The organism is Bacteroides sp. AF39-16AC, assembly GCF_003602735.1.
GTDB lineage: Bacteria > Bacteroidota > Bacteroidia > Bacteroidales > Bacteroidaceae > Bacteroides > Bacteroides uniformis.
Genome location: NZ_QTLN01000011.1, coordinates 68,978 through 126,648 on the forward strand (window position 1 = coordinate 68,978; position 57,671 = coordinate 126,648).

The 57,671-nt window shown below is 48.0% G+C and carries 50 protein-coding genes, 6 tRNA genes and 1 pseudogene (1 of these 57 cut by a window edge); 42 read left to right on the forward strand and 15 right to left on the reverse strand.

What is annotated here, in order from left to right; all coding sequences use genetic code 11:
- The first annotated feature begins 3 nt into the window (after nt 1–3).
- The 5 genes from DW039_RS10995 to DW039_RS11015 all read left to right on the forward strand — a co-directional run bounded on the left by DW039_RS10995 (nt 4) and on the right by DW039_RS11015 (nt 513).
- A tRNA-Leu gene (locus DW039_RS10995) sits at nt 4–88 on the forward strand.
- 40 nt (nt 89–128) lie between these two features.
- Nucleotides 129–212: transfer RNA gene (locus DW039_RS11000), tRNA-Leu, on the forward strand.
- Between the two features lie 14 nt (nt 213–226).
- A tRNA-Gly gene (locus DW039_RS11005) sits at nt 227–299 on the forward strand.
- Between the two features lie 27 nt (nt 300–326).
- A tRNA-Leu gene (locus tag DW039_RS11010) sits at nt 327–408 on the forward strand.
- Between the two features lie 32 nt (nt 409–440).
- Nucleotides 441–513: transfer RNA gene (locus tag DW039_RS11015), tRNA-Gly, on the forward strand.
- A gap of 72 nt (nt 514–585) precedes the next feature.
- Here the strand turns inward: DW039_RS11015 and DW039_RS11020 are convergent.
- Nucleotides 586–1,182: a DUF4923 family protein gene (locus DW039_RS11020; RefSeq protein WP_044468698.1), complete on the reverse strand. Its 597-nt coding sequence runs from the start codon at nt 1,180–1,182 to the stop codon at nt 586–588.
- 11 nt (nt 1,183–1,193) lie between these two features.
- Nucleotides 1,194–1,802: a ribosome biogenesis GTP-binding protein YihA/YsxC gene (gene yihA / locus DW039_RS11025; protein ID WP_009036961.1), complete on the reverse strand. Its 609-nt coding sequence runs from the start codon at nt 1,800–1,802 to the stop codon at nt 1,194–1,196.
- A 175-nt stretch (nt 1,803–1,977) separates the two neighbouring features.
- Between yihA and recR the strand changes: the two genes are divergently transcribed.
- The 3 genes from recR to DW039_RS11040 are packed head-to-tail and all read left to right on the forward strand — an operon-like array spanning nt 1,978 to nt 3,652.
- Nucleotides 1,978–2,595, forward strand: a complete 618-nt coding sequence (recR, locus tag DW039_RS11030) for a recombination mediator RecR (protein ID WP_035448317.1) — start codon at nt 1,978–1,980, stop codon at nt 2,593–2,595.
- A 48-nt stretch (nt 2,596–2,643) separates the two neighbouring features.
- The gene (locus tag DW039_RS11035) at nt 2,644–3,102 is read left to right on the forward strand and encodes a hypothetical protein (protein ID WP_009036963.1); all 459 of its coding nucleotides are present in this window, start codon (nt 2,644–2,646) and stop codon (nt 3,100–3,102) included.
- A gap of 13 nt (nt 3,103–3,115) precedes the next feature.
- A complete protein-coding gene (locus DW039_RS11040) occupies nt 3,116–3,652 on the forward strand; it encodes a GNAT family N-acetyltransferase (RefSeq protein WP_057256007.1) in 537 nt (178 codons plus the stop codon).
- Here the strand turns inward: DW039_RS11040 and DW039_RS11045 are convergent.
- A complete protein-coding gene (locus tag DW039_RS11045; RefSeq protein ID WP_016272660.1) occupies nt 3,645–4,253 on the reverse strand; it encodes a YqgE/AlgH family protein in 609 nt (202 codons plus the stop codon). The two genes, DW039_RS11040 and DW039_RS11045, sit on opposite strands and share 8 nt — an antisense overlap.
- 125 nt (nt 4,254–4,378) lie before the next feature.
- On the opposite strand from DW039_RS11045, the gene DW039_RS11050 reads away from it, so the two are divergent.
- Together DW039_RS11050 and DW039_RS11055 are read left to right on the forward strand one after the other, a co-directional pair.
- Nucleotides 4,379–7,486 carry a SusC/RagA family TonB-linked outer membrane protein gene (locus DW039_RS11050; RefSeq protein ID WP_117588762.1) on the forward strand — a complete coding sequence of 1,036 codons (3,108 nt, stop codon included), beginning with the start codon at nt 4,379–4,381 and terminating at the stop codon, nt 7,484–7,486.
- Nucleotides 7,487–7,506: 20 nt separating this feature from the next.
- Nucleotides 7,507–9,087: a SusD/RagB family nutrient-binding outer membrane lipoprotein gene (locus DW039_RS11055; protein ID WP_120381946.1), complete on the forward strand. Its 1,581-nt coding sequence runs from the start codon at nt 7,507–7,509 to the stop codon at nt 9,085–9,087.
- Between the two features lie 28 nt (nt 9,088–9,115).
- Here DW039_RS11055 and DW039_RS11060 read toward each other — a convergent pair whose 3' ends face one another.
- Nucleotides 9,116–10,432, reverse strand: coding sequence for a pyridoxal phosphate-dependent aminotransferase (locus tag DW039_RS11060; protein WP_117703947.1), 1,317 nt, complete (start codon nt 10,430–10,432; stop codon nt 9,116–9,118).
- 165 nt (nt 10,433–10,597) lie between these two features.
- Between DW039_RS11060 and DW039_RS11065 the strand changes: the two genes are divergently transcribed.
- From DW039_RS11065 to DW039_RS11090, 6 genes and pseudogenes are all read left to right on the forward strand, one after another.
- Nucleotides 10,598–10,671, forward strand: a tRNA-Asp gene (locus DW039_RS11065).
- A gap of 283 nt (nt 10,672–10,954) precedes the next feature.
- Nucleotides 10,955–11,950 (forward strand): flavin reductase, encoded by a 996-nt coding sequence (locus DW039_RS11070; RefSeq protein WP_120381947.1) that lies wholly within the window; start codon nt 10,955–10,957, stop codon nt 11,948–11,950.
- Between the two features lie 11 nt (nt 11,951–11,961).
- Nucleotides 11,962–12,777 (forward strand): annotated as a pseudogene (locus tag DW039_RS11075) (carboxymuconolactone decarboxylase family protein).
- A 195-nt stretch (nt 12,778–12,972) separates the two neighbouring features.
- On the forward strand, nt 12,973–13,536 hold the full coding sequence (locus DW039_RS11080; protein ID WP_009038624.1) for a sugar O-acetyltransferase: 564 nt from the start codon (nt 12,973–12,975) through the stop codon (nt 13,534–13,536).
- 16 nt (nt 13,537–13,552) lie between these two features.
- Entirely contained in the window at nt 13,553–14,419 is an 867-nt protein-coding gene (locus tag DW039_RS11085) for a DUF3737 family protein (RefSeq protein ID WP_005836547.1), read from the forward strand.
- Nucleotides 14,416–15,585, forward strand: coding sequence for a MalY/PatB family protein (locus DW039_RS11090; protein WP_117703944.1), 1,170 nt, complete (start codon nt 14,416–14,418; stop codon nt 15,583–15,585). Before DW039_RS11085 ends, DW039_RS11090 begins: the two co-directional genes overlap by 4 nt.
- Here DW039_RS11090 and DW039_RS11095 read toward each other — a convergent pair.
- Nucleotides 15,562–15,981 (reverse strand): pyridoxamine 5'-phosphate oxidase family protein, encoded by a 420-nt coding sequence (locus DW039_RS11095; RefSeq protein WP_117599484.1) that lies wholly within the window; start codon nt 15,979–15,981, stop codon nt 15,562–15,564. The two genes, DW039_RS11090 and DW039_RS11095, sit on opposite strands and share 24 nt — an antisense overlap.
- A 93-nt stretch (nt 15,982–16,074) precedes the next feature.
- Nucleotides 16,075–16,959 carry an AraC family transcriptional regulator gene (locus DW039_RS11100; RefSeq protein ID WP_117703943.1) on the reverse strand — a complete coding sequence of 295 codons (885 nt, stop codon included), beginning with the start codon at nt 16,957–16,959 and terminating at the stop codon, nt 16,075–16,077.
- Nucleotides 16,960–17,112: 153 nt separating this feature from the next.
- On the opposite strand from DW039_RS11100, the gene DW039_RS11105 reads away from it, so the two are divergent.
- On the forward strand, nt 17,113–18,330 hold the full coding sequence (locus tag DW039_RS11105; RefSeq protein WP_117703942.1) for a sugar MFS transporter: 1,218 nt from the start codon (nt 17,113–17,115) through the stop codon (nt 18,328–18,330).
- Here the strand turns inward: DW039_RS11105 and DW039_RS11110 are convergent.
- Both DW039_RS11110 and DW039_RS11115 read right to left on the reverse strand, forming a co-directional pair.
- Nucleotides 18,322–18,846 (reverse strand): chromate transporter, encoded by a 525-nt coding sequence (locus tag DW039_RS11110; protein ID WP_120381948.1) that lies wholly within the window; start codon nt 18,844–18,846, stop codon nt 18,322–18,324. The two genes, DW039_RS11105 and DW039_RS11110, sit on opposite strands and share 9 nt — an antisense overlap.
- Nucleotides 18,843–19,394 (reverse strand): chromate transporter, encoded by a 552-nt coding sequence (locus DW039_RS11115; RefSeq protein WP_005825383.1) that lies wholly within the window; start codon nt 19,392–19,394, stop codon nt 18,843–18,845. Before DW039_RS11115 ends, DW039_RS11110 begins: the two co-directional genes overlap by 4 nt.
- Nucleotides 19,395–19,586: 192 nt before the next feature.
- On the opposite strand from DW039_RS11115, the gene DW039_RS11120 reads away from it, so the two are divergent.
- The 5 genes from DW039_RS11120 to DW039_RS11140 all read left to right on the forward strand — a co-directional run bounded on the left by DW039_RS11120 (nt 19,587) and on the right by DW039_RS11140 (nt 24,074).
- The gene (locus DW039_RS11120; protein WP_087332530.1) at nt 19,587–19,979 is read left to right on the forward strand and encodes a hypothetical protein; all 393 of its coding nucleotides are present in this window, start codon (nt 19,587–19,589) and stop codon (nt 19,977–19,979) included.
- Between the two features lie 5 nt (nt 19,980–19,984).
- Nucleotides 19,985–21,274, forward strand: a complete 1,290-nt coding sequence (locus tag DW039_RS11125) for a DUF3440 domain-containing protein (protein WP_087332529.1) — start codon at nt 19,985–19,987, stop codon at nt 21,272–21,274.
- Nucleotides 21,271–21,804, forward strand: coding sequence for a ParB/RepB/Spo0J family partition protein (locus tag DW039_RS11130; RefSeq protein WP_016273566.1), 534 nt, complete (start codon nt 21,271–21,273; stop codon nt 21,802–21,804). Before DW039_RS11125 ends, DW039_RS11130 begins: the two co-directional genes overlap by 4 nt.
- A gap of 165 nt (nt 21,805–21,969) precedes the next feature.
- A complete protein-coding gene (locus tag DW039_RS11135) occupies nt 21,970–22,905 on the forward strand; it encodes a UDP-glucuronic acid decarboxylase family protein (RefSeq protein ID WP_005825375.1) in 936 nt (311 codons plus the stop codon).
- A gap of 41 nt (nt 22,906–22,946) precedes the next feature.
- A complete protein-coding gene (locus DW039_RS11140; RefSeq protein WP_005836562.1) occupies nt 22,947–24,074 on the forward strand; it encodes a response regulator in 1,128 nt (375 codons plus the stop codon).
- 127 nt (nt 24,075–24,201) lie between these two features.
- Here DW039_RS11140 and DW039_RS11145 read toward each other — a convergent pair whose 3' ends face one another.
- The 4 genes from DW039_RS11145 to uvrB form a co-directional block, all read right to left on the reverse strand.
- The gene (locus DW039_RS11145) at nt 24,202–27,093 is read right to left on the reverse strand and encodes a PD-(D/E)XK nuclease family protein (protein WP_120381949.1); all 2,892 of its coding nucleotides are present in this window, start codon (nt 27,091–27,093) and stop codon (nt 24,202–24,204) included.
- Nucleotides 27,094–27,136: 43 nt separating this feature from the next.
- Nucleotides 27,137–30,436: an exodeoxyribonuclease V subunit beta gene (locus DW039_RS11150; RefSeq protein WP_120381950.1), complete on the reverse strand. Its 3,300-nt coding sequence runs from the start codon at nt 30,434–30,436 to the stop codon at nt 27,137–27,139.
- Between the two features lie 132 nt (nt 30,437–30,568).
- The gene (locus DW039_RS11155) at nt 30,569–31,624 is read right to left on the reverse strand and encodes a linear amide C-N hydrolase (protein ID WP_120381951.1); all 1,056 of its coding nucleotides are present in this window, start codon (nt 31,622–31,624) and stop codon (nt 30,569–30,571) included.
- A gap of 87 nt (nt 31,625–31,711) precedes the next feature.
- Nucleotides 31,712–33,772, reverse strand: a complete 2,061-nt coding sequence (gene uvrB, locus DW039_RS11160; protein WP_120381952.1) for an excinuclease ABC subunit UvrB — start codon at nt 33,770–33,772, stop codon at nt 31,712–31,714.
- Between the two features lie 116 nt (nt 33,773–33,888).
- Here uvrB and DW039_RS11170 point away from each other — a divergent pair, with 116 nt between their 5' ends.
- The 5 genes from DW039_RS11170 (at nt 33,889) to DW039_RS11190 (ending at nt 37,506) form a co-directional block, all read left to right on the forward strand.
- Nucleotides 33,889–35,187, forward strand: a complete 1,299-nt coding sequence (locus tag DW039_RS11170; RefSeq protein WP_005825361.1) for a phenylacetate--CoA ligase family protein — start codon at nt 33,889–33,891, stop codon at nt 35,185–35,187.
- 44 nt (nt 35,188–35,231) lie between these two features.
- The gene (locus DW039_RS11175) at nt 35,232–35,657 is read left to right on the forward strand and encodes an amino acid-binding protein (RefSeq protein ID WP_061411883.1); all 426 of its coding nucleotides are present in this window, start codon (nt 35,232–35,234) and stop codon (nt 35,655–35,657) included.
- 189 nt (nt 35,658–35,846) lie between these two features.
- Complete coding sequence (locus DW039_RS11180) at nt 35,847–36,668, forward strand: outer membrane protein assembly factor BamD (RefSeq protein ID WP_005836575.1); 822 nt, start codon at nt 35,847–35,849, stop codon at nt 36,666–36,668.
- 41 nt (nt 36,669–36,709) lie between these two features.
- Complete coding sequence (locus DW039_RS11185) at nt 36,710–37,045, forward strand: DNA-directed RNA polymerase subunit omega (protein ID WP_005825356.1); 336 nt, start codon at nt 36,710–36,712, stop codon at nt 37,043–37,045.
- A complete protein-coding gene (locus DW039_RS11190) occupies nt 37,045–37,506 on the forward strand; it encodes a DUF4293 domain-containing protein (RefSeq protein ID WP_005836580.1) in 462 nt (153 codons plus the stop codon). Before DW039_RS11185 ends, DW039_RS11190 begins: the two co-directional genes overlap by 1 nt.
- Before the next feature lie 169 nt (nt 37,507–37,675).
- Here DW039_RS11190 and DW039_RS11195 read toward each other — a convergent pair whose 3' ends face one another.
- Both DW039_RS11195 and DW039_RS11200 read right to left on the reverse strand, forming a co-directional pair.
- Nucleotides 37,676–38,377 (reverse strand): porin family protein, encoded by a 702-nt coding sequence (locus DW039_RS11195; RefSeq protein ID WP_016273570.1) that lies wholly within the window; start codon nt 38,375–38,377, stop codon nt 37,676–37,678.
- An 87-nt stretch (nt 38,378–38,464) separates the two neighbouring features.
- Nucleotides 38,465–40,255 (reverse strand): LysM peptidoglycan-binding domain-containing protein, encoded by a 1,791-nt coding sequence (locus DW039_RS11200; RefSeq protein WP_044467627.1) that lies wholly within the window; start codon nt 40,253–40,255, stop codon nt 38,465–38,467.
- A gap of 189 nt (nt 40,256–40,444) precedes the next feature.
- On the opposite strand from DW039_RS11200, the gene uvrA reads away from it, so the two are divergent.
- The 3 genes from uvrA to DW039_RS11220 all read left to right on the forward strand — a co-directional run bounded on the left by uvrA (nt 40,445) and on the right by DW039_RS11220 (nt 45,421).
- The gene (gene uvrA, locus DW039_RS11210; protein ID WP_044467626.1) at nt 40,445–43,279 is read left to right on the forward strand and encodes an excinuclease ABC subunit UvrA; all 2,835 of its coding nucleotides are present in this window, start codon (nt 40,445–40,447) and stop codon (nt 43,277–43,279) included.
- A gap of 24 nt (nt 43,280–43,303) precedes the next feature.
- Complete coding sequence (gene ybaK / locus DW039_RS11215; protein WP_034523398.1) at nt 43,304–43,783, forward strand: Cys-tRNA(Pro) deacylase; 480 nt, start codon at nt 43,304–43,306, stop codon at nt 43,781–43,783.
- 117 nt (nt 43,784–43,900) lie between these two features.
- Complete coding sequence (locus tag DW039_RS11220) at nt 43,901–45,421, forward strand: peptide MFS transporter (protein ID WP_005836587.1); 1,521 nt, start codon at nt 43,901–43,903, stop codon at nt 45,419–45,421.
- An 89-nt stretch (nt 45,422–45,510) separates the two neighbouring features.
- Here the strand turns inward: DW039_RS11220 and DW039_RS11225 are convergent, their stop codons facing one another.
- Complete coding sequence (locus DW039_RS11225) at nt 45,511–46,008, reverse strand: GNAT family N-acetyltransferase (protein WP_044468610.1); 498 nt, start codon at nt 46,006–46,008, stop codon at nt 45,511–45,513.
- A gap of 107 nt (nt 46,009–46,115) precedes the next feature.
- Between DW039_RS11225 and DW039_RS11230 the strand changes: the two genes are divergently transcribed.
- From DW039_RS11230 to pseF, 12 genes are all read left to right on the forward strand, one after another.
- Nucleotides 46,116–47,576 (forward strand): monomeric [FeFe] hydrogenase, encoded by a 1,461-nt coding sequence (locus DW039_RS11230; protein ID WP_005825346.1) that lies wholly within the window; start codon nt 46,116–46,118, stop codon nt 47,574–47,576.
- A gap of 16 nt (nt 47,577–47,592) precedes the next feature.
- Nucleotides 47,593–48,651: a [FeFe] hydrogenase H-cluster radical SAM maturase HydE gene (gene hydE, locus DW039_RS11235; protein WP_044468511.1), complete on the forward strand. Its 1,059-nt coding sequence runs from the start codon at nt 47,593–47,595 to the stop codon at nt 48,649–48,651.
- A gap of 52 nt (nt 48,652–48,703) precedes the next feature.
- Nucleotides 48,704–50,122: a [FeFe] hydrogenase H-cluster radical SAM maturase HydG gene (hydG, locus tag DW039_RS11240; protein WP_044468512.1), complete on the forward strand. Its 1,419-nt coding sequence runs from the start codon at nt 48,704–48,706 to the stop codon at nt 50,120–50,122.
- An 11-nt stretch (nt 50,123–50,133) separates the two neighbouring features.
- The gene (hydF, locus tag DW039_RS11245; protein ID WP_120381953.1) at nt 50,134–51,324 is read left to right on the forward strand and encodes a [FeFe] hydrogenase H-cluster maturation GTPase HydF; all 1,191 of its coding nucleotides are present in this window, start codon (nt 50,134–50,136) and stop codon (nt 51,322–51,324) included.
- 224 nt (nt 51,325–51,548) lie between these two features.
- On the forward strand, nt 51,549–51,875 hold the full coding sequence (locus tag DW039_RS11250) for a PadR family transcriptional regulator (protein ID WP_005825341.1): 327 nt from the start codon (nt 51,549–51,551) through the stop codon (nt 51,873–51,875).
- 82 nt (nt 51,876–51,957) lie between these two features.
- Nucleotides 51,958–53,067: a PspC domain-containing protein gene (locus DW039_RS11255; protein ID WP_044468510.1), complete on the forward strand. Its 1,110-nt coding sequence runs from the start codon at nt 51,958–51,960 to the stop codon at nt 53,065–53,067.
- 541 nt (nt 53,068–53,608) lie between these two features.
- Nucleotides 53,609–54,145, forward strand: coding sequence for a UpxY family transcription antiterminator (locus DW039_RS11260; protein ID WP_044468630.1), 537 nt, complete (start codon nt 53,609–53,611; stop codon nt 54,143–54,145).
- A 28-nt stretch (nt 54,146–54,173) separates the two neighbouring features.
- Entirely contained in the window at nt 54,174–54,662 is a 489-nt protein-coding gene (locus tag DW039_RS11265) for a UpxZ family transcription anti-terminator antagonist (RefSeq protein ID WP_044468631.1), read from the forward strand.
- Nucleotides 54,663–54,676: 14 nt separating this feature from the next.
- A complete protein-coding gene (pseB, locus tag DW039_RS11270) occupies nt 54,677–55,699 on the forward strand; it encodes a UDP-N-acetylglucosamine 4,6-dehydratase (inverting) (RefSeq protein ID WP_022400702.1) in 1,023 nt (340 codons plus the stop codon).
- The gene (gene pseC / locus DW039_RS11275) at nt 55,696–56,859 is read left to right on the forward strand and encodes a UDP-4-amino-4,6-dideoxy-N-acetyl-beta-L-altrosamine transaminase (RefSeq protein WP_120381954.1); all 1,164 of its coding nucleotides are present in this window, start codon (nt 55,696–55,698) and stop codon (nt 56,857–56,859) included. The genes pseB and pseC overlap by 4 nt, the downstream gene beginning before the upstream one ends.
- A gap of 286 nt (nt 56,860–57,145) precedes the next feature.
- The gene (locus tag DW039_RS21265) at nt 57,146–57,481 is read left to right on the forward strand and encodes a DapH/DapD/GlmU-related protein (RefSeq protein WP_227224503.1); all 336 of its coding nucleotides are present in this window, start codon (nt 57,146–57,148) and stop codon (nt 57,479–57,481) included.
- On the forward strand, nt 57,478–57,671 hold the 5' end (the start) of the coding sequence (gene pseF, locus DW039_RS11285) for a pseudaminic acid cytidylyltransferase (protein WP_009038597.1). 490 nt of this gene lie beyond the right edge of the window; the window shows 194 of its 684 coding nt (coding positions 1–194); its start codon is at nt 57,478–57,480; its stop codon lies off the right edge, out of view. The genes DW039_RS21265 and pseF overlap by 4 nt, the downstream gene beginning before the upstream one ends.

Genomic DNA, 57,671 nt, shown 5'->3' on the forward strand with positions numbered 1-57,671 from the left:
TATGCCCAGGTGGCGGAATTGGTAGACGCGCACGTTTCAGGTGCGTGTGTCGAGAGGCATGCAGGTTCGAGTCCTGTTCTGGGCACCAAGGTAAAGCAGTCGGTTCTTTGAATTGTTGAAAGTAAGTTGGAGAGGTGGCGGAATTGGTAGACGCGCTACTTTGAGGGGGTAGTGACAATTATGTCGTGGGAGTTCGAGTCTCCTTCTCTTCACGCTTTTATACATTGCGGAAATAGCTCAGTTGGTAGAGCATAACCTTGCCAAGGTTAGGGTCGCGAGTTCGAGTCTCGTTTTCCGCTCTTTCAGATGTATTGAAGATGACTTATGCCCAGGTGGCGGAATTGGTAGACGCGCACGTTTCAGGTGCGTGTGTCGAGAGGCATGCAGGTTCGAGTCCTGTTCTGGGCACTTTACTCCTCAAAAAAGGAGAGTCATCCCATGCGGAAATAGCTCAGTTGGTAGAGCATAACCTTGCCAAGGTTAGGGTCGCGAGTTCGAGTCTCGTTTTCCGCTCTTTTCAGATAAAAAAATCCCGCAAGCATTGTTCGGTGCTTGCGGGATTTTTTTGTTGTATGGAAGTTGTTGTTACAGTTTCTGTAATGAGAATCCGAGCATCATTCCGTCGTAGCTGTTGGCCAGCGAGCCGATACTCTTCAGAGTGGAGTTGCTGCTTTTGCTGGAGAGGAAGGTTATCAGTTTCAGTAGCTTGTCCGATTCGAACAGCAGGTCCATAGTTGTGGAGGTAGCGTTGACCTTGGCATTCATACCTATCAGCTTGGCGAATTTCAAGTTGACCTTTTGGGTGGATGCATTGTAGGAGTAGCTTCCCTTCATGCTCTTTTGCCCTACTTTGGCGCTGAATGTGCTGTCGGCGTTGAATGTGAATGACATTTGCCCGGCTTTGATGCCTACTTTGGCAAGCTGTTCGTCCAGTTTCTTTTCTGCGGCTGTGGCGGCAACGGCACCGCCGGCTTTCTGCAGCAGGTTGTCCGATTCGAATTCAATGGCGGAGCCGGTATACGACCAAGTGCCGGTCATATCCGCTGTTGACTTGCCGGTCACGGCATTTACCGCCTTCTCTATATTTTCTTTGTTGAACAAATCCTTGATGGATTGTGCGTGACTATTGCCGGTCAGCAGTAGTGCGGCAACAAACAGTTGCCAAAAAACTAATCTTTTCATTTTACTTATGTCTATTGTTTGCTATTCAGGCTTTTGTTGATACTTTCGATATAGTCCAGCAGCTCTTTCCGTCCCATGCGGTTTTCAGAAGAGGTGATGAAGTAGGGAGGCAGCTCTTCCCACTGTTCCTTCAACTGTTCCAGGTATTCGTTGATGTGGGTGTTCAGTCTGCCGCCTTTCAGTTTGTCGGCCTTTGTGAAGACGATGGCAAAGGGTACGCCGTTCTCGCCCAGCCATTCCGTAAACTCGAGGTCGATGGCTTGGGGAGCCAGCCGGCTATCTATAAGAACAAACAGACAAGTCATCTGTTCGCGTTGCAGTATATAACTTTCTATAATACGTTTGATTTGTTCCTGCCCTTTCTGTCCCCGTTTGGCGTAGCCGTATCCCGGAAGGTCTACAATGTACCAGCTCTTGTTGATGAGGAAATGGTTGATGAGCATGGTCTTTCCCGGTGTGGCAGAGGTCATGGCAAGCCCTTTTCTCCCGGTCAGCATATTGATGAGACTGGATTTTCCTACGTTGGAGCGTCCGATGAAAGCATATTCGGGAAATGTGCCTGCGGGGCATTTCCGCACGTCTGTGTTACTGATGACGAATTCAGCGTTTGTAATATCCATTTTGTTGCCTTTTTGGGGTTTTACGTGTGGCAAAGGTAGCACTAATTTCATAAGTTTGCACTATCTTTGCCCAGAAAGCGAAGATAGGCTGCACCTCAGTATAAAAAATGAACGAGTTCATTTTATTCTGCATTCGGTTTGCACTATCTTTGTGGCCAATAGGAGAATTTTAAGTATGAATGGACAGTTTCCCTCTACATTATTGGAGAAGGCGGTAAATGAGTTTGCCAAGTTGCCCGGAGTGGGACGCAAGACGGCTATGAGGCTGGTTCTTCACCTGCTCCGCCAGGATACGGCAGTGGTGGAAGCGTTCGGCAATGCCATCGTGACGCTGAAGCATGAAGTGAAATATTGCAAGGTATGCCATAATATATCAGATACGGAGACGTGCCGCATCTGTTCCAGTCCGCAACGGGACGCTTCTGTGGTTTGTGTGGTAGAGAACATCCGCGATGTGATGGCTGTGGAAGCCACACAACAGTTCCGTGGTTTGTATCACGTGCTGGGAGGTGTCATCTCGCCGATGGATGGCATTGGCCCCGGAGACTTGCAGATAGAAAGCCTTGTGCAGCGGGTAGCCGCCGGCGGCATCAATGAAGTGATTCTTGCGCTGAGCACGACGATGGAGGGAGATACCACCAACTTTTATATCTACCGCAAGCTGGAAAAACTGGGCGTGAAGCTCTCTGTCATAGCCCGTGGCATTTCCATCGGCGACGAATTGGAGTATACGGATGAAGTGACTCTGGGACGCAGTATTGTGAACCGCACTCCATTTTCCGGAACTGCCTGATTGTTTGGGCCATTATCAATTATTCATTATCCACTATCAATTTACTAAATGGAAGAACAAATAAAGAAGACCGCAGCGCGTGTCCGAACAACTTTTGCCTATTTCTGGATGCTTCCCATCCTGCTCGTTCTACTTGGAGAAACCGGAGGCGGATGGGTAGGTATGTATGCCGGAGATGTACGTGCCACCTATATGGCTGAGACAGTAACCATTCTGCTGGCTGCCTCTTGCGTACCCATAGCCTTGAAACTCTTTTCATGGGTATTAATCCGGAAAATAGATGTAGTGACGCTTCCCGAAGCCCTCCGTCTCTATGCGCTGTGGAGTGGCGTGCGGCTGGCATTGCTTGCCATACCGGTGCTTGCAGGCTTTTTCACCTATTATATCATGTTGAGCAGTACGGGTGCACTGTGTGCACTGATAGGACTGACGGCTTCTCTGTTCTGCCTGCCGGGTGAGGGACGCCTGCGTAAAGAACTGCATATCAATAAAGAAGAAGAAATGTAACCGACTGGAAGATATGAATAAATCTTATTTCTGCAGTGAAAGGGTGCGTCTCCGTGCTATGGAGCCGGAAGATCTGGAAGTGATGTATGCCATGGAGAATGATTCCCAGACTTGGGATGTGACGAACTTCACCGTGCCCTATTCCAGATTTGTCTTGAAACAATATATTGAGAATTCCGAGTGCGATATGTTTGCCGACCGCCAGCTGCGTATGATGATTGTACGTGCAGAGGATGATGTGGTGATAGGTACCATCGATATTACAGAGTTTTCTCCCATGCATGCCCGGGGAGAGGTGGGCATTGCCATACGGAAGGAGTATCAGGGCAATGGTTATGCCAAGGAAGCGCTGCGTTTGCTGTGCGACTATGTTTTCAGTTTCTTGTATCTGAAACAGTTGATAGTCCATATCTCGGTGGATAATGAGGCAAGTATCCGCCTTTTTGAATCCTGCGGTTTTGTGCGTTGCGGGCTTTTGAAGGAGTGGTGGCGCGTAGGAGGATGCTATAAGGATGTCGTGCTGTTGCAACTTCTCCGAAGCACTAATTGAGCGTTGGAATCTGAGGGAAACGCGACCATATTTCATATTTTGCTCCCAGCTTGCACAATGCCTTCTTCCAGAGTGTGCCGCTGGCCGCCTCGTTCATTAGCGAACTGATGTTTTCTTTGCCTACCAGCCAGGTGTTTTCTTCAATTTCCCGGCCCAGTTGTTCGTACTCCCAGCCGGAGTATCCCAAGAAGAATCTGATTCTGCCTTGAACGGGATTTCCCTGCATGATGTAGTTTTTAATGGCTTCAAAGTCACCGTTCAGGTAGAAGCCTTTGCCGATGGACAGCGCTCCGGTAATACCCTCGAGCGTGTGCAGATAGAACAATGTATCTGTGCTGAGTGGTCCTCCTTTATAGATAGGTATACTTTCCGGGCAGTCGAAGTCTTTCAGCACATCATTCAAGAATAGGGGGAGCGGTTTGTTCAGAACCAGTCCCATTGTGCCGTCATGTGTATGGTCCACCAGTAGAATGACGGATCGTCCAAACATATGGTCACACAAAAAGGGTTCGGAAATCAAGACCTTTCCCTGGGCAGGAACCACATGGTTTGTTTCTATCTTGAATAGATTTATATTGCTATACATGCCCCTAATATACATAATATTCCACAATAAACCAAAGTTCTTCGCTGTTTTTCATTTTAAAAGTTTCTTTTCTCAGATTTTATGGCTTTTTTTATTCGGAGAAAATACTTAAGTTTGCAAGTAATTGGCAATTTAATGCAATGAAATATACTACATTATATACGTTAATTTTAGGGCTGTTTTCTATAGGATGGACGGATTGCCCGGAGGATTTTATGGAGCGTATGCAGCGTCCGGGACATTCTGAAATACAGCTTTCTAAAGTGACGATAAGTGGCCGTGTGCTGGATGAAAGCGGGTTTCCGTTGGCCGGTGCCACTATTCAAGAGAAAGAAACTGCCAATGGTGCGATAGCGGATTCGGAAGGAAAATTCACTCTGGTGGTTGCCGATAATGCAGTGCTTCGTGTTTCGTTTATCGGCTACATGTCCCAGGATATTGAGGTGGAAGGACATTCGACCTTTCATATCACACTAAGAGAAGATATGATAGAGCTGGATAACGTTATTGTTACCGCTTTGGGTATCGAAAAGAAAGAAAATTCTCTTTCTTACGCCACAGATTTAATAAAAAACGAGGAGTTGACGCGAGTAAAAATGCCCAACTTAATTACTTCGTTGACCGGCAAGTCGGCAGGTGTGCGTGTCAATCAGGTTTCTTCCGGTCTGGGAGCCTCAGCCAAAGTCAGTATCCGTGGAATCCGTTCGGTGGCGAGTGACAACCAACCGCTGTATGTGATAGACGGTGTTCCCATTCTGAACTCCACTTCCGAGCAAGCATACTCTGCCATAGGCGGAACGGCCAATGCCGGCAACCGTGACGGAGGAGACGGCATTTCCAATCTGAATCCTGAAGATATAGAGAGTATCAGTATCCTGAAAGGAGCTCCAGCGGCAGCTTTGTATGGTAGTCAGGCCGCCAATGGGGTGATACTGATTACTACAAAGAAGGGGCAGTCGCACGGGCAGCGCAGTGTTTCTTTCTCGACGAGCCTGATGTTCGACAATGCTTTTGCACTACCCAAGATGCAGAACCGCTATGGAGTAAGTGACGGTGTGGACAGTTGGGGAGAACGGGCAAACCTTCCCGAATATGATAATCTGAGAGACTTCTTCTCTACTGGTGTCACCTCCATAACTTCCATCTCCTTGAGTCACGGCAATGAGAAGTTGCAGAACTATTTCTCCTATGCCAATACTACGGGGCATGGCATCATTGGGAAACATAACCTTTCGAAGCACAACCTCACTTTCAGAGAGACTTCCGTTCTGTTGAATTCCCGTCTGAAGTTAGATGGCAGTATGAACCTGATGCGCCAGGTGGTGAAGAACAAGCCTACCGTGGGTGGTTTCTACATGAATCCTTTGGTGGGGCTCTACCGTTTTCCACGGGGTGAGGATATTTCTTATTATAAGGAGAACTTCGAGGTTTATGATGAGGGTAGAAACCTGAACATACAGAATTGGCATACCTCCTACGAGGATTTTGAGCAGAATCCCTACTGGATTACCAATCGCATATTGAGCAAGGAGAACCGTATGCATGTCATAGTCTCCTTATCTGCCAATCTGAAGATAAACGATTGGTTAAGCCTGCAGGCCCGTGGCAATGTAGACTATATTAACGACAAGGTGCGCCAGCAGTTCTATGCCTCTACCGCTCCGGCGTTAGCGGGAGCCAATGGGCGTTATATCGAGATGGACTATCAGGAAACCCAATATTACGGAGACGCCATACTGATGATGAAAAAGCAGTGGGATGCATTCTCTCTCAACGCGGCGCTCGGTGCCAGTATCAATGACAAGACAGTGAACTCCACCCGCTATGACTCTAAAACAGCTTCGCTGAAATATGCCAATGTGTTCAATCTGGCCAATATCATCATGAATGGTTCCGCTGGGCTGGACCAGAAGATTGATGCACGGCGCCAATTGCAGTCCTTGTTTGCGACGGCACAACTGGGCTACAACGAGTTTGTCTATCTTGATTTGTCGGCCCGTAATGACTGGTCCTCCACACTGGCTTATACATCTCATGAGAAAAGCGGGTTCTTCTATCCCTCCGTGGGATTTTCGCTGATATTCAATAAGCTGATGACTTTACCCCGATGGGTGTCACTGGCAAAGATAAGGGGGGCATACAGCATGGTGGGCAATGATATTCCCATGTTCATCACAAATCCTTCCTCGCATATCACGGCGGGTGGAGAGTTCCTGGCAAGTGATGCCGCGCCGTTCAAGGATATGGAACCGGAGATGACGCATTCCTTTGAGGCGGGTATAGAAGCGCGTTTTTTAAAGAACCGCATTGGTTTGAATGCCACTTTCTATAAGACGAATACCCGGAACCAGTTCTTCAAGCTTCCTACTCTGTCGGGCGATAAATATGCCTACCGTTATGTCAATGCGGGTGATATACAGAATGTGGGGTGGGAGATTTCATTGGATGCCGTTCCTTTGCTGACAAACCATTTCAAGTGGAAAACAGAGGTGAACTTCTCCACCAACCGCAACAAGATAATTTCACTGCACGAAGCGCTGAAGGAGTTTCTTTACGGTCCTACCAGCTTCTCGTCCAGTTATGCCATGAAATTGGTGAAAGGGGGCTCTATCGGTGACATCTACGGAAAAGCTTTTGTACGTGACGATGTGGGCAATATCGTTTACGGCACGGAAGGAGACAATACCGGCATGCCTTTGGTGGAAGGTGATGGCAATACGGTGAAAGTGGGCAATGCCAATCCAAAACTGATGCTGGGCTGGAATCATATGCTGTCTTACAAGAATTTTTCTTTCTATTTTCTGGTGGATTGTCGCTTTGGAGGCGATATTTTGTCCCAGACGCAGGCGGATATGGATATGTATGGCGTTTCTGAAGTCACGGCCCGGGCCAGAGACAAAGGTTATGTAATGCTTGAAGGTAACCGGATAGATAATGTGAAAGGATTTTATAAGAATGTTGTAGGCGGACGGGCCGGGGTGACGGAATATTATATGTATGATGCCACGAACATCAGGCTGCGTGAGCTGTCCGTGGGCTACCAACTGCCTGCAGCCTGGATGGAAAAGACCAAAGTCCTCAAGCGGGCACAACTGTCCTTTTCTGGACGCAACTTGTTCTTCTTCTACAAAAAGGCGCCTTTCGACCCTGACCTGGTACTCTCTACGGGCAACGATAACCAGGGAATTGAAGTCTACGGTATGCCTACCACGCGTAGTTGGGGATTTTCTTTGAAGTGTGAATTTTAAGAGGGGGAGGGAGACTTGATATGAAGAGGATTATAGTACTGATTGGCATGGTTTTCGTGTTTCTGGCTTGTACGGGAGACTTTAAGGAAATCAATACGGACAAGTCCGGCGTGACGGACGAGGACTTGCAGGCCGACTGTAACGAACATGGCATCCGTCTTGGAATCATCCAGCAAGGCATCTATTTCAATTACGACTACGGAAAGGGGAAGAACTGGCCTTTTCAATTGACCCAGAATTTGAATGCCGACATGTTCAGCGGTTACATGCACGATGCCAAGCCTCTGAATGGAGGTTCGCACAATTCGGACTACAACTTGCAGGATGGATGGAACAGTGCCATGTGGGGACATACCTATGAGTATGTTTTCCCGCAGATATATCAGTCGGAGAATGCCACACGTGACCGTATGCCTGCCTTTTTCGGCATTACCAAGATACTGAAGGTGGAAGTGATGCACCGTGTCACGGACTATTACGGCCCTATTGTGTATAGTCATTTTGCCGATCCCGAAGCCCGTTATATGCCCGACACGCAGAAAGAGGTCTATAATGCATTTTTCTGTGAACTCGATACGGCTGTAGCTGTACTTTCCGATTATATTGTCGAGCATCCGGGAGCTTCGGAGTTTGCGCGTTTCGATATGTTGTTGGACGGTGATTATGACTCTTGGATAAAGTTTGCCAACTCGTTGAGGATGCGGCTTGCCATGCGCATTGCGGTAGCCAGTCCGGAGAAGGCAAAAACGGAATTCCGTAAAGCGATGGATAATGAATACGGAGTCATTCGGGAGGCGGACGAGTCGGTGGCGGTTTCCACGGCGAGTGGATATACCAATCCGTTGGGCGAGATAAACCTTGTTTGGAATGAAGCTTATATGGGAGCGCCGATGGAGTCCATACTGAACGGATATGAAGATCCCCGTCGTGAAATCTATTTTGCCACTTGCCAGGATGAACAGTTTGCAGGCGAGTATCGCGGCATTCGTCAGGGTACATGCTTTGCACATAACTATTATAATACACTCTCAAAATTGAAAGTCACCCAGCAGACTGATGCAGTGTTGATGCCGGCAGCAGAAGTCTGGTTCCTGCGTGCCGAGGCTGCCCTACGGGGATGGACCGATGAGTCGGCGAAAACCTGCTATGAAGAAGGGGTAATGGCTTCTTTCCGTCAGTATGGCATCTTGCAGTCCGACGCTTATCTGGAGAGCGACTTGTTGCCTGCCGATTTTGTGGATACCTACGATATGGAGAATGATATTACCGCCCGTTGCCAAGTTTCGCCACGCTGGCTGGAGTCAGCGGATAGGGATACGAAACTGGAGAAGATTATTACCCAAAAATGGATTGCCATGTTTCCCGAAGGGTGTGAGGCTTGGGCTGAACAGCGCCGGACGGGGTATCCCCGGCTATTCCCCGTACGCTTTAATCACAGTAAAGACGGGTGCATAGATACTGAGACAATGATTCGCCGTCTGAACTTTCCCGGCGGACTGAAGACGGAGAATGCCGAGCAGTATGCCGCTTTGGTAGAGGCACTGGGTGGGGATGACAATGCCGGTACCCGATTGTGGTGGGATACCGGCATCAACTGGTAGAGATACCTTATTTATATAGGGATATTTTTTATTGGATGGGGTGATTCTCGGCAAAAATCGCCATACGTTCGTCCAACTGGTCGTACTGATGGTCTTGGATAAAGGAAGTGCAGGCACGCAATCCTTCTTGATGGCTTCCGGTGGTCACCAGCGAAATGGCGCTTACACCGTAGTACATTAGTTCCCGCGCAAGTTCTCCGCTACTCATGCCCGGATAACCGATGGTGAAATAGAAACCGTCGGCAACGGGATCACCCAAATCATTGTCGTATACCAAGTGGAAACCGTGGCGCAAGAAGATTTCTTTCAGGCGGCGGGCACGCTCACCGTATACTTTCACTTCATCAAGGAAGTTGTATTGACCTTCATTGGCTGCTTTAAGCATGGCGGCAAGAGCATACTGCGCAGAGTGGCTGGTGCCGGAGGAGAGCGCATAGAGTACGCGGTGGATGAATACTGTGCCGAAGGTGCCGCCGCCGTAGCGTTGTGTCAACCCGGGATAGGCCCGATGATACAGTTTGTCCGAAATGCAGCTGACACCGATACGTTGACCGGCATAGCTGAAAGCTTTGGAACCGGAAATGAGCAGCACGTAATAGTCCGTATAGTGTGCCACAGAAGGTTGGTAAGGCGCTTGGAACGGTTTGCTCAAGTCTTGGCGGAAGTCCATGGCAAAGTAGGCGAGGTCTTCCAGCACAATGACGTCATATTGGGTTGCCAGTTCGCCGATGATGCGCAACTCTTCTTCTTTCAGGCAAATCCAGCTGGGGTTGTTGGGATTGGAATAGACGATGGCGGAGATATTGCCTTTGCTGAGGTAACTTTCCAGCTTCGCTTTCAACTTGTCGCCACGGTAGTCATATACGTCAAAGGTTTCATATTTCTGTCCCATCACGACCAACTGCTGCTTCTGTACCGGGAAACCGGGATCGATGAAGAGAATGGTATCCTTTTTCTCATCGCACTGGCTACATGTGAGAAATGAAGCGAAAGTTCCTTGCATGGAGCCGGTAACTGGTACACAACCTTCGGGGGCTACATCTACATTGATAAAGGCTTTGATGAAACGGGATGCTTCCTGCTTCAAGGCGGGGAGTCCGTTGATGTCCGGGTAGAGGCTGGCAATACCATTCTGCAATGCCTCCACCTCTGCCTTTACGCCGACGGTTGAGGGGGGGAGTCCGGGTACACCCATTTCCATTTTTATGAATTCCACACCCGATGCCGCTTCGGCATTGGCTGCAATGGCTTTTACTTCACGGATGGTTGCTTTGGCAAAGTCTGTGATATGAAAATCTGCGATAGTTTCATCTATCAACTTACGTTCAATAGGAGTATTTCTCATGATTTCAATATTAATTTAGTTTTGCAAAGGTAACATAAATCTCTTATAATCAAGCTATGTTAAAAAAAAGATGATTTTTTTTCTTTCAAGCTATTGCAGATATAAGAATTTTGTCTACCTTTGCAACCGCAATCGAGAGAGATAGCAACGAAAGAATGAAATAATGGTGCGTTAGTTCAGTTGGTTAGAATACATGCCTGTCACGCATGGGGTCACGGGTTCGAGTCCCGTACGCACCGCGAAAGTAAATAATAAATTAAAGCAAAGCTCTGAAATTCAAGGATTTCAGAGCTTTTTTTGTTTTCTGTATCGGCAAGAATAACGATTAAAAACAAATCATGCGTGGGATTATTCGTGGGATTTCTGCCAGTCTTACTATACTCATCTGATGAACTTGAACTTTCTTGCGGTATAATCGGGAATTCGGGTACAAATATCCGTAAATCATATACACCTTCGCTTGTGCTATCGCGGTACCTTTGTCATCAGAAGTTTAACAAGAAAAATAGAGTAATATAGCGTATGGCAAAAACAATTTTAGGAGTTCTGTCACTGCTTGTCATAATGTCGTGCAGTATTCCCGTAAAGGAGAACACCGTTCAACCCAATATAATGGAAACGAACAAGAAAAATCTCGGAAATCTGTTGGCGCTCTATCCCAAGCCGATGACGGTTGTTGGGGCGGAGGTTGAAGGGAAAGTAAACTGGCTAGTGGTAGGGCATACGGGTGTTATTGGACATGAGCGGATACTCATCAGCATGAGTAAAAGCCATTACACTAATCAAGGGATAAAGGACTCAAAACGACTTTCCGTCAATCTAGTGAGTCGTGAAATATTGCCGAAAGCTGACTATGTGGGAAGTGTAAGCGGTGCGACGGTCAATAAGTCGGAGGTGTTTGCCTACCATATTGGCGAAAACGGTACCCCCGTTATAGACGCATCACCCCTCACCATGGAGTGTGAGGTGGTAGACATCTATGAAACTGAAGGTTTCGACAATTTCATTTGTGCGATAGTCAATACATACGCTGCTCCTGAAGTGCTTGATAATAACGGGAAACTTGACTATACGAAGCTGAAACCCGTATTGTTTGAATTTCCGACCTATTCCTACCTTGCCACGGGAGAGATTATCGGCAAATGCCTGAATCTGGATAAGCAGCCGGGTATGTGCGCCAAAGAGCCGATGAGTGCTGACGGTATCGTGCGGTTGTCGAAAATCGAGGTTTATCCGCAGTATCTCGACGAGTATATGAAATACGCAACCGAAGTAGGCGAAATCTCTCTGCGTACCGAATCGGGCGTACTGACTATGTATGCGGTCGGCGAGAAGGAGAATCCCTGTAAGGTGACTATTCTCGAAACCTATGCGAGCCATGCGGCTTATGAAAAACATATTGCATCAGAACACTTTCAGAAATACAAGCAAGGAACGTTGCACATGGTCAAATCATTGGTCTTGTCTGACCAGACGCCACTTAATCCGGCTAACAAGCTCAATAACTTCATGCAATAAATAGAACGACTATGAACAAGATTTTTTTAATTTCAGTATTCAGCATTTTAACACTCAATGTTATGGCACAAGAAAAGATAGTACAGACAGCAGGACGCACCTAGTTGGGTGAGTTTGCTCCTAAATTTGCGGAACTAAACGACGATGTCCTCTTTGGCGAGGTCTGGAGCCGCACCGACAAACTCGGTCTGCGTGACCGTAGTTTGGTAACTATAACTTCTCTTATCAGTCAAGGAATCACGGATAATTCGCTCGTGTTCCACCTTCAGTCGGCAAAAAAGAACGGCATCACCCGTACGGAGATTGCTGAAATCATCACCCATATCGGATTCTATGCCGGTTGGCCCAAAGCGTGGGCAGCGTTTAATCTGGCCAAAGGCGTATGGGCAGAGGACACCGCCGGTGAAGATACCAAAGCCGCGTTCCAGCGTGAAATGATTTTCCCCATTGGAGAACCGAACACAGCATACGCACAGTACTTCATAGGTAACAGCTATCTTGCTCCCGTTTCACGTGAGCAGGTTTCCGTCTCTAACGTCACTTTCGAGCCTCGTTGCCGCAATAACTGGCACATACACCGTGCTACTAAAGGCGGTGGACAGATGCTTATCGGTGTTGCCGGTCGTGGGTGGTATCAAGAAGAAGGCAAGCCGGCAGTAGAGATTCTACCCGGTACGGTTATCCATATCCCTGCAAATGTGAAGCATTGGCACGGTGCTGCTTCTGATGGTTGGTTTGCCCATCTTGCTTTCGAAGTTCCCGGTGAGGATACTTCTAATGAATGGCTAGAGCCGGTGACGGATGAAGAATACGATAAACTTAAATAACACCACCCACACTCCCGTAATTCAAGCGATTACGGGAGTTTTTGTTTTATGGAGCTATGATTTAGTAGCTGGAGGGGACAGCATAATCCGTAATTTGGGTATAGATACCGGGGATTTATCTACACGGCATATGACGGATACCGCCTATTTTTGCATTATCATTAATTTGGTAATAAAAATTAAATAGGAGAAATTATGACTACGAACGAATTTAAAGAATATGTAAAGACGCGTCAAGCGCTTAATACGGAGGAGATACACCGTTTTATGGACGAAATGAGCAGTGAAGCCAGGCGTATCACTTTCCGGCTGAACACCGCATACTATACGCCGGACGAAGTACGTGAGTTGCTATCCGAATTGTTCGGTTATCAAGTTCCGTCATCGTTCCGGGTATTTCCGCCGTTTTATGCCGATTTCGGGAAGAATATAACAGTGGGCGAAGGCGTATTTATTAATGCCTGCTGTCATTTTCAAGACCATGGTGGTGTGATAATCGGCGACGGATGCCAAATTGGGCATAATGTAGTCTTTGCAACGCTCAATCATGGTTTGCCTCCGGCTGAACGCCAAACTACCTATCCGGCACCAATTGTACTAGGCAAGAATGTCTGGGTAGGTTCTAATTCAACGATTCTTCAAGGAGTGACAATTGGTGACAATGCTGTGGTGGGAGCTGGAGCGGTCGTGACGAAAGATGTGGAAGCAAATACAATAGTAGGTGGTGTCCCCGCAAAATTGATAAAGAGAATAGAATAATAAAATTGAAAACAAGATGAAAATAATATCAAATACAGCATTTGGCGGAGAAAGACCTTTGTTCGAATCGCATGACTTACGTATGGAGAATGTAGTTATCCGTGCTGGAGAATCAGCCATCAAGGAATGCAGCAACATCGAAGCTGTTGATTGTCGGTTCGAAGGAAATTATCCCTTCTGGCATGTTCACGGATTTGTTATCGACCGTTGTTTTTTCGATGTCGGCGGGCGTTCGGCACTGTGGTATTCCGACCATCTGAAAATGACTGATACGCGTATCGATGCACCCAAAATGTTTCGCGAGATGCACGACATCGAAATAGAGAATGTAGAGATAAACGATGCCAATGAGGTGTTCTGGCGTTGTAAAAATCTGAATATCAAAAATCTGAAACTGCATGGAGGAACTTATCCGTTCATGTTCAGCAGCGACATCCGCATAGACGGATTGGAAAGCGACAGCAAGTACGTTTTCCAGTATGTGAAGAATGTGGAGTTGCGCAATGCCAAAATCACTACGAAGGATGCCTTCTGGGAGGTGGAGAATGTGACAATCTACGATTCTGAACTCAACGGCGAATATCTCGGCTGGCATTCGCACAATCTCCGGTTGGTGAATTGCCATATAACCGGTGAGCAACCGCTCTGCTATGCCCACGACCTCGTACTGGAGAATTGCACCTTTGGTCCCGACTGCGACCGGGCTTTTGAATATAGTTCGGTGCAGGCAACCATCAAAGGAACAATAGGCGGGGTGAAGAATCCACGGACAGGCTGTATCACTGCCGAAAGCTATGGGGAAATCATTCTCGACGAAAATATAAAGGCGCCTGCCGATTGTGAGTTGAGGCTTTGGGATGGTAACTGGATTTATAAATTATGAAATACGATTTCGATACAATCATCTCGCGTCGCGGGACGAATTCTTATAAATGGGATACTCCCGAAGAGGAGAATGTACTGCCCATGTGGGTGGCGGATATGGATTTTCGTACAGCACCCGCTATTATCGATGCCTTACAAAAGCGGGTGGCGCACGGTATTTTCGGTTATACAAAAGTACCCGAAGCCTATTATGATGCGGTCGTCCGGTGGTTCGATGACCGGCATCGCTGGCAGGTTGATTCCCGGTGGATTATCTATACGAGTGGTGTCGTGCCGGCTCTGTCAGCCATTATCAAAGCCTTGGCCATGCCGGGTGATAAAGTCATCGTTCAGACTCCTGCCTATAATTGTTTCTACTCATCTATCCGTAATGACGGATGCGAGTTGTTTGCCAATAATCTCGTTTATCAGGATGGCCGCTACGTAATCGACTTTGCCGATCTTGAAAGGAAAGCTTCCGATCCGAAAGCAAAAATCCTGCTGCTGTGCAATCCTCACAATCCGGTCGGACGGGTCTGGACTCCGGAAGAACTGCAGCATATAGGTGATATTTGTTTACGGAATGAGGTGTTTGTCGTGGCGGATGAGATTCATTGTGAACTGACTTACGAAGGATATGACTACACACCCTTTGCCTCCTTGTCCGAACGCTTTTTGCAAAATTCCGTCACTTGCGTTTCGCTGAGTAAGGCGTTCAACCTTGCCGGGTTGCAAATCGCCAATATCATCGCAGCCGATGAAGAGGTGCGCCGCCGTATTGACAGAGCCATTAACATCAACGAGGTATGCGACGTCAATCCGTTCGGCGTAATCGCCACAATGGCAGCTTACAACGAAGGTGGGGAATGGCTCGATGCCTTGCGGAAATATCTGCGGGGGAATTACGAATACCTCTGCTGCTTTTTCAAGGAACGGTTACCACAATATCCCGTGCTGCCACTCGAAGGAACTTATTTGGTTTGGATAGACTGCCGTGCTTCCGGTATCAGCTCAGATGTTGTCGCCTTGCGTTTGCAAGAACAACAGCATCTGATGGTCAATTCCGGTACGATGTACGGTCCCGGTGGAGAGGGCTTTATCCGGCTGAATATCGCTTGTCCCCGGGCTCTGCTTGCTGATGGACTGGAACGGATGGCCCGTTTATTCTATCGTGAAGTCTTCTGATTTAAATCCGCTGTAATACCTACCGGCGAAGGCGGTGAACTTCAGGACACAATAATCGGGATCAGTCACTCCTTCGGGGTAGTACATAGTGTCGCCTTCCTGCCATATCATTTCCTTACTGGTGCTGTCCGTCAGTATCTCCATCGTGCCGCGCAGCATTACGCCCTTGAAGAAGCGTGTGTTGCAGACGTAAAGGCATGCCCGGTTATTTTTGAGAAATTGCGAAACGCGCATCGACGAGGTGTTCGTTGATAGGTAAATGTGTTTGATCCCTTCCCTTTTGCGGGTTTGCAACATGGCCTTGATGTTGGGAAAGCCTTCGGCATCCATCGAACCGACAAAGATGGTTTTTTCCTTGTCAATCATGTTTCCTACTGTTTTTTCTGCATTTCTCATTGTTTGTTTTTTTATGGGTTATTGTTTCAAGGGCAAAGATAGCCGGTAAGTGGAACTTTTGTACAATAAAAAAGAAGGAGGATATGTCACTTTTCACGGTTTCTCCATTTTCCGGTAGGCGAGGGGAGTATACCCTATACATTGTCGGAAACTACGTACAAAGTAGGAGACGGTTGAGAAATGAAGTTCGGAGGCTATTTCTGAAATGGGGAGGTCGGTGTAGGTGAGCAGACGCTGGGCTTCGTCTGTAATCTTGTTGAGTATGTACTGCTTGGCATTGATGTTTATGGCCGAAGAGAGGATTTCGTTCAGATAGTTGGGAGTGATGCATAGTTTATCGGCATAGAATTGTACAGAATGCTGCTCCCGGAAGTGCTCCCCAACCAATTCGAAGAATCGGCTGAGGTGGAAGCTGCTGATATCTTTATGTGGCTCCTTACCCGTCTCCGGAGGGATAGAGGTGCGGTAGGCACGGTTGAGTAGCATGAGGACTTCGTAAAGTAAGGCGCGTAATATGCCCGTATCGTGTGGGTGGAAAGAGTCGATTTCGACCTTTATGTCGTGCAGAAGTTGGAGTATTCGTGCATAGAGCCCGTTCGGCAGTTGGAGTTTGTCTACCATTTTTCCCATTCGGAAGAACGGGAGGTGCTGCACGAATAGTGGGTCTTTGAAGAAAGAGGTCAAAAAGGTATCCTCAAAAATTAGAGCATGACCGTTGCCGATACGGTCTGTGTCCCAACTGCGCACCTCACCTGGTTTGGAGAAGAATACATCACCGGGAGCTGCCAAGTGTGTCCGGTTACCGATAGTGAATTCTCCTTCTCCTTCTGTGATGAAGGTGATGTCATAGTAGGTCAGAATATGTACTTTTCCCTGGGTCAAGAATTTCCGGGTATACTGCAAATCAACGACATCTATCAGAAGTTCGCTTCCGTACTTAGTTTTGTAGAAATTGTATCGTGGGATGGCATTTTTCATGGCTTAACATTGTATGATGGCAGTAAAGTTAGAGAAAAAGCTGCTCCGTACAATAGCGAATAGGAAAATGTTGGGTAAAGACCGGGAGTTTTGTTTATCTTTGCACCCGCAATTATCAATCGCCTTGCAACGATTGTCTGGAATTATCATATTATGAAACAGAAACGAATACCATTGGTGGGCAGACAATACCTTGTGCCCTTCATTTTGATTACCTCTCTTTTCTTTTTGTGGGGATTTGCCCATGCCATTCTGAATGTACTGAACAAGCACTTTCAAGAGATACTGGATATCACGAAGACACATTCGGCCTTTATACAGATGACGATGTATATGGGATACTTCATCATGGCCATTCCTGCAGGACTTTTCATCAGTCGCTTCGGATATCGCCGGGGTGTGGTATTCGGTCTGTTGCTCTACGGCATCGGTTCGCTGCTCTTTATCCCCGGGCAGCATTATCTGTCTTTTAATCTTTTCTTGTTTGCATTGTTCGTGATAGGTTGCGGACTGACGTTTCTTGAAACTGCCGCCAATCCTTATGCCACAGAATTGGGCGCAAAGGAAACTGCTGCCAGCCGACTGAATTTCGCACAATCCTTCAATGGTCTGGGATGTATCTGTGCACCGGTACTGGCTGGACTGCTACTCTTCTCGAAGGATGGGCAGACGGGCTCGGGTAATGTCGCATTGCCCTATATCTGCATGGGGGTAATTGTGTTGCTGGTAGCGCTGGTCTTTTCAAGAATCAAGTTGCCCGAGATTGAACATAGTGTGGAGGTGGACGAAGCTGGTAATAAGGTCGGATTGTGGTCACACCGGCTTTTCATTTTCGGGCTGATAGCCTTGTTTGCCTATGAGGTCGGCGAGATTTCCATCAACAGCTTCTTCATCAACTACGTGGTGGAGCAGAATTGGATGAATGCCCGCGAAGCTTCCGTAGTGCTTTCTTTCGGTGGACTGGGATTATTTATGTTGGGACGTTTTGCCGGTAGCTGGATTATGGGACGTGTGCGTGCCGAGAAAATGTTGTTGGTGTGTGCTACGGGGACAGTAGTGACTACTTCGTTGGTACTGCTGAATGTAGGGATGATATCGCTTGCTGCTCTGTTGTGCGGATATGCGTTTGAGGCTATTATGTTTCCCACGATTTTTGCCCTTTCCTTGCGCGGGCTGGGCAACCATACCAAGAGGGCTTCTTCTTTCTTGATGATGTCTCCCGTGGGAGGCGTGGTAGGTCCGCTGTTGATGGGACTGGTGGCAGACCATACGACGATGGTGTGGGCGTTCATCGTACCGCTGGTTGCCTATTGCGTGGTGTGGGCATATGCCCGCAAGATGGTGTCCGTCTCTACCGCTTCTTCAATATAGAAGGAAGCCTGCGACTCCGGCAAGGATTATCAGTAAGATAGGGTGGAGGTCCCACTTCCACGTCACGCCGAAAGCGGCTGCAAAGATAAGTATGCTTTTGTAATCTATGAAATTTTCCTTGTTCATCAGCAATAGGGCAGCAGCAGCTATCAATGATACGGACATGGGCAGCAGTCCCGACATTGCCGCCTTGATGTATTTGTTGTCCTTGCATTTCACGAAGAAGTAAGAGATGAGCAATACCAGGATGAACGAGGGAAGACATACTGTAATGGTGGTCACGACAGCTCCCCACACGCTTTGAGTAACTGCATAGCCCACATAGGTGGCACTGTTGATGCCTATCGGACCAGGCGTCATCTGCGAGATGGCCACTACGTCCGTGAATTGTTGTAGGGTGAGCCAGTGATGGTGGTCCACCACCTCATATTGGATGAGGGACAACATGGCGTAACCGCCTCCGAAACCGAACATTCCGATTTTTAGATATACCAATATCAGCTGCCAATAAATCATATCTGTAATTTTCTCAGTTTATCTTTTAACCATAATGTATAGAGCATTCCTCCTGCAATTCCTGCAAGGACAATGTATACGGGGGATAGCCCGAATTGCCAGATGAGTATGGTGGCGATGGCTGGAAGCACCAGTTGCCAATACTTCAGCTTCAGTGCCCGTGCAGCCGAAATGCAGGGTATCACAATCAGTGCGACTACTGCCGGACGGATACCGTTAAAGATGCGTATCATCACCTGGTTGTCCTGAAAATGAGCGAAGAACATGGCTATCAGCATCATGATGACAAAAGAGGGGAGGATTGTGGCAAGTGCACACACCAGGCTACCTTTTACTTTATGCAGCTTGTAGCCGACGAATATGGATATATTGACAGCAAAAACACCGGGAAGTGACTGGGTCAACGCAAACATTTCCATGAAATCTTCTTTACTCATCCATCTCTTTTTTACGATTTCCCGTTCAATGAGAGGTATCATAGCGTATCCGCCACCGATAGTGAACATTCCTATCTTGGCAAAGGTCATAAAAAGCAGTAAATATTTCATTATTTCTCTTCGGGTGACTTTCTTTTGCAAAGAAACCCAAATTAATCAACATATACAAATTAGGGGGATAATATTTATTTATTAATATTTTATATTGCAGGGCTATATTCTTAAATCTATTTAAAAGGAGAATATTCCGTCGTAAATAAGCTTTATCTTTAACACGTAATTACAAATAATATAAATGTAGATATGATACAGATAGTGCAATTACATGGTACGGATAAAAAGCTGTACGAGCTTGTAGCCCCTTTGGTTATGAGCCCGGAAGTGCTGAAACAGAACTACAATTACCCTTTCCGGACATCGGAAGAGTACGAGTGGTTTGTTGCTCTGGATAATAAACATGTTGTAGGTTTTGTGCCGGTGGAGCACAAGAAGTATGAATGTGTCATCAACAACTATTATATTAAGGAAAGGAATGTTGACACGCTAAAATTGCTTCTGGAAAAGGTACTTGAGAAGCAGGGCGAGGAGAGTAGTCTGACGGCTGTTAGCTTTGTTGAAGATAGGGATGTCTTCAGCGAGCTGGGCTTTTTGGAAGACAAGGTATGGACCCGTTATGTGAAAATGAAGAAAAACTGATAATTATGGCTGCACCCAAAAATGTGTATGAACTGGCGCAAGAACGTCTTGATGTGATTTTTAGGGAATTTGACACGATATGCGTCTCTTTTTCGGGAGGAAAAGATAGTGGAGTGTTGCTGAATTTGTGCATAGACTATATCCGCCGGAACCGGCTGAACCGTAAACTGTGTGTATTCCATATGGACTATGAGATACAGTACAGCATGACCATTGATTATGTGGACCGGGTATTGGAGGCGAATAAGGATATATTGGAGGTGTATCGTGTTTGTGTGCCTTTCCGTGTAACGACTTGTACGTCGATGTACCAGAGTTACTGGCGTCCGTGGCAGGAGGATTTGGAGGACATTTGGGTAAGGAAGATGCCGAAAGGCTGCCTCACTAAAGAGACGTTTCCTTTCTACACTCCCGAAATGTGGGATTATGAGTTCCAGATGCACTTTGCCAAATGGCTGCATGAGAAGAAGGATGGAGTGCGTGCCTGCTTTCTCATAGGCATCCGTACGCAAGAGAGTTTTAACCGCTGGCGCAGCATCCATCTGAACCGGAAGTATCAGATGTACCACAATTACCGCTGGACCTCGAAGATAGGCAATGACATTTTCAATGCTTATCCCATTTATGATTGGAAGACGACGGATATCTGGACGGCCAATGGCAAATTCGGCTTTGACTATAACCATTTGTATGACCTATATTATAAAGCCGGAGTCAATATCGAACGCCAGCGTGTGGCAAGCCCTTTTCTTTGTGAGGCACAAGAGAGCCTGAAGCTGTATCGTGTCATCGACCCGAATACTTGGGGAAGAATGATAGGGCGGGTCAACGGGGTGAACTTTACCGGTATTTACGGAGGGACGCGTGCTATGGGGTGGCAGACGGTCCGACTGCCCGAAGGGTATACGTGGAAAGGCTTTATGCAGTTCCTGCTTTCCACCTTGCCGGAAGAGACCCGGAGGAACTACTTGAAAAAGCTTACCGTCAGCATTGAATTCTGGCGTACAAAAGGGGGCTGTCTGGCTGACGAGACCATCCAGAAGCTGAGGGATGCAGGAGTGTCCATTGAAGTGATAAATACCACGAATTACAAGACAAACAAGAAGCCGGTGCGCATGGATTATCTGGATGATATTGACATCGCGGAATTCCGGGAAATTCCCACTTATAAGCGGATGTGCATATGCATCCTGAAGAATGACCATGCCTGCAAGTACATGGGTTTTGCCTTGAACAAGGAAGAGGCATACAAAAGAGACAAGATAATGGAACAATTCAAAAATATGATGTTATGAGCGTAGATAAAAGTCCGGTATATAATGTAAAGGCAATTCCAATAGAGAAAATACAAGCAAACGATTACAATCCGAATGTAGTGGCACCGCCCGAAATGAAGCTTCTGGAGCTTTCCATCTGGGAAGATGGTTTCACCATGCCTTGTGTCTGTTACTATGATGAGGAAGAGGATAACTACATCCTGGTGGACGGTTACCACCGTTATCAGGTGTTGAAGACATCCAAAAGAATTTATCAGCGCGAAAACGGGTTGCTTCCCGTGGTCGTGATTGACAAGGAACTTTCCAACCGTATGGCGTCCACTATCCGTCATAATCGTGCCCGTGGTACGCATAATATCGAGTTGATGTGCCATATTGTTGCGGAATTGGACAGAGCCGGTATGTCTGATGAATGGATAATGAAGAATATCGGAATGGATCGCGACGAAGTGTTGCGTTTAAAGCAAATTTCGGGTCTGGCAGACTTGTTTGCGAACAAGAACTTCAGCATTCCGGATAAGAAAGAAGAGTATGTGGCGGATAAATAAATGAATATTTCAGGGGTGGATTTTTTAATCTGCCTCTTTATATTCATTAACAAGTGAAATATTTCGTTGCAAACTTGCATAATTTAGTCAAATCGCCTACATTTGTCAGCATCAAAACAAACAGAATAGGTCCTATGTGCTTTAAGGCACTATAAAAAACATTACATGAAGAAAATTTTGGTTAGTGGCGGTGCTGGTTTTATAGGTTCTCATCTTTGTACCCGATTGATAAACGACGGGCATCAGGTGATTTGTCTGGATAATCTTTTCACCGGTTCGGAAGGAAATATCACTCATCTGAAGAGCAATCCCCGCTTTGAATTTGTACTGCATGATGTGGAAACCCCTTATGAGGCAGATGTGGACGAAATCTATAATCTGGCTTGTCCTGCTTCTCCCATCCACTACCAATATGATGCCATTAAAACCATCAAGACTTCTGTATTGGGCGCCATCAATATGCTGGGACTGGCCAAAAAGACGAATGCCAAGATATTGCAGGCTTCTACCAGCGAAGTGTACGGTGACCCCGTTATTCATCCCCAAGTGGAAAGTTATTGGGGAAATGTAAATCCAATTGGCCTCCGTTCTTGTTATGATGAAGGGAAGCGTTGTGCCGAGACATTGTTTATGGACTATCACCGCCAGAATGGAGTGCGGATCAAGATTATCCGTATATTCAATACGTACGGTCCTCGGATGTTGCCGAATGACGGACGGGTGGTTTCCAATTTCGTGGTTCAAGCATTGCAGAACCAGGATATTACAATATATGGTTCGGGTAATCAGACGCGAAGTTTCCAATATGTAGATGACTGTATAGAAGGTATGGTGCGGATGATGAACACGGAGGACGATTTTATCGGTCCGGTAAACTTGGGAAATCCGAATGAATTCTCCATATTGGAACTGGCGGAAAAGGTCATTAGGCTGACGAATTCCAAGTCGAAACTGATTTTCAAGCCACTGCCTCATGATGATCCCAAACAGCGTCAGCCGGACATCACTCTGGCAAAGGAAAAGTTGGGCTGGGAACCGACTATAGAGCTGGAAGAGGGTTTACAGTATATAATAGAGTATTTTAAGGAATATCGTTCCTAACTAAATAGTAATTTTGATAACGGGAAAAACAATATAGAAAGATGAACATGGAAATAAATCCTTCCGAATACAAGATTCTCATCGTTGACGATGTGATGTCAAACGTTTTATTGTTGAAAGTGCTTTTGACAAATGAGAAATTCGCGATTGCTACTGCAAGTAACGGGCGGCAAGCGTTGGAACAGGTGGAAAAGGAAAATCCTGATTTGGTTTTGCTTGACGTAATGATGCCGGACATGAGTGGTTTTGAAGTAGCTCAACATTTAAAGTCAAATCCGAATACAGCTGATATTCCAATCATCTTTCTGACCGCACTGAATAGTACGGCAGATATTGTGAAGGGGTTTCAGGTTGGCGCGAATGACTTCATCTCTAAGCCTTTCAATAAGGAGGAATTGATTATCCGTGTTACCCACCAAATATCTTTGGTAGCTGCCAAACGGTTGATTTTGAGTAAGACGGAAGAACTGCAACGTACTATTGCCGGGCGTGACAAGCTTTATTCGGTGATTGCCCATGACTTACGTTCTCCGATGGGATCCATCAAAATGGTGCTGAATATGCTGATATTGAACTTGCCATCTGAGAAAATTGGCGCCGAAATGTACGAGCTTCTGACGATGGCTAATCAGACTACGGAGGATGTGTTTTCATTGCTGGATAACCTGCTGAAATGGACAAAGAGTCAAATCGGTAAGTTGAACGTGGTTTATCAGGATGTGGACCTCGTCGAAGTGACAGACGGTGTCATTGAGATTTTCAGTATGGTGGCAAGCCTGAAGAAGATAAGAATCCGCGAGATGAAACCGGAAAAAATGATGGTCAACGCTGATATTGACATGCTGAAGACAGTGGTCCGTAACTTGTTGAGTAATGCCATTAAGTTCAGTAAGGAGAACTCAGAGGTACTGGTGAAGATGGAGGAAGTAGATGGTATGGCAGTTGTCAGCGTCCAGGATTATGGCTGTGGCATCAGCGAGGAGGGGCAGAAGAAGTTGTTGCATACTGATACGCATTTCAGCACGTTCGGCACGAACAACGAAGAAGGCTCGGGACTGGGCTTGTTGCTATGCAAGGATTTTGTCGTGAAGAATGGCGGTAAACTGTGGTTTACTTCCAAGGAAGGCGAAGGCTCCATATTCAGCTTCTCTATTCCGGTGAAGAAGTGATAACGAAGAAAATAGAACGGATGGTCCGTTGAAGTAAAACAGACCATCCGTCAGACTCAAATAGACCGTCTGTTACGGTCGTGCAGACCATCTGTTTCTTATGAACGGATGGTCTGTTTTTTTATCTCTATCTCTTACACAGACTGCGGAAATCGCAATATTCACATTTCCGGGTATCCTCTGTTTGGCTGAATGTTTCTTCTTGGCTGAATATCTCCTGCAGGAGTCCGTGCAGCCGTTCGCGAAACTCGTCTTCGAAGAAAGCGAAGTTGTTGACCGGTACCTTGGGTTGTCGTGGCGCTCCCATTTCGATGACCGGGGAGTAGCTTTCGGAAGCTGCCCGGTGGATGTAAAGTAGGGAAGGGGCTACCTTCAGCGATTGCTTGCGGCAGAGGATGGCGGCGTACAGAAACGTCTGGAAAATATAGTTGGGACGGTTGTCGGCGGGAGTAAACAGTTGTTCTATATTTTCAGGAGTCTTGGGAGTACCGCCTGTCTTGTAGTCCACGATACGTAGCGTGTCTCCTTTGCTGTCCAGGCGGTCGATGGTACCGCCTATCTGTAAGGCAAGCTTTCCTTGCGGAGTATCTATTTCCATCATTTCTCTGACGTCCTGTTCCATACCCTCCATACGGAACGGGGCATATTGCAGGTCATTGCGCAGAAGCTGGCGCAGGTAAGAGGCAATGACTTTGGAATGGATAAGCTGCGTACCGTTATATTCCGGTTGCTCCGTAAGGGGCACATGGAAGAACTTTTCTTTAAAAGCATTGTCCACATAGGCTTGCAGGCGGACATCGTCTTTCAGTAACTGTTCCAGGTCTTCTTTACGTATTTCCCGTCCGTTGGTTGTCAGTTCGTTGTACACCAGTTCGGCAGAACGGTGGAAGATGGTGCCGAAGAGGGTGGAGTCTATTTCGGCGCTTACTTCATCGAGAGCCTTCAGGCCGGCTACGTATCGGTAGTAGAATTTCAGCCGGCAGTCCAGATAGGCATTGAGGGCGGAGGGGGAGAAGAACGCTTGGGGACATCGGTGGATGTCGTAGGCGTCGAACATCTGTTGCAACATCTCCGGTGTCTTGTGAATCTCAATTTCCAGGGCTTGTTGTGGAGATTGTCCGGCTTCAAGGTACTCAAGGGAGATGTTGTGCGGCGACTCTACCAGGAATTGCAGCATGAAGCGGGACATCTCCCCGCGGTTCAGTCCGTCCGAAGAGATGTTATATAATAAGGTGACGTTTTCTGCCCGTTGGATGAGGCGGTAGAAGTAGTAGGCATAGACGGCATTCTTGTGTTCTATGGTGGTCATGCCGAAGGCCTTCCTCAGGTTGTAGGGAATGAAGGAGGAGTCGCCTCCGGCTTTGGGCAATTGCCCTTCGTTGAGGGAGAGCATGATGAGGTTACGGAAATCGAGGTTACGCGTTTCCAGCACACCCATTACTTGCATGCCGATGGCGGGCTCTCCGTGGAAGGGGATGTTGGCAGAGGTAAGCAGCCGGTTCAGCAGTCGCTTCAGCGTGTCTGTGCGCACGCCACTCAGTTCGCCGGTCTCTATCAGACTGAGCAGGCGATTGACGAGGGTGTAGCTTTTGAACAGAGACTCGCGGTACAGCTGGTTGAAGATGTCTTCCACGTCTTTTTCCTGGCGGTAGAGGACGGCCACTTCGCGAAGCAGTTCGGTGAGGTAGCTGCATAGGGCGGCAATGCCGTTCTGTGGTGTAAAGACTTGTTCAAGAAATGCGTCCTGCTTCAGCTCCGAGGGAAGGGGATAGAAGCGGTTGTCCTGCGTAAGCCGTCTTTCCAGTACTTCGGCATGGGAGGAAAGCTGCCGGGTATAAGGATGTTTCAGCAGGGTGAGTACGGTCTCGTAAGTATATCGTCCGGTACCTGCATGGTAGCCGGTAGTCTGTAGCTCTACAAGGGCGTTGATAAAACTGTACACCGGAGTTTGGGCAAGGGGAAATCCCATTGTGATGTTGACGTTCTTTACCTCTGCCGGAATGGAGTGGAGGACGGGAAGCAGTAGGGATTCGTTGCAAAGGACAACGGCAGTGTCTTTGAATGAAGAAGGGGTTCTTAATTCTTCATTCCCCCTAATCCATTGCGGCAAGTAGCGGGCTTGTGCATTTTCGGTAGAAGCGGAGATAAAGCGTACGTTCTTGGGTTTCCGCAGTACATCAAAAGAAGTTTCGGGCAGTTGGTTGGGAAACAGCTTTAGGTTGCGGAGGATGAATTCGCCTGCTTCGTGGGTATAGGGCGGCTTTTGCTCAAGGGGAAGACGGGTGTAGAACACGTCGTAATCCCAATAGAACATTGCTTTTCCGGCATCCTGCAAGAGCTGGAAGAAACGGGTTTCTACTCTATTCAGCACGTTGAAGCCGACAAATACATAGCGGTCGTAGCGCAGTCGGTCGGTGTCGAGTTGCTCCATGACATTGCGGTACATCATGCCTTCGTAGGCGATGCCCAGTTCTGTAAGATTGCGGCGGTAGTGGCGGTAGATGTCGCCCAGTTTATCCCAGAGGGAGATGAATTTGGCTTTCAGCTCCGTGCGCTTTTCTATGGAAAAGTTCTGGAAGAACTGGCGGATGGCTTCTTCTTGTTCTTGGTCGAGGAAGTCGTAATTGTCCATAATGTTCTTCAGTTCTTGCAGGTTGCTGAAGAGTTTGTCGGCATCTACAAGGTTTTTGTCTACGTCATCGAAATCGCTGATGAGCAGTTCTCCCCAGAAGTAGAAGTCATCCAGAGTTTCTTCGCTGCGGGTCTCTTCGCGGAACACCTTATACAGTTCGCATACCAGGCGGATAGGGTCACCGGACTTCAATGGAGAGAGTTGCCGGAACAGTTCGCTGATGCTGACGTAGGCAGGCGACCACAAAGGGCGGTCCGTTTCAGCTGCCAGATATTCGTTGAAGAACAGACTGGCACGTTTGTTGGGGAAAACGATGGCGGTGCGCGAGAGGTCGTTTCCTATTTTGGCGTAAAGGTCGCGGGCGACCAGTTGGAGGAATGTTTCCATGATTTAGTTGATAATTGATAATTAATAGTGGATGGGGAGTGAGTTATACCGGTTCTATGTTGTTCTCCTCTACATACCACAAGTAACCCCGTATATTTTCTGCGACATACCCCATGCGGACCAGCAGTTGCATGTATCCCTGCACCTGCTTGTTGTACTTCTTGTTTGGCTTTCCGAACTTGAAGTCCACCACTACGATTTCTTCGCCACGCATCATCACGCGGTCCGGGCGGCGTGTCCGCAGTTCACCGTTTTCCTGCCAGATGATGTCGCATTCATTGAATAGCTGCCACGTTCCTGAATACCAGTCCTTGACTTGAGGCAGGGAGAAAGCGCGTTGGGTGAGATTGCGTATTTCTTCTTCCGTCTCACTCCGTCCAATCACACCTTCAAAGACGAGCTGGCTGATGGCATTGTCAATGTCTTTTTCCGTTTCGATGGCAGAGAATAGGGTATGCAGCAAACGTCCCCGGTTGATGAAGCGCTGGCTGGACTCTGCTTCGTCCACTCCTGCTATGAAGTCTGCCGAACGGTTGGATTGCCGGAACTCGATGTCGTGGAGCATGCTCTCCATGTGGACGGGCAGTTTGACCGGCTTTTGCGAAAGTCTGTTGACTGGTTGCTGTTCGTAAACCTCAGGTTTACGTTCGCAGTATAGAGGTTTCTGTTCGTAGTATAGAGGTTTAGCTTCGTCGTTAGCAGGGTTGTCTGCGTCATGCTGTGAGACGGGGACGGGGGAAGGGCAAATCTTGCCGTTCTCATATATGGAAGCCTCTTCGTCCCAACTGCCTGCTCCGTCTTTGGCTATGTGGGGCAGGGTGTTGGCAAGGAGTTCGGATATGGTTCCCTTCTGTTCCTTCCGGCTCCAGAGGATGAGGTTCTTGCCGGCACGGGTAAAGGCCACGTACAGCAGATTCAGATTGTCTACCCACAGCTGAAGACGTTCGTGCAGATAGTCCTGCCGATATATGGATTCCGCCATGGTGGTGGAATAGTTCACCGGTACTAAGCTGATGGCATTATAAGGCTCTTCCGGTGGGGCGCACCACACCAGCTGGTTGTTGGTTTCGTTCTCCAGCTTCCAGTCGCAGAAGGGAATCAGTACGGTATGGAATTCCAGTCCTTTGGACTTGTGGATGGAGAGGATGCGTATGCCGTCCATCTCACCGCTGGGGATGGTTTTGCTGCAAAGGGTTTCGTCCCAGTAGCGGATGAAGCTGGCCAGTTCGGAAGAATTGCTTTGCAGATACTCCGTCACAGCATCGAAGAAGGAGAAGAGGTAGGCATCCTGCTTTTCAATGCGGCTCATGCCGAAGATGCTGAACAGTTCTTCCAGTAACTCATACAAAGGCATCAAGCGCAGCGTTTCCCGTCGGGAGGTAAAGGTTTCGGGCAGGGGAGTGGCTATGATGAATCCCGACTGCTCGTCATTTGTCATTTGTAATTTGTAATTCTCCATCAGCGCAGCCTCCGCAATCTTGTTCTCCGGATTCGATAGGCAGCGCAGGGCATCCATCAGCATGCAGATGGCAAGAGAGGCATCCAGACGGAAAGCTTCGTCGGACACGACAGAAAGATGCAGTTCTTTGTCAAAATAGTCGGCTATCGGCGGGATATTCTTGTTCTTGCGGACAAGGATGGTGATATCATTCAGTGTTACGCCCTCTTCCAGCAGCCGTTGCACCTCTTCTCCTAAAGCGAGAAGGGTCTGCTCTGTATAGTTGTGTTCATCGTCCGGTTCCAGGAAGGTGGCTTTTACGTAGCCGTACTCCGTGCTCTTGGGCGATTCCTGCACTACGTCGGCATAAGCGCGTTTCAGGGGTAGGCAATCCTCTTTCAGTTCGTTCAGGTGTAATGCATTGAGGTAGTCTATGGCAGCGGTAAATACCTGGTTGTTGAAACGGATAATGTTGGTTTCGCTACGCCGGTTTGTTTTTAGGGTTTCCACACGGACGGGGAAGGAGTTTAAGTTTAATTCTTTATTTCCCAAGCTGTTCAGTATTCCCCAGTCCCCGTTCCGCCAGCGGTAGATGGACTGCTTCACATCTCCCACAATCAGACTGTCGGCTCCTTGCGAAAGTCCTTCGAGCAACAGCAGACGGAAGTTGTCCCATTGCATGCGGCTGGTGTCCTGGAATTCGTCAATCATGACGTTGCGTATGTTGGCGCCGATTTTCTCGAAGACGAACGAAGAGTCACCCTCGCGCACCAATTTGTGCAGCAGGGCGTTGGTGTCCGAAAGTAGAAAGCGGTTATGTTCTCGGTTCAGTGTACGTACCTCCTCGTCAATATGGTTGAGGAGTTGTAGTTTGTTGAGATGCTGGAGCGAGAGACGGCAACTGTTCAGGGTGCGGTTGCGTTGCGGACGCATTCTTTCGGCTTCCTGCAGTAGAGGTATCAGGCTGGTTTTTGCCAGACAGATGATGTCGTCCTTTCGTGAGGATGTTTTCGTTGCCCAGTTTTTTGCATCTGCCAGGCTGTTTTGCAGGGTGGCGTTCAGCACATCTTTGTCAGACAGTCTGCCGTCGCGCAGTTTGCGGAAGTAACTGCCGATGCCTCGGGCACCTCCTTTCAAGTCTTCGGGAGTGAGGGCATGCCCTTCCAGTTCGCCTTCAAACTGGTCGTAGAAACTTTTCATCTGTTCCAGAGCCTCGGTTTCCATATCGCGCAGCACATCCCGGTAGAGTTTCAGCGTGTTCGGAGTACGAAGGCATTGCCGTAGTTTTTCTCCGCGTTCTATGTAGCTTTCATCGAAGATGTTTCGTCCGAAACTTTTCACCTCATTCGATACGTTCCAGCGTTTGTCGTCGCGGATGCGCTCGTCGATGTAGTCCAGGAGCCATGCCAGCACGGGAGAAGTGGGGGTAAGCTTCTCGATGAGGCTGTCTACGGCATCACTCAGCACTTCACTGTTGTTCAGCTCTATGTTCAGGTTAGGACTCAGTTCCAGTTCGCGGGCAAGGTTGCGCATCACAGATTGAAAAAAGGAGTCGATGGTTTCCACGCGGAAACGGCTGTAGTCATGCAGCATGTATTGCAGTGCCATGCCGGCCCGTTGACGAATCTCCCCGTCCGTCAATCTGTCCCCGCCTTCTTCTTTAATTTTTAATTTATAATTTTTAATTCTCTCCAAGTATGCTTCGGAAGAAGGTGCTCCCTTCCAGATACCGTAAAGCTGTGTCAGTATGCGCTCCTTCATCTCTGCCGTAGCCTTGTTGGTGAAGGTTACGGCAAGTATCTGCCGGTAGGCGCGTGGATTGATTATCAAATGCTTGATGTATTCCACAGCCAGCGTAAAGGTCTTGCCTGAGCCGGCAGAGGCTTTGTATACTAATAATTCCATGTAAATTGCTGCATTGAGTATGTATCTGCAAACGTACACAAAAATAATGAGAAAAATAAATGCTTTCCTGCTTTCTCTTATAGAAAGAAGTGGGAAGCATCCATTATTGAGGGGCTATGTGTAGGGGCTGTGCTACATTACCGGCGTCTGGAAAAGAAATACAAATCCTTTGCTGTCTTTCAAATCCTTTATGGCATCTCCGGCATAGATTTCTCCGTTTGTCAGTGAGAGTTTCTTGATTCCTGCATTCGGGCTAAAATCGATTTTCTTCAGGTCGAGCCAGAACAAGTTAGGGGTCAGTGTGGACTCAAAATAATATACTTTGTTCTTCTGGTCGGATACAGAACGCCAACGGGTGGAGGAGATATGGGGCTTGTCCGGTGTGGTGATACCGAACGGTACAGAAACATTGCGCATTACGCTCAATACACTGGGTACAGCAATCTTTGCATCCGCTGTTTGCGGAATGGCATTGATGTAGAACGATGCGCGTACAAAGCGGTCACTGGAGCGGTTGGTTCCCGGCAACATATTCAGTCCGCCTACCTCTTTCCAATAGTCGTTGATAGCCAGCTGGAGTTCATATTTGGGAGAGTTGGTCATTACTTGATACTGCTTGCCTTCATGTATCTCAAGGTTTCCGTCTATGTATTCCAGGATAGCCGTGTTTCCGGTTTCATCTGTGATGGCCAGATGCAGGGTGGAAGCGGCTCCGTTGGGCAGGTCTGGTGCATCAATGCGGAAGGATTCTTTTTTCAGTTCATCCACAGCTTCGCGTACGGTTGCAAAATTGTCGAGTACGTATTGCGTCCAGATACTGATGCCCATAATCGGGCGGTTGTCTCCCGGGCGGTGGTAAACGGACTCCGGAAGGAAGAGCAGGCTGGCAACCAGACCTTTCTCGTTCATACCGTCGCAGGTACCTATGTCATAACCGGCGGCAATGACGCTACCGTACTTGGAAGTCCAGTTCACTGTATTCCCTTTGTTGTAGCCTGCCCTTTGCATGCCTCGTGGGAATACATAGATGTTACTCATAAGGTCTTCTTTCCAGTCCATCGTACGTCCTGTAATGACTGTATTGTCAGGACCGATGTAGGTGGCTCGGGTACACGCTTCTGTTTGTTGCACACTCATGGCGGCTATGGCAGCCAGTGCAACAGCTATTGTCTTTATTGGTTTATTCATCTCGCTTTTGTCTTTATGAATTAATACTCTGTTTCATAGAATAACAAAAGGAGGGGAGTATAGTTTGAGAAAAAGAGGGGAAATCCCTTACTCGTCTTTTTCTTTCAGCAATTCCTCCATCTTCAGCACCTCGTCCCGATACTGTGCGGCTTCGATAAAATCGAGTTTCTTGGCAGCCTCCTGCATAAGCTTCTTGGTACGTTCGATACTCTTTTCCAGTTGCTTACGGCTCATGTACTGTACTATAGGGTCGGCAGCCATCGTAGATGTACTTTCTTGTTCCACATAGGGGCGGGGAGTGCTGGAAGTGAACTTCTCGCTGCTGAGGACGGCTTCGCCGGAAGCCTCGTTGGTGGCAAACACATTGAGGTTCTTGGCTTTCTTGATTTGCTGTGGTGTGATGCCGTGCTCTTCGTTGTACTTCAACTGCTTCTCGCGACGGCGGTTGGTCTCGTCGATGGTCAGTTGCATGCTGTCCGTTATTTTGTCGGCATACATGATGACCATACCGTTCACGTTACGGGCGGCACGTCCGGCAGTCTGTGTCAGTGAGCGGTGGGAACGAAGGAAACCTTCCTTGTCTGCATCGAGAATGGCAACGAGAGAGACTTCAGGCAGGTCGAGTCCTTCACGCAGCAGGTTGACACCGACAAGTACATCGTAAATGCCCTCGCGCAAGTCACCCATAATCTTCACACGTTCCAAAGTGTCTACGTCGCTGTGGATATAATTACACTTCACGTTGTTGTTCAGCAGATATTCCGTCAGTTCTTCAGCCATTCGTTTGGTGAGGGTGGTGACGAGGGTACGCTCGTTCTTCTCGATGCGTACTTGGATTTCTTCCATCAGGTCGTCTATTTGGTTGTGGCTGGGACGCACCTCAATAATGGGGTCTAACAGTCCCGTCGGGCGGATGACTTGTTCTACTACGATGCCTTCGGATTTCATCAGCTCATAGTCTGCCGGTGTGGCGCTGACGTAAATCACTTGTTTGGCCATCTCTTCGAATTCATCGAATTTCAGCGGGCGGTTGTCCATGGCAGCCGGTAGGCGGAATCCGTACTCCACCAGGTTTATCTTGCGGGCGCGGTCACCTCCGTACATGGCACGTATCTGCGGGACGCTGACGTGGCTTTCGTCAATGACTATCAGGAAATCTTCGGGGAAGAAGTCCAGCAGGCAGTAGGGGCGGGTACCGGCAGCACGCCCGTCAAAGTAGCGAGAATAATTCTCAATGCCGGAGCAATGTCCCAATTCGCGTATCATTTCCATATCATAGGTCACCCGTTCCTGCAAGCGTTTGGCCTCGAATGGGCGGCCTTCGTTTTCAAACCATTGCACCTGCTTGTGAAGGTCATCCTCTATTTCGTGTATGGCACGCAACGTGGCTTCCTTGGTGGTCATGAAGAGGTTGGCGGGATAAATCTTGTAAGCGTCGAACTTGGTGACGGTGACGCCGCTCATAGGGTCTACTTCCTCAATGCTGTCTACCTCGTCTCCCCAAAAGGTGACGCGTAGCAGGTTGTCGGCGTAAGCCAGATAAATGTCCACCGTATCGCCTTTCACGCGGAAATTGCCACGGTTCAGGTCAATGTCGTTGCGTACGTAAAGACTGTCCACCAAGCGTCGCAGGAAGACATTGCGACTGAAATTCTTGCCTTGCTGCACTTCGATGACGTTGTTGTAGAAGTCTGCCGGGTTCCCCATGCCGTAGATGCACGAAACGGAGGATACCACCACTACATCTTTCCTGCCCGAAAGCAGGGCGGAGGTGGCGGCAAGGCGCAACTTGTCTATCTCGTCGTTGATGGCGAGGTCTTTTTCTATATAGGTGTCCGATGATGGCAGGTAGGCTTCGGGCTGATAGTAGTCGTAGTAGGACACATAGTATTCTACGGCATTGTTCGGGAAGAATCCCTTGAACTCGCTGTACAACTGGGCAGCCAGCGTCTTGTTGTGGCTCAATATCAGCGTTGGCTTGTTGATGTTGGCAATGACGTTGGCTATGGTGAATGTCTTTCCGGACCCGGTGACACCAAGCAGTGTCTGTGCGGGAAGTCCCTCGCGCACGCCCTCGGTCAGCTGTGCGATGGCCTCCGGCTGGTCACCGGTGGGTTGGTAGGCGGATGTCAGTTCGAATTTGTTCATTTTCTCTTCTTAGAAGCGGCAATATTCGGTAAAATCTTTGAGATAAACAAAATTTTTTTGTTTACTTTGCAGCTATATTGATAACAACCATTAATAATTGTAATACAACGAAGAACATGATTTGGAATGAAAGCATCGAATGCATGGATCGCGAAAGCCTTCGTAAAATCCAGAGCATTCGTCTCAAAAAGACTGTGGAGCGTGTGTATCATGACACTCCTTTTTATCGTAAGAAAATGCAGGAACTGGGAGTTACTCCCGATGACATAAACAGTATAGATGATATTGTAAAACTGCCTTTTACCACCAAGTACGACTTGCGGGACAATTATCCCTTCGGCCTCTGTGCCGTACCTATGAGCCAGATTGTGCGTATTCATGCCTCTTCCGGCACAACCGGAAAACCCACTGTGGTAGGCTATACCCGAAAAGACCTTTCAGCATGGTCCGAATGCCTTTCACGGGCCTTTACCGCCTATGGTGCCGGTAGCTCAGATATTTTCCAGGTGTCCTACGGTTACGGACTTTTTACCGGCGGACTGGGTGCGCATGCCGGTGCCGAGAATATCGGCGCTTCCGTCATCCCGATGTCCAGCGGCAATACGGAGAAGCAGATTACACTGATGCATGATTTCGGTTCTACCGTACTTTGCTGCACGCCCTCATACGCCCTCTATCTGGCAGATGCCATCAAAGACTCCGGTCTTCCCCGTGAAGAGTTTAAGTTGAAAGTGGGAGCCTTCGGCGCCGAGCCGTGGACCGAAAGTATGCGTCGGGATATTGAAACCAAGCTGGGTATCAAGGCATTTGATATTTATGGGCTTAGTGAGATTGCCGGTCCCGGTGTAGGTTACGAATGCGAGTGCCAGCACGGTACCCACCTCAATGAAGACCATTACTTCCCCGAGATTGTAGACCCGAAGACCCTCGAACCGGTTGCCCCTGGAGAAACCGGCGAATTGGTGTTCACTCACCTTACCAAAGAGGGGATGCCGCTGTTGCGCTACCGTACCAAGGACCTCACCGCCCTGCACTACGATAAGTGCTCCTGCGGACGTACACTGGTTCGTATGGACCGCATCTTGGGACGTAGTGATGACATGCTGATTATCCGTGGTGTCAACGTGTTCCCCACGCAGATAGAGTCCGTTATCCTCGAAATGCCGGAGTTCGAGCCTCACTACCTCTTGCTGGTAGACCGCAAGAACAATACCGACACCATGGAGTTGCAGGTTGAGGTTCGTCCTGAATACTATTCCGACGAAATCAACAAGATGCTGGCTTTGAAGAAGAAGCTCGTAGCCCGCCTGCAGAGCGTACTCGGTCTCGGCGTAGATGTCCGTTTGGTAGAACCGCGCAGTATTGAGCGCAGCGTAGGCAAAGCCAAGCGCGTCATCGACAACCGCAAATTGTAATTGCCAAATTGTAAATTGTAAATTGTCAAATAGTAAATGAACCTATGGTAGCAAAACAACTTTCCATTTTTCTGGAGAACAAGTCCGGCCGCCTCACAGAGGTGACTGAAGTTCTTGCAAAAGAAGGTGTCAACCTTTCTGCTCTATGTATTGCAGAGAATGCCGATTTCGGTATCCTTCGTGGCATTGTTTCCGAACCGGATAAAGCATATAAGGCTTTGAAAAATAATCACTTCGCTGTGAACGTAACGGATGTGGTAGGCATCAGTTGTCCCAATATCCCCGGCTCATTGGCGAAAGTGCTCCGTTTCCTCTCCGATGAAGGTGTCTTCATCGAGTACATGTATTCCTTTGCCAATGGTGAAACGGCCAATGTCATCATCCGTCCCAACGACATGGATAACTGTATCCGTGTATTGACAGAAAAAAAGGTCGATTTGCTGGCGGCAAGCGAACTCTATAAACTGTGAAAACGAAGGATTAGGGAGGAAGGATTAGGAATGAGGGCTATGCAGTTGATAGCACAGTCACTAATCCCTAATCCTTCACCATTCATCCCTAATTCCTGCCCGTTCGTCTGGTTTTTGAAAAATTAAGGCTCGTATCGTTGCTTTATTCGATGCGAACCTCTATCTTTGCGCATTATTTGAACAAAAGTAATGAAGAAGAACATCCTAATAACTCTGCTTGCAGCATTGCTGCTCTCCTCGTGTGGAGAATACAACAAATTGCTGAAAAGCACAGATTACGAATACAAGTACGAAGCGGCAAAAAATTACTTCGCAAAAGGCCAGTACAACCGTGCTGCTACTTTGCTCAATGAATTGATTGCCATTCTCAAAGGTACTGATAAGGCGGAGGAATCCCTCTATATGCTGGGCATGAGTTACTATAACCAAAAGGATTATCAGACTGCTGCGCAGACTTTCATTCAATACTACAACGTTTATCCCCGCGGCACATTCACTGAACTGGCACGTTTCCATGCCGGTAAAGCTCTATATTTGGATACTCCGGAGCCGCGTTTGGACCAATCCGGTACGTATAGTGCCATCCAGCAGTTGCAGATGTTTATGGAATACTTCCCGCAAAGTTCCAAGAAAGAAGAAGCGCAGAACATGATATTTGCCTTGCAGGACAAGCTGGTGATGAAGGAGTATCTGTCTGCAAAACTTTATTATAATATGGGTAATTATCTGGGCAACAACTATCAGGCTTGCGTTATCACTGCGCAGAATGCTTTGAAGGATTATCCCTATACCAACCTACGTGAAGATTTATCCATTCTTATCTTGCGTGCCAAGTATGAGTTGGCTGTGTATAGTGTGGAAGATAGAAGAGCCGAACGTTACCGTGAAGCGGTGGATGAATGTTATGCCTTTAAAAACGAATTCCCTGAAAGCAAGTATACGAAGGAAGCCGACCGAATCTTCAAGGAGTCACAGAAAATGCTGGGCGAGGGAGGCGAAGAACAAGAGTAATTAGTAATTAATAATTTGTAATTAATACTATAGATAAATTTATGGATTACAGAAAGACAAATGCTCCTACTACTACGGTGACCCGTGATATGATGGAGTTGTGTGAGGATACCGGTAATGTATACGAAAGCGTAGCGATTATCGGAAAACGTGCCAACCAGATTAGTGTGGAAATCAAGAACGACCTTTCCAAAAAGCTTGCTGAGTTTGCCTCTTACAATGACAATCTGGAAGAAGTGTTCGAAAACCGGGAACAGATTGAGATTTCCCGCTATTACGAAAAACTGCCGAAGCCGACATTGATTGCAACACAAGAGTATGTGGAAGGTAAGATTTATTATCGCAATCCGGCTAAGGAAAAAGAAAAATTGCAGTAATGATACAGCGTATTCAATCTGTTTATTTGTTGTTGGTAACCGTCCTGCTGGTTGTGGCCATCTGCATGCCCGTAGGACAGTTCATCGGAGCGGACGGAGTGACGGCGCATGTTTTCAAGCCTCTGGGAGTGGCTTTGGCCGACGGAGGATTTCAGTCTACTTGGGGCTTGTTCGGAATATTGCTGCTCAGTGCACTGGTTGCCTTCTGTACGATATTCCTTTTCCGTAACCGTATGTTACAAATACGCATGACGATTTTCAGCAGCATCCTGCTGATAGGTTACTACATAGCCTTCTGCGTATTTATGTTTATTTTGAAGGGCGATTTGGATGCCACGGCTTTCCAGCTTGGATGGGCGCTTTGCCTTCCGGTGGTAGCCATCATCCTCAACTATCTGGCCTTCCGTGCCATCTACAAAGATGAGGTGATGGTGAAGGCTGCAGACCGTTTAAGAAGATAAGAAGGTTTATCTACTTGATAATAACAAAAGGCAGACCACGTATTTCATTCGGGATACGTGGTCTGCCTTTTTTATCGTTTCTGCTTGGGGTTCAGCCGTTCCCATTATACTGTTCCCATTAGAGGAGATAGTCGTTCCTACGAGTGAAACGGGTGTTTCCCTACAAGCATTACTTCTTCAAGTCAAAGAGATAAGTTACCTTGGCCGTAATGACTCCGTGTGCGGAGCGCGAGAAAAAGTCCTTCTTGGTGCTGCCATAGAAATCGGACAAAGCATAGTAGTATCTTCCTTCTACAATGAAATTGCCTGCCTTGGTGCGTAGTTCTATGCCTGCTCCACCTGCAATGCCGTAGTCGAATTTGTTGTCTATGGCTTTGCCGTGCTGTTCCACGGTGATGTTGGTGTAGGAGTCTGCTACAGTGCCGTCCCAGTCGCCGTCTATCTTTTCGCTGTCGCCAAGCAGGAAGCCTATCTGCGGACCGGCATGGATGAAGAATTGCAGACCGCGGTCCTTGCCGAAGGCCAGATGTGCCAGGAAGGGTATTTCCACATAGTTCATGGTGCGTGTGTAGCTCAGTGTGGGATAGTCCTCATAGTACTCGTCCCAACCGTGCTGCGAGAAGTTCAGCTCGATTTGTGCACCGCAAATCATGCTGAAATATTTCTCGGAGATATATCGGGCTGTCACACCACCGTTGATGCCCATCAGATTCTTCTGCTTGATAGAGGGAGAGAAGCTTACGCTATTCAGATTGATGCCTCCATTGACGCCCACAGCGAAGTTGTGGCGTTGCTCGCCCACCTGCGCATGCAGGGGCAATATACATGCACACATCAGCAGGGCGAATATGATGATTGTTCTCAGGTTCATGCTATAAGTTATAAGTTACAAGCTACAAGCTACGAGTTAATAGTTATATAGTGGATTATCAGATGATTAATCATTAATCCCTAATCATTAATCAAAGTCCAGCTTCACCAGCTCAAAATTCTTGGTGAAGTGCACAAAAAACACTTTCTTGTTGATGAAGCCCCCCCAGTTGTTTACCCGTTGGAACTTGAAGCCGGTCTGGATGGGCACCAGGTCCAGCCCCTGCATGTTCTTCTCGAAGGAAGAGCCATAGTGCGCAAGTCCTTTCAGGAAGAAATAACCGGTATCGAAGCCCAACATGCCGAATTTGGGATAGCGTTCGTCCATCTCCTTGCCATACCATCTGCGGTAGCTCTTGGTGAAGTTGATGGCGGCAGGAAGCAGGTTGTTGGTATAGAAAGAGGAATAGAAATAGGTGTCCAGTTCGAAGAAGGCTTCCAGGTGGTCTTTGGTGTAGGTCTGCCACTCCGGATAGCCGAACAGATGGACACGGCTTTCGGGTTGCTCGCGTACCAACAGCGTCAGTTGGGGAAGTATCTTAATCAATGTCAGGTTGCTGCCGGATGTGGGGATGAAGATATTCTCACGGTCCGTGCGTAATACTGTTTTCAGGGATTCTACAGTGACATCCTCTTTCAGGCTCTTCATCGGGATGGAACGGTTGCGCAGTTCGTCTTTCAGTCCCTTGATGAATTCTGCCTTGTCCTTGGCGCCCTGGCTGGCTTCAATGAAGATGACGTTGGCGTTGGGGAACTGGCGCACAAAGTGGTCGTACACCTCGGAGTACAGATAGGATTGGGGAGTATTTATCTGATAGACCGCCGGATTCTGGAATACCGTGTTGTCTTTCGATGTGAATGGTATCACCAGGCGCGTGTCTTGTTTCTTGGCAAACTCGGCCAGCGGCTTGATGTGCTGTTGGTACAGAGGCCCGAAGATGATGTCCATGTCCTTCATCTCGCTTTTACCCAGGATGGAGTTCAGCGAGGCACTTTCGGGACCCGAATTGTAAGTGTACAAGTCAATGGAAGTGCCGGTACGTTTCAGGCTGTCTACGGCCATCAGCAGGCCTTCGTAGTATTCCACCATACGGGAAGACTCGCTCTTCGATACCCCGTTCAGGAAGGGGAGGATGACGGCAGCCTTGATGGTGCTGAAGCGCTCTGTCTCTTTCCTGTTTTCACGGAATAGCTCGCTGTCGGTAGGCATTGCCTGCGGCTGCGCGCTTTGCTCCGCTTGCGCCTTGGGATAGGGAATGCAGAGGAAGGTTCCCTTCTTTATTTTGTTTTCACCTTTCAATTCCGGGTTGGCGGCTATCAGTTCGGCTTCGCTGATGCCGTATTCACGGCTGATGCTGAATACGGTTTCTTTCCGTTTCACCTTGTGCATGTCACGGCATCGTGACTCTACGGGGCCGGGAATATTGTTGTTGGCAACCACAGTGTTGCTTTGGGTCTCAGCTGGGGCAGTGGTCTCGGCTTCGGCTGTAGAGGGAATGAGGATGACTTGTCCGATACGGAAATTCTCGGCGCTCAGTCCAGGGTTGGCGTCACAGATGGCTTTGGCAGATACGTTGTATTTCACGGTCAGCCGGTAGAGGGTCTCGCCGGATGCGATGGTGTGGTATGTTTCTTTTTGTGCGTTGGCGGCACTGCGGGGGATACGCAGCGTGCGTCCGATGAATATTCTCTCGTCACTGCCGGGATTCAGTTTGATGATGTCTGCCTGGCTGACGCCGTACATGCTGGCGATGGAGTAGAGACTTTGTCCTTTTTCGATGGTATGCAGGAAATAAGATTGGTTCTCTTGTGCCACTGCACCCAGCGTGCATGCGCTGGCAAGCAGCAGGGAGCAGATAATGCGGTTAATCGTTTTCATTCAGTAATCGTTGGTTTATGTTTACAATTTCCCAAAGTAGCTGCAAAGGTACGAATATTGTGGCATTTCTGCCAAAGGATTGCGTTAAGAAATAATATTGTGCATTTCAAAACTGAAAAATAGCGCTTTTCGGCTGGTATTCGGGGGGAAACAGTTATTTTTGCAGTTAAAACGATAGGATAAATTAACATGCAAGAAGAAACAGAATATATCAATGTATATGGTGCGCGCGTGCACAACCTTAAGAATATCGATGCCGAGATTCCCCGTAACAGCCTTACGGTGATTACCGGACTGAGCGGAAGCGGCAAGTCCTCGCTGGCATTCGATACTATCTTTGCCGAAGGGCAGCGCCGCTATATCGAGACTTTTTCGGCATACGCCCGCAACTTCCTGGGGAACCTGGAGCGTCCGGACGTGGACAAGATAACGGGACTGAGCCCGGTTATCTCCATCGAGCAGAAAACCACCAACAAGAATCCGCGCTCCACCGTGGGCACTACCACCGAGGTGTACGATTACCTGCGTCTGCTCTATGCCCGCGCCGGCGACGCCTACTCCTACCTCTCGGGCGAGAAGATGGTGAAGTACACCGAAGAGCAGATACTGGACCTCATCCTGAAAGACTATAAAGGAAAGCGCATCTACATCCTTGCCCCGCTGGTGCGGGGTCGTAAGGGACACTACAAGGAGCTTTTCGAGCAGGTGCGCAAGAAAGGCTACCTCTACGTGCGTGTGGACGGCGAGGTGCGCGAAGCCCTGCCCGGTATGAAGCTGGACCGCTACAAGAACCACGATGTGGAGGTAGTGATAGACAAGCTTGTGGTGGCAGATAAGGACGACACGCGCCTGAAGAACAGCGTAGCCACCGCCATGCGCCAGGGCGACGGGCTGCTGATGATACTCGATGCGCAGACCGACAGCGTGCGCCATTACAGCAAGCGGCTGATGTGTCCCGTGACGGGCTTGTCCTATCGGGAGCCGGCACCGCACAACTTCTCCTTCAACTCCCCGCAGGGCGCATGCCCCAAGTGCAAAGGGCTGGGGGTGGTGAGCCAGATTGACATCGACAAGGTGATTCCCGACCGCGAGCTCTCCATCGCCGGAGGTGCCATCGCACCCTTGGGGAAAGCCAAGAACAGCATGATTTTCTGGCAGATTACCGCCTTGCTGGAGAAGTATGAGGCAACGCTGAAAACTCCGGTGAAGGAGCTGCCGGAGGATGCACTGGACGAGGTGCTCTACGGCTCGGACGAGCGCATCAAGATAAAGAGTTCGCTGATAGGCACCTCTTCCGACTACTTCGTGACGTTTGAGGGTGTCATCAAATACATTCAGATGTTGCAAGAGAAGGATGCTTCTGCCACGGCGCAGAAGTGGGCGGACCAGTTTGCCAAGACTGCCGTTTGTCCGGAGTGCCATGGCGCCAAGCTGAACAAGGAAGCGCTTTCGTTCCGCATCCACGACAAGAACATCTACGAACTGTCCACAATGGACATTAGCGAGCTGTATGACTGGCTATCTGCCGTAGACCCGCATCTCAGCAGCAAGCAGCAGCAGATTGCCGGTGAAATCCTGAAGGAAATCCGTACGCGGCTCAAGTTTTTGCTCGATGTCGGTCTGGATTATCTTTCGCTGAACCGTAGTTCCGTCAGCCTTTCCGGTGGTGAAAGCCAGCGTATCCGCCTGGCTACGCAGATAGGTTCACAGCTGGTGAATGTGCTGTATATATTGGATGAGCCGAGTATCGGCCTGCACCAACGCGACAACCAGCGCTTGATACACTCTTTGAAGGAACTGCGTGACATTGGCAACTCCGTCATTGTGGTGGAGCATGACAAGGATATGATGCTGGCTGCCGATTACGTCATTGATATGGGTCCGAAAGCTGGTCGCCTGGGAGGGGCTGTCGTCTTTGCCGGCACTCCCCGCGAAATGCTCCGGACGCATACGCTGACCTCCCAATATCTGAATGGAGAACGTGCCATCGAGGTGCCTGCCAAGCGTCGCGAGGGCAATGGACACAGTCTGTGGCTGCGTGGCGCCAAGGGTAATAATCTGAAGAATGTGGATGTGGAGTTCCCGCTGGGCAAGCTGATTTGTGTTACCGGTGTTTCCGGTAGTGGCAAGTCCACGCTTATCAACGAGACGTTGCAGCCTATTCTTTCGCAGAAGTTCTATCGTTCACTGCAGGATCCTTTGGAGTATGACAGTATTGAAGGGCTGGAATATATAGACAAGGTGGTGAATGTGGACCAGTCTCCTTTGGGACGAACACCGCGTTCCAATCCTGCTACTTATACCGGTGTGTTTTCCGATATCCGTAATCTGTTTGTCGGTTTGCCCGAAGCGAAGATACGTGGATATAAGGCGGGACGCTTCTCCTTCAACGTCAGTGGCGGACGTTGCGAGGCTTGCCAAGGCAATGGGTACAAGTGCATTGAGATGAATTTCCTGCCGGATGTGTATGTGCCTTGCGAGGTGTGTCACGGCAAACGCTACAACCGAGAGACGCTGGAAGTGCGTTTTAAGGGAAAATCCATTGCCGATGTGCTGGATATGACTATCAACCGTGCGGTGGAGTTCTTCGAGAATGTGCCTCAGATATTGAATAAGATTAAGGTTATCCAGGAAGTGGGATTGGGCTATATCAAGCTGGGACAGTCCTCCACCACGCTCTCCGGAGGTGAGAGCCAGCGCGTAAAGTTGGCTACGGAACTCTCCAAGCGTGATACGGGCAAGACACTCTATATCCTCGACGAACCTACCACCGGACTTCATTTTGAAGATATCCGCGTACTGATGAATGTACTGAACAAACTTGTTGACAAAGGAAACACCGTCATCGTCATAGAGCATAATCTCGATGTCATCAAGATGGCGGACTACATCATTGATATGGGTCCCGAAGGTGGCAAGGGGGGAGGGGAACTCCTCTCCTGCGGAACACCCGAAGAGGTGGCGAAGAGCGAGAAAGGCTATACTCCGAAATTCCTGCGTGAAGAGCTGGGGGATAATTACTAATTACTAATTTTGTAACTTGTTATGGTGAAAATTAATAAGACGAATGCAGCGCGGCTGCTCGACAAAGCCAAGATAGCCTATGAACTCATTCCCTACGAGGTGGATGAGAACGATTTGAGCGCCGTACATGTAGCCGCCAGTTTGGGCGAGGACATCAACTGCGTGTTCAAGACACTGATTCTTCACGGCGATAAATCCGGTTACTTTGTCTGCGTCATCCCAGGTGAGCACGAAGTGGATTTAAAATTGGCGGCAAAGGCATCGGGCAACAAGAAGTGCGACCTCATTCCGGTTAAGGAACTTTTACCTCTGACGGGTTACATCCGCGGAGGCTGTTCGCCCATCGGCATGAAGAAGCCTTTCCCTACCTATATCCATGAAACGTGCCTGCGGTTTCCGTATATCTATATCAGTGCCGGACAACGCGGTTTGCAGCTTAAACTGGACCCGAAGGATTTGGTAAAAGAAGTGCATGCAGAAGTTTGTGTTCTTTTTAATGAATAAATCTTCTATTTCTGCCGAGATATTTTAATTTTATAAGGAAATATTCAATAGAATTTATATATTTGCAGGAATTATTCAAGAAATCAATCCAATTACTAATTCTAAAAACTAATTTTTATGTTCAACAAACACCCTAAAGGTCTGATTGCCGCATCCTTTGCTAATTTGGGCGAGCGTTTCGGCTTTTATACCATGATGGCCATTCTTGTACTTTTTCTGCAAGCCAAGTTCGGACTGGATGGAAAAGAGGCAGGTTTGATCTACTCAACATTTTATTTTTCTATTTACATTCTTGCATTGATAGGTGGTATTATTGCCGACAGAACCCGTAATTACAAAGGTACCATCTTTGCCGGTATTGTCTTGATGGCGGTAGGTTACTTGATGCTGGCCATCCCGTCTCCTACACCGGTTGCCAATAAGACCTTGTTTCTGGTGATTACTTGTGCAGCCTTGTTTGTCATTGCTTTCGGAAATGGTCTTTTCAAGGGAAATCTTCAAGCGCTGGTAGGGCAGATGTACGACAATCCCCAGTACTCCAGCATGCGCGATTCCGGTTTCTCCTTATTCTATATGTTCATCAATGTAGGTGCCATCTTTGCTCCATTTGCCGCAGTAGGCGTGCGTAACTGGTGGTTGTCCACATTCGGCTACAATTATGATGCCGACCTGCCTGCCCTTTGCCACGGACATCTGGCTGGAACGCTGACTCCTGAGGCTGTGGACACTTATAGTGCACTGGCAGCCAAAGCCACTATTTCCGGAACGCCCGTAACGGATATGACGGTATTTGCCAATGAATATCTGAACGTGTTTACCACCGGTTTCCACTATGCGTTCGGTGTAGCTATCCTGGCTATGGTTCTCTCTTTGGTAATTTTCGTCATCAACAGAAAGAAATTCCCCGATCCCAGCAAGAAGGTGGCTGCAAAAGCGGGCGACGCCACTATAGTGGAGATGAGCGCACAAGAGGTAAGACAGCGCATGTATGCATTGTTTGCCGTATTCGGTGTGGTAATTTTCTTCTGGTTCTCGTTCCATCAGAATGGGTTGACACTGACGTATTTTGCCAAGGAATATACAGATTTGAATTTGTTCGGCATGGCTATTTCCGCTGAGCTGTTCCAGTCTTTGAATCCGATTTTCGTGGTGTCTCTGACGCCGGTTATCATGGCTGTCTTTGCAGCACAGCGTGCCAAAGGCAAAGAGCCTTCCACTCCGCGGAAGATTGCCATCGGTATGGGTATTGCTGCCACTGGCTTCCTTATAATGGCTATCGGTTCTTATGTAAGCAACTTGCCGATGCACAAGGATATTATCGCTCTGGGTACCTCTCCGGTGAAAGTGACTCCGCTGTTGCTGATGGTTACTTATCTGATATTGACCGTTGCCGAGTTGTACATATCTCCGTTGGGCATTTCATTCGTGTCCAAGGTGGCTCCTCCCAAATACCAGGGTATCATGCAGGGCGGTTGGCTGGGTGCTACTGCCATTGGTAACCAGTTGCTTGTTATCGGTGCTATCCTCTACGAAAGTATCCCTATCTGGATGACGTGGACGGTATTCGTAGTAGCGTGCTGCATTTCCATGTTCACCATGCTGTTCATGCTGAAATGGCTTGAAAAGGTGGCGAAGTAATCGGAAACGAAAGATAAAACTAAAGGCTGCGCAATGTTCGTAATGAACTGCGCAGCCTTTAGTTTTAGGAGGGGTTTTAATGCCGGGGTTCAGATGTCCAGCCCCATGATATAGTCGTTCATGTAATATCCGTTTCCTATCGGGAAATCTCCCTCGCGAAGTTTCCGCATTCCCATATGTTCGTAAAACTGCAGTGCCTTGTTGTTACGGTTCACATTCAATTCCATCAGACAAGGGCCGGGATGCACTTTCTTGATGTACTTGATGGCTTCGCGAAAGAGGAAACTGCCGCAATGTGCACCCTGGTAATAGGGGAGCACATAAATCTTTTGCAGGTGGAATAAATCTTCTCCTTGCTGCTGTACGGACACATAGCCCGCCGCTTCACATTCTTCGTAAGCCAGGAAATAGACGTGGCCTTCCTCTTCCATTTGTTTACGGATATTGTCCAATGAATACATCCATTCCATCATGTAGTCGGTCTGCTCGGGAGTAAGGATATCCTTATACGTGACGGGAAATATTTGCTGCGCAAGTTTCTGAATCAGTGCGCAGTCTGCTGTCGTTGCTTTTCTTATGGTAAACATATCGGTTGTATTTATACTGTTTGGGGTGTAAAGTTAAGCCTTTTTTGTGAAACAATCGTTATCTTTGCAGACCGTTACCGAACTAACTAATTCTGATTTTAAAAATTATGGCATTTACGAGCAACATTATGATTGTCCGCCACAGATTGCTGAAGGAACTGGTAAAGCTGTGGAATAACAACGAACTTGTGGATAAAATAGACCGGCTGCCCATCGAGCTGAGTCCGAAGAGGTCCAAGCACGCGGGACGCTGCTGTGTGCACAAAGAGCGCGCGGTGTGGAAGTACAAGTCATTGCCGCTTCTGGGACTCGATATGGAGGATGAGACGGATGAGTTGACCCCCTTGTCGGAGTACGCTGCCCGTGCACTGGACAGAGCGGAAAATGGCAGGCCGAAAGACAACATCATGTGTGTGATTGACGAGGCTTGTTCGGCATGTGTGCAGATTAACTACGAGATTACGAACCTCTGCCGCGGATGTACGGCACGCAGTTGCCAGGTGAATTGTCCCAAGAAGGCAGTGCACGTCAAGGAGAGCGGGCAGGCATGGATTGACCATGATGCGTGTATCAGTTGTGGCATCTGCCATAAGAGTTGTCCCTACCATGCCATTGTTTATATTCCCGTACCTTGTGAGGAAGCTTGTCCCGTGAAAGCCATCAGTAAGGATGAGAAGGGGATAGAGCATATTGACGAAAGCAAATGTATCTATTGCGGAAAGTGTCTCAATGCATGTCCATTCGGAGCAATTTTCGAAATATCGCAGGTGTTCGACGTGTTGCACAGAATCCGCAAGGGTGAGCAGGTGGTGGCTATCGTGGCTCCGTCCATCCTGGGGCAGTTCAAGACGACTATTGAACAAGTATATGGCGCATTGAAACAAGTCGGTTTTACGGATGTCATTGAGGTGGCTCAGGGTGCGATGGATACCGTCAGCAACGAGGCGCACGAGCTGATTGAGAAGCTGGAGGAGGGTCAGAAGTTTATGACGACTTCCTGTTGTCCGTCTTATATAGAGTTGGTGAACAAGCATATTCCTGCCATGAAGCCTTACGTGTCGGGCACCGGTTCGCCAATGTATTATGCTGCCCGCATTGCTAAAGAGAAGTATCCGGATGCGAAGGTGGTCTTCATAGGTCCTTGCGTTGCCAAGCGCAAAGAGGCGCAGCGCGACGAGGCGGTGGACTTTATCATGACTTTCGAGGAGGTGGCTTCCGTGCTTGCCGGGCTGGATATTCAGATGGAGCAGGCAAAGCCCTATTCCATGAGTTTCACTTCTGTGCGCGAGGCGCATGGTTTTGCGCAGGCAGGAGGCGTGATGGGTGCCGTGAAAGCCTATCTGAAGGAAGAGGCAGATAAAATCAATGCCGTACAAGTGGCTAATCTGGATAAGAAGGCTATCGGTGCGTTGCGTGCTTATGCCAAGTCGGGCAAGGCTCCGGGGCAATTTATTGAAGTGATGGCTTGCGAGGGCGGTTGTATTACCGGGCCATGTTCGCATAATGAAATAACTGCCGGAAAGCGCCAGCTGACGCAGGAGTTGGCAAAGAGAAAAGAGACATATTAGCCCTTTGTCCGTTTATATGAAGCATTTGATTGACAAATTGCGGAGCAATCGCAGGCTGGATGCCGAAGAGTATAAAGCCTTGCTTCTTAGCCGGGACACAGCCCTTGCAACCTATTTGCAGGGGCAGGCTCGGGAAGAAACGCTTGCCCGCTTTGGCAATAAAATCTTCATTCGCGGACTGATTGAGATAACCAACCGTTGCCGCAATAACTGCTACTATTGCGGCATACGGAAGGAGAACCGGAACATAACCCGTTATGAGCTGACGCAGGAGGAGATTCTTTCGTGTTGCCATGAAGGCTATCGGTTGGGCTTCCGTACCTTTGTGCTGCAAGGGGGCGAAGCGCCGGCGGTGAAGGATGAGGGGATGGTGGAGGCAGTTGCCGCTATCCGGCAATCCTTCCCGGATTGTGCCATTACCTTATCCTTGGGCGAGAAATCGCGGGAAGCTTACGAACGTTTCTTCCTGGCAGGTGCCAACCGCTATCTGTTGCGGCACGAAACCTGCAACGAAGGGCATTATCACCGGCTTCATCCTGCGGAGATGTCCCTTTCCCATCGGTTGCAATGCTTGGACTGGCTGAAAGAGATAGGCTATCAAGTGGGAACCGGAATCATGGTGGGCAGTCCTTACCAGACGGTGGACCATTTGGTAGAAGACATTCTCTTCATCGAACGGTTTCAGCCGGAGATGATAGGCATGGGACCTTTTCTTCCACATCACGATACTCCGTTTTCCTCTTTTCCGTCGGGAGATATGGAGTTGACGCTGAAGTTGCTTTCTATCTTCCGGTTGATGCATCCCGCGGCACTGATACCTGCTACCACTGCCCTGGCCACACTTGCTCCGGACGGACGGGAACGGGGAATATTGGCTGGCGCCAATGTCGTGATGCCTAATCTTTCGCCTTCTCATCAGCGGGCGAAGTACTCCCTCTATGATAACAAAGCTTCTGCGGGTGCCGAAGCGGCAGAAGGTTTGCTAAAATTGGAGGAACAACTGAAAGGGATAGGCTATGAGGTATCAAGAGAGAGAGGAGATTATGAGAATGGAGAATTGACCGTTGATAATTGATAATTTTCAAATCTTCATTCTTTATTTTAATTACCAATTATCAATTTACGAAGTGTATAACATAAAGTCAAGACAAGCAGAAGAATTCATCAATCATCAGGAGATATTGGATACATTGGAGTATGCGCAGGCAAACCGCAACAACCGTCCGCTCATCGAAAGTTTGATTGACAAGGCTGCTTTGTGCCAGGGGCTTTCCCATCGGGAGGCGGCCCTACTGCTGGAATGTGACGAGCCGGAACTGGTGCAGCGCATCTATCGTCTGGCACGTGAAATCAAACGGAAATTCTATGGCAACCGCATTGTGATGTTTGCCCCGCTTTACCTTTCCAACTATTGCGTGAATGGTTGCGTCTATTGCCCGTATCATGCCAAGAACCGTACCATCCCCCGCAAGAAACTCTCGCAAGAGGAGATACGCCGCGAGGTTATCGCCTTGCAGGACATGGGGCATAAACGCCTGGCGCTGGAAGCCGGAGAAGACCCTCGAAACAACCCTATCGACTATATCTTAGAGTCTATCCGCACCATCTACAGCATCCACCACAAGAACGGGGCCATCCGCCGGGTGAATGTCAACATAGCCGCCACTACAGTGGAAAACTATCGGTTGCTGAAAGAGGCAGGTATCGGCACTTATATCCTTTTTCAGGAGACTTACAGCAAAGAGCATTACGAAGTCTTGCATCCCACGGGACCGAAAAGTAATTATGCCTACCACACCGAAGCGATGGACCGCGCTATGGAGGGTGGCATCGACGATGTAGGTATCGGTGTATTGTTTGGTCTGAATACCTATCGCTACGACTTCGTAGGATTGCTGATGCATGCCGAACATCTGGAAGCTACCTTTGGCGTAGGTCCGCATACCATCAGCGTACCGCGCATTTGTCCGGCAGATGATATTTCGACCGAGGATTTTCCCGATGCCATCTCGGATGAGATGTTCTGCCGTATTGTGGCGGTTACCCGCATTGCGGTGCCTTATACGGGAATGATTATTTCCACCCGTGAGTCGGAAGCCGTACGCCGTCGGGTGCTCGAACTGGGCGTTTCGCAGATAAGCGGCGGTTCGCGCACCAGCGTGGGAGGCTATGCCGTGCCGGAAGCCAAAGAGGAAGATTCCTCCCAATTCGATGTGAGCGACCGGCGCACGCTGGATGAAGTGGTGAGTTGGCTGCTCGACCTGGGGCATATCCCCAGCTTCTGCACCGCCTGCTATCGCGAGGGACGTACCGGAGACCGCTTCATGTCGCTCGTCAAGCGCGGACAGATAGCAAACTGCTGCCAGCCCAATGCACTGATGACATTAAAAGAATATCTGGAGGACTATGCCTCCTCCGAAACCAAGGAGAAGGGCATACAGCTGATTCGTGAGGAGATGGAGCATATCCCGAACCCCAAGATACGGGCGATAGCCGAACGTAATCTTCAGGAGATAGGGGAGGGGAAAAGAGACTTTAGATTTTAGATTTCGGATTTATGAATAATACACCTCGTTCCAACCGCCTGCACATTGCCGTCTTTGGACGACGAAACAGCGGAAAGTCCAGCCTTGTCAATGCCTTGACCGGGCAAGACACGGCATTGGTATCCGCAACGCCCGGCACTACTACCGACCCCGTGACCAAAGCCATGGAAGTATATCCTTTGGGCCCGTGCCTCTTTATCGATACCCCCGGTTTTGATGACGACGAAGGCGAACTGGGCGGTATGCGCGTGGAGCGTACCTTAAAGACGGTGGAGAAAGCAGACATCGCCCTCTTGCTTTATGAAGCTGACGGAACGCTGGAACAGCAATGGCTAAAGCTGCTGGCAGCGCGCGAAATCCCCGTGATACTGATACTGAATAAAGCCGATTCCCGTCAAGACACCGCTTCCGTGGTTCTTCGGATTGAAAAGGGGTGCGGGCAGGCTCCCGTTGTGGTCAGTGCCAAAGAGGGTACCGGCATTCAAGGCATTTTCGATGCTATCCTCGAAAAGCTTCCCGAGAATTTTGGTGAGCAGACTATCACGGGCAATTTGGTAAGTGAAGGAGATGTCGTCCTGCTGGTGATGCCCCAGGATATACAAGCCCCCAAAGGTCGTCTCATTCTTCCGCAAGTGCAGACCATCCGCGAACTGTTGGATAAAAAGTGCTTAGTGATGAGCTGCACCACCGACAAGCTGCAAGCCTCCCTGCAAGCCCTTGTCCGTCCGCCTAAGCTGATAATCACAGACTCTCAAGTGTTCCCCATCGTCTATCAACAAAAGCCTGCCGAGAGTAGTCTTACTTCCTTCTCGGTTCTTTTTGCCGGTTACAAAGGAGACATCAATGCCTTTGTAGAGGGAGCTGCCGCTATTCATAGCTTGACACCCCAATCGCGTGTACTGATAGCCGAAGCCTGCACCCACGCCCCGCTGACCGAGGACATCGGCACCGTCAAAATTCCCCGCCTGCTACGAAAGCGCATCGGCGAGGAATTGCAGATAGACTTTGTATCTGGAAATGACTTTCCCAGAGACTTGTCCCGATATGATTTAATTATCCATTGCGGCGCTTGCATGTTCAACCGGAAGTACGTTCTCAATCGTATAGCCCATGCCCGCGCACAGCACATCCCCATAACCAACTACGGAGTAGCAATTGCGAGTCTGACCGGTATATTGGATAAAATTGTTATCCATCGGTAAATATCCCTCTCCCTCTTTGTTCATGTTACTGATGTAATAGAGTAGTGTGAACTACTTTTTTTTTGTTAATTATACTTAATATAAGGTACTTTGTAATGCAAGGTACTGATATAATACATATATTTGTGCCATACAAGGAACAACAATAGAATGAATGAGGACACTCATTACTCTATTGCGCAGCAAAATAGTAAATCGTAAATTGTCAAATAGTAAATACCATTATGGATGTAAACAATGTAAAGTCGCAAATGCGCAAGGGCATGCTTGAATATTGCATCATGCTGCTGCTTCACAAGGAGCCGGCTTACGCTTCGGATATCATTCAGAAGTTGAAAGAAGCCAGACTGATTGTAGTGGAAGGTACACTTTATCCGTTGCTCACCCGTCTGAAGAACGACGACTTGCTGGGTTATGAATGGATTGAGTCTACGCAAGGTCCTCCACGTAAATATTACCGGTTGACGGAAAAAGGAGAAGTCTTTCTCGGTGAACTGGAAACATCCTGGAAAGAGTTGAACGAGACGGTGAATCACATTAGCAATTCTTGAAATGACCACAGAGAATATGTCGCATTCGCCGAATGGTAAATAGTAAATCGTAAATAGTCAAATTGTAAATAAATAGTGTGTTATGAAAAAGACATTAACTGTAAATTTAGGTGGAACCGTTTTCAATATTGATGATGACGCATACCGTCTTTTGGATAATTATCTGAGTAATCTCAAGATGCACTTCCGCAAGGAAGCAGGTGCCGACGAGATTGTAGATGATATTGAACGCCGTATTTCCGAACTCTTTGCCGAGAAATTGTCGGCCGGTTCGCAAGTAATCACGATAGCCGATGTGGAAGAGGTGATTGCCCGCATGGGAAAGCCGGAAGATATGGAGGCGGAAGGAGAGAGTGCTAGTGCCGATTCCGGCAGCACGAGTGCCGGGGGCGGCTATGGTGCCGGTGCTTGGAACAGCAATACCGCTTATGGCACTACACGCCGTCGTCTATACCGCAATCCGGATGACAAAATGCTGGGTGGTGTCATCAGTGGAATGGCTGCCTACCTGGGATGGGATGTAACTTTACTTCGACTGTTACTGCTTGTCATCTTGATTTGTGGGGTAGGGACATTGATACCGGTCTATATCGTGTGTTGGCTGGTTATACCGGAAGCCCGCACAGCAGCCGAGAAGTTGAGTATGCGTGGCGAGGCCGTTACGGTGGAGAATATCGGAAAGACGGTGACGGACGGTTTTGAGAAGGTTGCCAATGGGGTGAATGATTATATGAGGTCGGATAAACCCCGTACTTTCTTGCAGAAGTTGGGAGATGCATTGGTGATGATTGTCGGCTGGTTCTTGAAAATCTGTCTGGTGATATTCGCCATTATTTGCAGTCCGATACTGTTTGTGTTTGGAGTGGTATTCGTGGCGCTGTTGTTTGCTGCGATAGCGGTGGCTGTTGGTGGTGGTGCAGCTCTCATTTCCCTTTTCCCGATGGCTGATGTGGTACTGCCTACTTCTCCGCTGTCTGCCATTGTGATGTACATTGCAGGTATCTTGTTGGTAGGAATTCCTTTGGTCAGCCTTGTGTGGGCCATCTTTAGCCAGATATTCAAGTGGCAGCCGATGAACTCCGGCTTGAAGTGGACGCTGGTTATCCTTTGGATTGTAAGTGCAGCTTGCTTCGGAATCTGTTTTGCAGTGCAGGGGGCTACTTTCCCGGAATTGGGTATCTTTAATTTCTGAGAATAGTAATTTCTTTTTTAATTGATATCGTGTTTGTGGAAATCAGATTTCTATAAACACGATATTTTTTTATTGGGTGTAATTGGTTGTTATACAGTGAAATATTGCGTTTGGAAAAGGCGTTTTTTAAACGTTCGTTTAATGAACGCAAAGATAACGTGTATTTTTGAATCTCGCAAAATGTTTAATAAAAATATTCTATAAATTTCTTTTTAGTGAGTATAATACTTTGTCAGTAAGCCTATTGCATTGTATTTCTCTAACTTCTTCCTTTTACTAATTTTTAAGTAATCTTCCCTCTTTAATTTTCTTAAATATTGACGTTCAAAAAACGAACGTCTATTGAACGCTTTTTGCTTGCAATAGATTCGTTTACAGCATTTTACCTGTCAGGTAATGAATGACTGCAAAAAATCTGTTGACAAGAAGGGCATAAAGCTTGTCGTATTCTACATAAAGTGTCCGCAAGTAATTGAATTTCAAGTGTATGCAAGAGGTTCAAAGCCCCAGGAGAACACCCTTGTCTGAACAAAAGCATAAAATGGGAATAGAGAAAGAGGCCGAAATCTGGTATGCTATGCGTGCCACCTACCGCAGAGAACCGGATGCCATGCGTCTGCTAAAGAAAGAAAATTTGGGCTGTTTCATTCCTATGCAATACAAGATATGTATAAAAAAAGGGAAAAAAGTCCGTGCTCTGGTTCCGGTCGTTCATAATCTGCTTTTTGTCCATGCCCGTCCTTCCGATGTGCAGCGTGTCAAGTCTCAAGTCACTTATCTGCAATATATCACCGATACCCGCAGTGGGCAGAAGATTATTGTCCCAGACGGTCAGATGCAGCGTTTCATTGCCGTATCCGGCACTTACGATGATCATCTTCTTTATTTTCAACCGGATGAATTGAACTTGTCCAAGGGTACCAAAGTCCGGATTACCGGCGGTGAATTTGAGGGGCAAGAGGGGATATTTCTGAAGGTAAAGGGCGCACGTGACCGTCGCGTGGTTATCGAAATACAAGGTGTCATAGCTGTTGCCATGGCCACTATCCATCCCGATCTTATAGAAGTAATCGGCTGAACTTTAATTTTTAATTCTATAATTGCTTATGTCTCTTTCCGAAGAAGCAATCACTCTTCAGCGTGCTGCGCACGAACTGATGTATTTGGGTATGGACGGCAGTCCCGTCTATAGCGATGACTTGTCACGGCGGAACGGTGAGGTCTACCGTCTTACCATGGCTTTGTACCGGTCGGGTGTAAAAGGCACTACCATCGAAGAGCAGGCAAATGTCTGTCTTGCCCTTCTTATGGGTTACAGCGCCTCTTTTGTGGACCATGGCGAAAAGCAGCGGCATGTCCAGAAAGTGCTGGACTGTTGTTGGGATGTGCTCGATGCCCTTCCCGCTTCCTTACTGAAGCTCCGTCTGCTTACCGCCTGCTACGGTGAAGTGTTCGACGAGTCTTTGGCCGACGAAGGCCGTTCCATCATCGCCTCCTGGGATTCCTTATCACTTACTCCCGAACAGCAGGAAGCGATTGATGAGTTTCAGAATGTGACAGACAATCCCTATCCGTGGGAATATATCGATGAATAAAACTTTTCATTATAATGCTTAACAATAAATCCGTATTGATTACCGGAGGAACGGGTTCCTTCGGAAAGAAGTTTGTGGAAACCATCCTCCGTGATTATCCGCAAGTAAAGAAAATCATTATTTACTCCCGCGATGAGCTGAAGCAATTTGAGCTGAAACAGAAATATCCCGGTCATAAGTATCCGCAACTGCGTTTCTTTATCGGTGATGTCCGTGACCTCGAACGCCTGACGCGGGCTTGCGAAGGAGTGGACGTGATTATCCATGCAGCCGCCATCAAGCAGGTGGATACCGCTGAATACAATCCCGAAGAGTGCATCAAAACCAATGTACACGGTGCGCAGAATGTGATAAAGGCTGCTCTTGCCACCGGTGTACAGCATGTGGTGGCCCTTTCTACCGACAAGGCATGTGCCCCCATCAATCTTTATGGCGCCACCAAGCTCACTTCCGACAAGCTGTTTACTGCTGCCAACAATATCAGCGGTTCCAAGAACATCAGGTTCTCCGTAGTCCGTTATGGCAATGTGATGGGTTCCCGCGGTTCCGTAATCCCTTTCTTTATCAACAAGCGTGACAACGGGGCGAAGGAACTTCCCATAACCGATATGCGCATGACCCGTTTCAACATTTCGCTGGAAGCCGGTGTCGCTTTGGTCATGTATGCCATCGGACATCACCTGGGTGGTGAAATCTTTATTCCTAAGATTCCTTCCTATCATATCCAGGACGTGGCTACCGCCATTGCACCCAATCTGCCGCAGGTGGAAGTGGGCATCCGTCCGGGAGAGAAGCTGCACGAGGAGATGATTACTGTAACCGATGCTCTTGATACAATCGATTTGGGCAGATATTATGTCATTCTTCCTTCCGTATCTTTCAAGCACAGTCGCGAAGAGTTCATCAGACATCACAATGCAGTACCCGTTCCCGACGGTTTCCACTACAGCAGTGACAACAATACGGAGTGGGAGACAGTAGAGACTATGCGCGAGAATATAAAGAAATACGTTGACCCTAATTTCGAGGTGAAATGATAAGCAAGCCTATTCCATACGGTCGTCAGCATATCACAGATGAGGATATCCGGGCAGTCATCGATACCTTGAAAAGCGATTACCTGACACAAGGTCCCAAAATCAAGGAATTTGAAACGAAATTTGCCGAATATGTAGGTGCACAATATGCCGTAGCGGTGAACAATGCCACTTCAGGGCTTCATCTTGCAGCTACCGCACTGAATGTAAAGCCGGGTGACAAGGTGATTGTCACTCCCATGACCTTTGCTGCCAGTGCCAACTGCATCCGCTATTGTGGTGGCGAGGTGGTATTCTGTGATATTGACAAGGATACTTACCTCATGGATATCCGTAAACTTGAAGCCATGCTTAAAGCTTCTCCCCGCGGTACTTACAAAGGTATTGTTCCGGTTGATTTTGCAGGCTATCCTTTGGATCTGGAAGAGTTCAGAAAGCTTGCCGACGAGTACGGCTTGTGGATTATCGAGGATGCCTGCCATGCTCCCGGCGGCTATTTCATGGACAGTAAAGGCAAGAAACAACATTGTGGTAACGGTTGTTTTGCCGACTGTGCCGTATTCTCTTTCCATCCCGTGAAACATATCGCTACGGGTGAGGGAGGCATGGTGACCACCAACAGCAAGGAGCTCTATGACAAGCTTTGTCTTTACCGTACGCATGGCATTACGAAAGACCCTGCTTTATTGCACGAGCATCATGGTGGCTGGTATTACGAGATGCAGGAGTTAGGGTATAATTACCGTCTGACTGATTTTCAGGCTGCCTTGGGTATTTCTCAGCTGGAGCGTGCGAAAGCAGGTCTTGAACGCCGCCATGAAATCGTAAGACGCTATAATGAAGCATTTTCCGGAATAGATGGCATCAAGACTCCATTCAATGCTGCCGATGTCTATCATGCTTATCACCTTTATATCATTCAAGTGGCTGACCGCTTGGGTCTTTATAATTATCTGCACGAGAACAATGTCTATGCGCAGGTTCATTATGCTCCGCTTCATCTGATGCCTTACTATCAGCAGTGGGGCAATAGGAAAGGCGATTTACCTATAGTAGAAGAGTATTACGAACATTGTCTGAGTCTTCCGATGTATCCCACGCTGACGGACGAGGAACAGGAGTATGTGATTAACAAGGTTATAGAATATATAAAACAATGATTACTTCCATTTCTATTGAAGCTATTGAAAAGCAGCTTTTGCAGCAACTTTCCTCTTTTTTCTTCTTGAGTGAAGAAGATGAGATGTTAATAAATATAAAAATGGGGGGGTAATTTCTCGTTGTGAATATTGTTTTTCCCGTACGAAAAATAAGTATTACTCATGCGACGGTGAGACATACTTCAACCCTTATCAAAGTGCACAATATACAATTTTTCTCTATTTTTTTGCTAACACCATTTCTCAAGATACTGATAACCGTTTATTGGCAGATAAGTTGTATTATTTGAATAAGATAATGAATGGGTGTGATTTGTATCATGAGGTAAATCTTCCTCATTATTTTACGTTGGATCATCCGGTCGGTAGCGTTATGGGACGGGCTGAATATGGTGAAGGATTCAGTTTTGGGCAAAATTGCACGGTGGGAAACAATAAAGGAATTTATCCGGTTTTAGGTGAAAATGTGCGGATGTGTGCAAATTCTTCTATTATCGGTAACTGCCGGATAGGTGACAATGTGATTATCGGGGCAAATTCTGGTGTGAAAGATGAGGATGTGCCGGACAATTCAATTGTTTTCGGGTATTCTCCCCATTTAATTATAAAGGCTAAACGATGAAAAATATCTGTATTATTCCTGCCCGTGGCGGCAGTAAACGTATTCCGCGTAAGAATATCAAAACCTTTATGGGCAAGCCTATTATTGCATACTCCATTGAGGCGGCTTTGCAGAGCGGACTTTTTGACGAAGTAATGGTTTCGACCGATGATGAAGAGATAGCGGAGATAGCTTGCGGATACGGGGCCAA

Excerpts from the sequence above, each read along its gene's own strand:
- DW039_RS11020 (WP_044468698.1), bottom strand. The coding sequence starts at position 1,182 with ATGAAAAGATTAGTTTTTTGGCAACTGTTTGTTGCCGCACTACTGCTG.
- yihA (WP_009036961.1), bottom strand. The coding sequence starts at position 1,802 with ATGGATATTACAAACGCTGAATTCGTCATCAGTAACACAGACGTGCGG.
- recR (WP_035448317.1), top strand. The coding sequence starts at position 1,978 with ATGAATGGACAGTTTCCCTCTACATTATTGGAGAAGGCGGTAAATGAG.
- DW039_RS11035 (WP_009036963.1), top strand. The coding sequence starts at position 2,644 with ATGGAAGAACAAATAAAGAAGACCGCAGCGCGTGTCCGAACAACTTTT.
- DW039_RS11040 (WP_057256007.1), top strand. The coding sequence starts at position 3,116 with ATGAATAAATCTTATTTCTGCAGTGAAAGGGTGCGTCTCCGTGCTATG.
- DW039_RS11045 (WP_016272660.1), bottom strand. The coding sequence starts at position 4,253 with ATGTATATTAGGGGCATGTATAGCAATATAAATCTATTCAAGATAGAA.
- DW039_RS11050 (WP_117588762.1), top strand. The coding sequence starts at position 4,379 with ATGAAATATACTACATTATATACGTTAATTTTAGGGCTGTTTTCTATA.
- DW039_RS11055 (WP_120381946.1), top strand. The coding sequence starts at position 7,507 with ATGAAGAGGATTATAGTACTGATTGGCATGGTTTTCGTGTTTCTGGCT.
- DW039_RS11060 (WP_117703947.1), bottom strand. The coding sequence starts at position 10,432 with ATGAGAAATACTCCTATTGAACGTAAGTTGATAGATGAAACTATCGCA.
- DW039_RS11070 (WP_120381947.1), top strand. The coding sequence starts at position 10,955 with ATGGCAAAAACAATTTTAGGAGTTCTGTCACTGCTTGTCATAATGTCG.
- DW039_RS11080 (WP_009038624.1), top strand. The coding sequence starts at position 12,973 with ATGACTACGAACGAATTTAAAGAATATGTAAAGACGCGTCAAGCGCTT.
- DW039_RS11085 (WP_005836547.1), top strand. The coding sequence starts at position 13,553 with ATGAAAATAATATCAAATACAGCATTTGGCGGAGAAAGACCTTTGTTC.
- DW039_RS11090 (WP_117703944.1), top strand. The coding sequence starts at position 14,416 with ATGAAATACGATTTCGATACAATCATCTCGCGTCGCGGGACGAATTCT.
- DW039_RS11095 (WP_117599484.1), bottom strand. The coding sequence starts at position 15,981 with ATGAGAAATGCAGAAAAAACAGTAGGAAACATGATTGACAAGGAAAAA.
- DW039_RS11100 (WP_117703943.1), bottom strand. The coding sequence starts at position 16,959 with ATGAAAAATGCCATCCCACGATACAATTTCTACAAAACTAAGTACGGA.
- DW039_RS11105 (WP_117703942.1), top strand. The coding sequence starts at position 17,113 with ATGAAACAGAAACGAATACCATTGGTGGGCAGACAATACCTTGTGCCC.
- DW039_RS11110 (WP_120381948.1), bottom strand. The coding sequence starts at position 18,846 with ATGATTTATTGGCAGCTGATATTGGTATATCTAAAAATCGGAATGTTC.
- DW039_RS11115 (WP_005825383.1), bottom strand. The coding sequence starts at position 19,394 with ATGAAATATTTACTGCTTTTTATGACCTTTGCCAAGATAGGAATGTTC.
- DW039_RS11120 (WP_087332530.1), top strand. The coding sequence starts at position 19,587 with ATGATACAGATAGTGCAATTACATGGTACGGATAAAAAGCTGTACGAG.
- DW039_RS11125 (WP_087332529.1), top strand. The coding sequence starts at position 19,985 with ATGGCTGCACCCAAAAATGTGTATGAACTGGCGCAAGAACGTCTTGAT.
- DW039_RS11130 (WP_016273566.1), top strand. The coding sequence starts at position 21,271 with ATGAGCGTAGATAAAAGTCCGGTATATAATGTAAAGGCAATTCCAATA.
- DW039_RS11135 (WP_005825375.1), top strand. The coding sequence starts at position 21,970 with ATGAAGAAAATTTTGGTTAGTGGCGGTGCTGGTTTTATAGGTTCTCAT.
- DW039_RS11140 (WP_005836562.1), top strand. The coding sequence starts at position 22,947 with ATGAACATGGAAATAAATCCTTCCGAATACAAGATTCTCATCGTTGAC.
- DW039_RS11145 (WP_120381949.1), bottom strand. The coding sequence starts at position 27,093 with ATGGAAACATTCCTCCAACTGGTCGCCCGCGACCTTTACGCCAAAATA.
- DW039_RS11150 (WP_120381950.1), bottom strand. The coding sequence starts at position 30,436 with ATGGAATTATTAGTATACAAAGCCTCTGCCGGCTCAGGCAAGACCTTT.
- DW039_RS11155 (WP_120381951.1), bottom strand. The coding sequence starts at position 31,624 with ATGAATAAACCAATAAAGACAATAGCTGTTGCACTGGCTGCCATAGCC.
- uvrB (WP_120381952.1), bottom strand. The coding sequence starts at position 33,772 with ATGAACAAATTCGAACTGACATCCGCCTACCAACCCACCGGTGACCAG.
- DW039_RS11170 (WP_005825361.1), top strand. The coding sequence starts at position 33,889 with ATGATTTGGAATGAAAGCATCGAATGCATGGATCGCGAAAGCCTTCGT.
- DW039_RS11175 (WP_061411883.1), top strand. The coding sequence starts at position 35,232 with ATGGTAGCAAAACAACTTTCCATTTTTCTGGAGAACAAGTCCGGCCGC.
- DW039_RS11180 (WP_005836575.1), top strand. The coding sequence starts at position 35,847 with ATGAAGAAGAACATCCTAATAACTCTGCTTGCAGCATTGCTGCTCTCC.
- DW039_RS11185 (WP_005825356.1), top strand. The coding sequence starts at position 36,710 with ATGGATTACAGAAAGACAAATGCTCCTACTACTACGGTGACCCGTGAT.
- DW039_RS11190 (WP_005836580.1), top strand. The coding sequence starts at position 37,045 with ATGATACAGCGTATTCAATCTGTTTATTTGTTGTTGGTAACCGTCCTG.
- DW039_RS11195 (WP_016273570.1), bottom strand. The coding sequence starts at position 38,377 with ATGAACCTGAGAACAATCATCATATTCGCCCTGCTGATGTGTGCATGT.
- DW039_RS11200 (WP_044467627.1), bottom strand. The coding sequence starts at position 40,255 with ATGAAAACGATTAACCGCATTATCTGCTCCCTGCTGCTTGCCAGCGCA.
- uvrA (WP_044467626.1), top strand. The coding sequence starts at position 40,445 with ATGCAAGAAGAAACAGAATATATCAATGTATATGGTGCGCGCGTGCAC.
- DW039_RS11220 (WP_005836587.1), top strand. The coding sequence starts at position 43,901 with ATGTTCAACAAACACCCTAAAGGTCTGATTGCCGCATCCTTTGCTAAT.
- DW039_RS11225 (WP_044468610.1), bottom strand. The coding sequence starts at position 46,008 with ATGTTTACCATAAGAAAAGCAACGACAGCAGACTGCGCACTGATTCAG.
- DW039_RS11230 (WP_005825346.1), top strand. The coding sequence starts at position 46,116 with ATGGCATTTACGAGCAACATTATGATTGTCCGCCACAGATTGCTGAAG.
- hydE (WP_044468511.1), top strand. The coding sequence starts at position 47,593 with ATGAAGCATTTGATTGACAAATTGCGGAGCAATCGCAGGCTGGATGCC.
- hydF (WP_120381953.1), top strand. The coding sequence starts at position 50,134 with ATGAATAATACACCTCGTTCCAACCGCCTGCACATTGCCGTCTTTGGA.
- DW039_RS11250 (WP_005825341.1), top strand. The coding sequence starts at position 51,549 with ATGGATGTAAACAATGTAAAGTCGCAAATGCGCAAGGGCATGCTTGAA.
- DW039_RS11255 (WP_044468510.1), top strand. The coding sequence starts at position 51,958 with ATGAAAAAGACATTAACTGTAAATTTAGGTGGAACCGTTTTCAATATT.
- DW039_RS11260 (WP_044468630.1), top strand. The coding sequence starts at position 53,609 with ATGGGAATAGAGAAAGAGGCCGAAATCTGGTATGCTATGCGTGCCACC.
- DW039_RS11265 (WP_044468631.1), top strand. The coding sequence starts at position 54,174 with ATGTCTCTTTCCGAAGAAGCAATCACTCTTCAGCGTGCTGCGCACGAA.
- pseB (WP_022400702.1), top strand. The coding sequence starts at position 54,677 with ATGCTTAACAATAAATCCGTATTGATTACCGGAGGAACGGGTTCCTTC.
- pseC (WP_120381954.1), top strand. The coding sequence starts at position 55,696 with ATGATAAGCAAGCCTATTCCATACGGTCGTCAGCATATCACAGATGAG.